This window comes from Georgenia wutianyii, from assembly GCF_006349365.1.
GTDB classification, from domain to species: Bacteria; Actinomycetota; Actinomycetes; order Actinomycetales; family Actinomycetaceae; genus Oceanitalea; species Oceanitalea wutianyii.
This window is the reverse complement of record NZ_CP040899.1, coordinates 2,230,816-2,288,486: the sequence shown is the minus strand read 5'-3', so window position 1 is coordinate 2,288,486 and position 57,671 is coordinate 2,230,816. Positions and strand designations below refer to the sequence as shown.

Annotated in this window: 47 protein-coding genes, 1 pseudogene and 1 riboswitch (2 of these 49 only partly in view); of the genes and pseudogenes, 36 read left to right on the top strand and 12 right to left on the bottom strand. The window is 73.9% G+C overall.

What is annotated here, in order from left to right:
* The 3 genes in view from FE251_RS15945 to FE251_RS10080 are tightly spaced (at most 29 nt apart) and all read right to left on the bottom strand, a layout consistent with a single transcriptional unit that may run on beyond the window.
* A protein-coding gene (locus FE251_RS15945; RefSeq protein WP_223147529.1) for a DEAD/DEAH box helicase crosses the window boundary here: on the bottom strand, nucleotides 1-808 show its 5' portion. The gene continues 2,426 nt to the left of window position 1, outside the view; the window shows 808 of its 3,234 coding nt (coding positions 1-808); it begins with the start codon at nucleotides 806-808; its stop codon lies off the left edge, out of view.
* A gap of 29 nt (nucleotides 809-837) precedes the next feature.
* On the bottom strand, nucleotides 838-1,599 hold the full coding sequence (locus FE251_RS10085) for an ABC transporter permease (RefSeq protein WP_139073316.1): 762 nt from the start codon (nucleotides 1,597-1,599) through the stop codon (nucleotides 838-840).
* Nucleotides 1,596-2,633: an ABC transporter ATP-binding protein gene (locus tag FE251_RS10080; RefSeq protein ID WP_139073335.1), complete on the bottom strand. Its 1,038-nt coding sequence runs from the start codon at nucleotides 2,631-2,633 to the stop codon at nucleotides 1,596-1,598. Before FE251_RS10080 ends, FE251_RS10085 begins: the two co-directional genes overlap by 4 nt.
* A gap of 72 nt (nucleotides 2,634-2,705) precedes the next feature.
* Between FE251_RS10080 and FE251_RS10075 the strand changes: the two genes are divergently transcribed.
* The gene (locus tag FE251_RS10075; RefSeq protein WP_139948686.1) at nucleotides 2,706-3,686 is read left to right on the top strand and encodes a helix-turn-helix transcriptional regulator; all 981 of its coding nucleotides are present in this window, start codon (nucleotides 2,706-2,708) and stop codon (nucleotides 3,684-3,686) included.
* 1,055 nt (nucleotides 3,687-4,741) lie between these two features.
* On the top strand, nucleotides 4,742-5,245 hold the full coding sequence (locus FE251_RS10070; RefSeq protein WP_230976392.1) for a DUF3995 domain-containing protein: 504 nt from the start codon (nucleotides 4,742-4,744) through the stop codon (nucleotides 5,243-5,245).
* A gap of 145 nt (nucleotides 5,246-5,390) precedes the next feature.
* Here FE251_RS10070 and FE251_RS10065 read toward each other — a convergent pair whose 3' ends face one another.
* Both FE251_RS10065 and FE251_RS10060 read right to left on the bottom strand, forming a co-directional pair.
* Nucleotides 5,391-6,752: a 6-phospho-beta-glucosidase gene (locus FE251_RS10065; RefSeq protein ID WP_139948684.1), complete on the bottom strand. Its 1,362-nt coding sequence runs from the start codon at nucleotides 6,750-6,752 to the stop codon at nucleotides 5,391-5,393.
* Complete coding sequence (locus FE251_RS10060; protein ID WP_139073311.1) at nucleotides 6,749-7,498, bottom strand: DeoR/GlpR family DNA-binding transcription regulator; 750 nt, start codon at nucleotides 7,496-7,498, stop codon at nucleotides 6,749-6,751. Before FE251_RS10060 ends, FE251_RS10065 begins: the two co-directional genes overlap by 4 nt.
* Nucleotides 7,499-7,614: 116 nt before the next feature.
* Between FE251_RS10060 and FE251_RS10055 the strand changes: the two genes are divergently transcribed.
* The 5 genes from FE251_RS10055 (at nucleotide 7,615) to FE251_RS10035 (ending at nucleotide 15,325) form a co-directional block, all read left to right on the top strand.
* Nucleotides 7,615-8,721, top strand: a complete 1,107-nt coding sequence (locus FE251_RS10055) for a PfkB family carbohydrate kinase (protein WP_230976391.1) — start codon at nucleotides 7,615-7,617, stop codon at nucleotides 8,719-8,721.
* A gap of 65 nt (nucleotides 8,722-8,786) precedes the next feature.
* The gene (locus tag FE251_RS10050; protein WP_139073309.1) at nucleotides 8,787-10,175 is read left to right on the top strand and encodes an ABC transporter substrate-binding protein; all 1,389 of its coding nucleotides are present in this window, start codon (nucleotides 8,787-8,789) and stop codon (nucleotides 10,173-10,175) included.
* Nucleotide 10,176: 1 nt separating this feature from the next.
* Complete coding sequence (locus FE251_RS10045) at nucleotides 10,177-11,103, top strand: carbohydrate ABC transporter permease (RefSeq protein WP_139948682.1); 927 nt, start codon at nucleotides 10,177-10,179, stop codon at nucleotides 11,101-11,103.
* On the top strand, nucleotides 11,100-11,918 hold the full coding sequence (locus FE251_RS10040) for a carbohydrate ABC transporter permease (RefSeq protein WP_139948681.1): 819 nt from the start codon (nucleotides 11,100-11,102) through the stop codon (nucleotides 11,916-11,918). Before FE251_RS10045 ends, FE251_RS10040 begins: the two co-directional genes overlap by 4 nt.
* A 146-nt stretch (nucleotides 11,919-12,064) precedes the next feature.
* Complete coding sequence (locus FE251_RS10035) at nucleotides 12,065-15,325, top strand: PIG-L family deacetylase (RefSeq protein WP_139948680.1); 3,261 nt, start codon at nucleotides 12,065-12,067, stop codon at nucleotides 15,323-15,325.
* 36 nt (nucleotides 15,326-15,361) lie between these two features.
* Here the strand turns inward: FE251_RS10035 and FE251_RS10030 are convergent, their stop codons facing one another.
* Complete coding sequence (locus FE251_RS10030; RefSeq protein WP_139073301.1) at nucleotides 15,362-16,135, bottom strand: GntR family transcriptional regulator; 774 nt, start codon at nucleotides 16,133-16,135, stop codon at nucleotides 15,362-15,364.
* Nucleotides 16,136-16,338: 203 nt separating this feature from the next.
* On the opposite strand from FE251_RS10030, the gene iolC reads away from it, so the two are divergent.
* The 12 genes and pseudogenes from iolC (at nucleotide 16,339) to FE251_RS09970 (ending at nucleotide 31,031) form a co-directional block, all read left to right on the top strand.
* Complete coding sequence (iolC, locus tag FE251_RS10025) at nucleotides 16,339-17,331, top strand: 5-dehydro-2-deoxygluconokinase (protein WP_139948679.1); 993 nt, start codon at nucleotides 16,339-16,341, stop codon at nucleotides 17,329-17,331.
* The gene (locus tag FE251_RS10020; protein WP_139949314.1) at nucleotides 17,328-18,188 is read left to right on the top strand and encodes a Cgl0159 family (beta/alpha)8-fold protein; all 861 of its coding nucleotides are present in this window, start codon (nucleotides 17,328-17,330) and stop codon (nucleotides 18,186-18,188) included. The genes iolC and FE251_RS10020 overlap by 4 nt, the downstream gene beginning before the upstream one ends.
* The gene (gene iolB / locus FE251_RS10015) at nucleotides 18,185-19,078 is read left to right on the top strand and encodes a 5-deoxy-glucuronate isomerase (RefSeq protein WP_139948678.1); all 894 of its coding nucleotides are present in this window, start codon (nucleotides 18,185-18,187) and stop codon (nucleotides 19,076-19,078) included. The genes FE251_RS10020 and iolB overlap by 4 nt, the downstream gene beginning before the upstream one ends.
* Nucleotides 19,075-20,979 carry a 3D-(3,5/4)-trihydroxycyclohexane-1,2-dione acylhydrolase (decyclizing) gene (gene iolD, locus FE251_RS10010; protein ID WP_139948677.1) on the top strand — a complete coding sequence of 635 codons (1,905 nt, stop codon included), beginning with the start codon at nucleotides 19,075-19,077 and terminating at the stop codon, nucleotides 20,977-20,979. The genes iolB and iolD overlap by 4 nt, the downstream gene beginning before the upstream one ends.
* Before the next feature lie 25 nt (nucleotides 20,980-21,004).
* Nucleotides 21,005-22,503 (top strand): annotated as a pseudogene (locus tag FE251_RS10005) (CoA-acylating methylmalonate-semialdehyde dehydrogenase).
* Between the two features lie 18 nt (nucleotides 22,504-22,521).
* Nucleotides 22,522-23,526 (top strand): inositol 2-dehydrogenase, encoded by a 1,005-nt coding sequence (gene iolG / locus FE251_RS10000; RefSeq protein WP_139948676.1) that lies wholly within the window; start codon nucleotides 22,522-22,524, stop codon nucleotides 23,524-23,526.
* A gap of 9 nt (nucleotides 23,527-23,535) precedes the next feature.
* The gene (locus FE251_RS09995; protein ID WP_139073295.1) at nucleotides 23,536-24,402 is read left to right on the top strand and encodes a TIM barrel protein; all 867 of its coding nucleotides are present in this window, start codon (nucleotides 23,536-23,538) and stop codon (nucleotides 24,400-24,402) included.
* Between the two features lie 194 nt (nucleotides 24,403-24,596).
* Entirely contained in the window at nucleotides 24,597-25,661 is a 1,065-nt protein-coding gene (locus FE251_RS09990) for an ABC transporter permease (RefSeq protein WP_139948675.1), read from the top strand.
* Nucleotides 25,658-26,455: an ATP-binding cassette domain-containing protein gene (locus FE251_RS09985; RefSeq protein ID WP_139073293.1), complete on the top strand. Its 798-nt coding sequence runs from the start codon at nucleotides 25,658-25,660 to the stop codon at nucleotides 26,453-26,455. Before FE251_RS09990 ends, FE251_RS09985 begins: the two co-directional genes overlap by 4 nt.
* Entirely contained in the window at nucleotides 26,452-27,471 is a 1,020-nt protein-coding gene (locus FE251_RS09980; protein WP_139073292.1) for a sugar ABC transporter substrate-binding protein, read from the top strand. Before FE251_RS09985 ends, FE251_RS09980 begins: the two co-directional genes overlap by 4 nt.
* Nucleotides 27,472-27,545: 74 nt before the next feature.
* A complete protein-coding gene (locus FE251_RS09975; protein WP_223147527.1) occupies nucleotides 27,546-28,511 on the top strand; it encodes a Gfo/Idh/MocA family oxidoreductase in 966 nt (321 codons plus the stop codon).
* Nucleotides 28,512-28,748: 237 nt separating this feature from the next.
* Nucleotides 28,749-31,031, top strand: a complete 2,283-nt coding sequence (locus FE251_RS09970; RefSeq protein ID WP_230976390.1) for an amidase family protein — start codon at nucleotides 28,749-28,751, stop codon at nucleotides 31,029-31,031.
* Between the two features lie 96 nt (nucleotides 31,032-31,127).
* On the opposite strand, the gene FE251_RS09965 is transcribed toward FE251_RS09970, so the two are convergent.
* On the bottom strand, nucleotides 31,128-31,523 hold the full coding sequence (locus tag FE251_RS09965) for a hypothetical protein (RefSeq protein ID WP_139073291.1): 396 nt from the start codon (nucleotides 31,521-31,523) through the stop codon (nucleotides 31,128-31,130).
* Nucleotides 31,524-31,681: 158 nt separating this feature from the next.
* Between FE251_RS09965 and FE251_RS09960 the strand changes: the two genes are divergently transcribed.
* Entirely contained in the window at nucleotides 31,682-32,869 is a 1,188-nt protein-coding gene (locus FE251_RS09960) for a Gfo/Idh/MocA family protein (protein ID WP_139948674.1), read from the top strand.
* A gap of 13 nt (nucleotides 32,870-32,882) precedes the next feature.
* Here the strand turns inward: FE251_RS09960 and FE251_RS09955 are convergent, their stop codons facing one another.
* Entirely contained in the window at nucleotides 32,883-34,127 is a 1,245-nt protein-coding gene (locus FE251_RS09955; RefSeq protein WP_139073289.1) for an ROK family transcriptional regulator, read from the bottom strand.
* 191 nt (nucleotides 34,128-34,318) lie between these two features.
* Here FE251_RS09955 and FE251_RS09950 point away from each other — a divergent pair, with 191 nt between their 5' ends.
* The 10 genes from FE251_RS09950 to FE251_RS09905 all read left to right on the top strand — a co-directional run bounded on the left by FE251_RS09950 (nucleotide 34,319) and on the right by FE251_RS09905 (nucleotide 48,036).
* On the top strand, nucleotides 34,319-35,722 hold the full coding sequence (locus tag FE251_RS09950; RefSeq protein ID WP_139073288.1) for an extracellular solute-binding protein: 1,404 nt from the start codon (nucleotides 34,319-34,321) through the stop codon (nucleotides 35,720-35,722).
* Nucleotides 35,723-35,843: 121 nt separating this feature from the next.
* Complete coding sequence (locus tag FE251_RS09945; protein ID WP_176554770.1) at nucleotides 35,844-36,677, top strand: carbohydrate ABC transporter permease; 834 nt, start codon at nucleotides 35,844-35,846, stop codon at nucleotides 36,675-36,677.
* Nucleotides 36,674-37,558: a carbohydrate ABC transporter permease gene (locus FE251_RS09940; protein ID WP_139948673.1), complete on the top strand. Its 885-nt coding sequence runs from the start codon at nucleotides 36,674-36,676 to the stop codon at nucleotides 37,556-37,558. Before FE251_RS09945 ends, FE251_RS09940 begins: the two co-directional genes overlap by 4 nt.
* Nucleotides 37,558-38,622: an ABC transporter ATP-binding protein gene (locus FE251_RS09935; RefSeq protein ID WP_139073286.1), complete on the top strand. Its 1,065-nt coding sequence runs from the start codon at nucleotides 37,558-37,560 to the stop codon at nucleotides 38,620-38,622. Before FE251_RS09940 ends, FE251_RS09935 begins: the two co-directional genes overlap by 1 nt.
* A complete protein-coding gene (locus FE251_RS09930; RefSeq protein ID WP_139948672.1) occupies nucleotides 38,623-39,864 on the top strand; it encodes a CehA/McbA family metallohydrolase in 1,242 nt (413 codons plus the stop codon).
* Between the two features lie 10 nt (nucleotides 39,865-39,874).
* Nucleotides 39,875-42,619, top strand: coding sequence for a glycoside hydrolase family 38 N-terminal domain-containing protein (locus FE251_RS09925; protein ID WP_139948671.1), 2,745 nt, complete (start codon nucleotides 39,875-39,877; stop codon nucleotides 42,617-42,619).
* Complete coding sequence (locus FE251_RS09920; RefSeq protein WP_139948670.1) at nucleotides 42,616-43,521, top strand: sugar phosphate isomerase/epimerase family protein; 906 nt, start codon at nucleotides 42,616-42,618, stop codon at nucleotides 43,519-43,521. The genes FE251_RS09925 and FE251_RS09920 overlap by 4 nt, the downstream gene beginning before the upstream one ends.
* On the top strand, nucleotides 43,509-44,672 hold the full coding sequence (locus FE251_RS09915; RefSeq protein WP_139948669.1) for a Gfo/Idh/MocA family protein: 1,164 nt from the start codon (nucleotides 43,509-43,511) through the stop codon (nucleotides 44,670-44,672). The genes FE251_RS09920 and FE251_RS09915 overlap by 13 nt, the downstream gene beginning before the upstream one ends.
* Before the next feature lie 151 nt (nucleotides 44,673-44,823).
* Entirely contained in the window at nucleotides 44,824-45,882 is a 1,059-nt protein-coding gene (gene ligD / locus FE251_RS09910) for a non-homologous end-joining DNA ligase (RefSeq protein ID WP_139073281.1), read from the top strand.
* Between the two features lie 249 nt (nucleotides 45,883-46,131).
* On the top strand, nucleotides 46,132-48,036 hold the full coding sequence (locus tag FE251_RS09905) for a heavy metal translocating P-type ATPase (protein WP_139948668.1): 1,905 nt from the start codon (nucleotides 46,132-46,134) through the stop codon (nucleotides 48,034-48,036).
* Nucleotides 48,037-48,039: 3 nt separating this feature from the next.
* Here FE251_RS09905 and FE251_RS09900 read toward each other — a convergent pair whose 3' ends face one another.
* Complete coding sequence (locus tag FE251_RS09900; RefSeq protein WP_139073279.1) at nucleotides 48,040-49,101, bottom strand: ATP-dependent DNA ligase; 1,062 nt, start codon at nucleotides 49,099-49,101, stop codon at nucleotides 48,040-48,042.
* A 168-nt stretch (nucleotides 49,102-49,269) separates the two neighbouring features.
* On the opposite strand from FE251_RS09900, the gene FE251_RS09895 reads away from it, so the two are divergent.
* Entirely contained in the window at nucleotides 49,270-49,707 is a 438-nt protein-coding gene (locus tag FE251_RS09895) for a DUF4282 domain-containing protein (RefSeq protein WP_168202705.1), read from the top strand.
* A 67-nt stretch (nucleotides 49,708-49,774) separates the two neighbouring features.
* On the opposite strand, the gene FE251_RS09890 is transcribed toward FE251_RS09895, so the two are convergent.
* Complete coding sequence (locus tag FE251_RS09890; RefSeq protein WP_230976389.1) at nucleotides 49,775-50,467, bottom strand: HAD hydrolase-like protein; 693 nt, start codon at nucleotides 50,465-50,467, stop codon at nucleotides 49,775-49,777.
* A 227-nt stretch (nucleotides 50,468-50,694) separates the two neighbouring features.
* Nucleotides 50,695-50,790, top strand: a riboswitch (glycine riboswitch).
* An 18-nt stretch (nucleotides 50,791-50,808) separates the two neighbouring features.
* Between FE251_RS09890 and gcvP the strand changes: the two genes are divergently transcribed.
* From gcvP to gcvH, 3 genes are read left to right on the top strand one after another with little or no spacing between them, the layout of a single operon-like run.
* Complete coding sequence (gene gcvP, locus FE251_RS09885; protein WP_139948666.1) at nucleotides 50,809-53,670, top strand: aminomethyl-transferring glycine dehydrogenase; 2,862 nt, start codon at nucleotides 50,809-50,811, stop codon at nucleotides 53,668-53,670.
* The gene (gcvT, locus tag FE251_RS09880) at nucleotides 53,670-54,779 is read left to right on the top strand and encodes a glycine cleavage system aminomethyltransferase GcvT (RefSeq protein ID WP_139948665.1); all 1,110 of its coding nucleotides are present in this window, start codon (nucleotides 53,670-53,672) and stop codon (nucleotides 54,777-54,779) included. Before gcvP ends, gcvT begins: the two co-directional genes overlap by 1 nt.
* A gap of 27 nt (nucleotides 54,780-54,806) precedes the next feature.
* On the top strand, nucleotides 54,807-55,193 hold the full coding sequence (gcvH, locus tag FE251_RS09875) for a glycine cleavage system protein GcvH (protein WP_139948664.1): 387 nt from the start codon (nucleotides 54,807-54,809) through the stop codon (nucleotides 55,191-55,193).
* Nucleotides 55,194-55,407: 214 nt separating this feature from the next.
* Here gcvH and FE251_RS09870 read toward each other — a convergent pair whose 3' ends face one another.
* Entirely contained in the window at nucleotides 55,408-56,010 is a 603-nt protein-coding gene (locus tag FE251_RS09870; RefSeq protein ID WP_139948663.1) for a class I SAM-dependent methyltransferase, read from the bottom strand.
* A 110-nt stretch (nucleotides 56,011-56,120) separates the two neighbouring features.
* On the opposite strand from FE251_RS09870, the gene FE251_RS09865 reads away from it, so the two are divergent.
* Both FE251_RS09865 and FE251_RS09860 read left to right on the top strand, forming a co-directional pair.
* A complete protein-coding gene (locus FE251_RS09865; RefSeq protein ID WP_139948662.1) occupies nucleotides 56,121-57,182 on the top strand; it encodes a hypothetical protein in 1,062 nt (353 codons plus the stop codon).
* Nucleotides 57,183-57,245: 63 nt separating this feature from the next.
* Entirely contained in the window at nucleotides 57,246-57,443 is a 198-nt protein-coding gene (locus tag FE251_RS09860) for a DUF5302 domain-containing protein (RefSeq protein ID WP_139948661.1), read from the top strand.
* A gap of 3 nt (nucleotides 57,444-57,446) precedes the next feature.
* Here the strand turns inward: FE251_RS09860 and mug are convergent, their stop codons facing one another.
* Nucleotides 57,447-57,671: the final stretch of a G/U mismatch-specific DNA glycosylase gene (gene mug, locus FE251_RS09855; RefSeq protein WP_139948660.1), read on the bottom strand. 330 nt of this gene lie beyond the right edge of the window; only the last 225 of its 555 coding nucleotides appear in the window; its start codon lies off the right edge, out of view; it ends in the stop codon at nucleotides 57,447-57,449.

The following is a 57,671-nucleotide window of genomic DNA, read 5'->3' as shown; positions in this document are numbered from 1 at the left end:
CGGTGACCGTGGGGGACACGCGCACACCGTCGAGGACGGGGTGGGCGGCGACGTCGAGGGTGATCTCGGCGGGGGTGGTGCTGAGGTGCACCTCCCCGCCGATCCCGCGGTGGGGGACGAGGGCGATCCCGGCCTCGACGGCCTGGCGCAGCAGCGCCCACACCGCCGAGCCGAGCTCGTCGAGGTAGACGTGCTTGGCGTAGGTGGGGTGGGAGGCGACGAGCGCGCGCAGCGCCTCGACGTGCGCCGGGGCGAAGCGGCCCCACGACCAGCGGACGTTGGCCCACGTGACGCCGGTGCGCACCCACGTGTCCCGCACGCCCCGGACGACCGGGATGAGCCGGACCCGCGCGGCGGTGCGGTTCCCGCCCGCCGCGGACCCCTTGCCGACGACCTTCTCGAGCTGCAGCCCGAGCGGCTCGCCGGTCTCCTCCTCGGCGTCGCCGACGGCGCCGGTGAGGGCCCGCTCCCAGTCCGCGGTGCCCCCGCCGCCGGCGGCCTCGCGGGCCGCGACGACGGTGGCGACCGCGTGCTTGCAGTCGAGGCGGACGGGGCAGGTGCAGTGGAGCTGGACCTGCTCCTCGCCGGTGACGAGGACGAAGGTCTGGTAGGGCAGCGGGCCGCTGCCGCGCACGGTGGCGAACAGGGCGCGCTGGTCGGGGTCGACGTGCATCCGCTGGACCATGCCGCGCCGCGCGTACTCCAGGCCGCGGCCGACCGTGCCGGGGTCGACCAGCCTGCGCAGCGCGACGTCGGAGGGGAGCGAGAGCCGGACCAGGGCCCGGGCGTCGCTCTCGTTCAGCTGCACCTCACTACGGTAACCGCGCCCGCCGACACTCAGATGCTCCGGCGGATCATCCGGATGCCCAGCGTGAGCCCGAGCGCCGCGAGGACGACGGCGGCCAGCGCGCCCTGCCACACGGCCGGCTCCCCGAGCTGCCCGTTGAACAGCGCCCGCTCCGCCCCGACGACGTAGGTGAGCGGGTTCACCTGGCCGAGAACCTGCATCCACCGTGGCGCGGACTCCATCGGCAGGAGCATCCCCGACAGGATCATGAGCGGGAAGATCAGCGCCTGCTGGACCGCCCAGAACATCCAGTCCCGCTCGCGCGCGGCGATCCCGAGTGAGTAGCTCAGGGCGCCGAGCCCGATCCCGAGCACGGCGAGCAGCACGAGTCCGAGCGCCATCCCGGGCACGTTGGGCCGGAATCCGAACGCGGCGGCGACGAGCGTGATGATCACCGCCTGGACGGACAGCGGCACCATCTCCTTCAGCGCGCGGCCGACCATGAACGCGGGGCGGGCCACCGGCGTGACGAGCATCCTCTCGTGGGAGCCGGACTGGAGCTCGAACAGGAGGTTGGAGCCGGCCATCGCCGTGCCGAACAGGGTGCTCATGACGATGATGCCCGGCACGAACCACTGGAAGGACTCGGCGAGCGGGAGGCCGGTCGTCCCGGAGAGGAGCGGGCCGAAGAAGGCGAGGAAGACGAGCGGCTGGAGCAGGGAGAAGATCACGCTGAACGGGTCGCGCAGGACCGGCCACAGCTCGCGGACGAGGACGTTGCCGGTGTCGCGGACGATGCTCGTGGTGCTCATGCCACACCTCCGGTGAGGGCGGGGGACGGGGTGGGGTCGCCGGTGGCGGTCGCCTGCTCCTCGCGCAGGCTGCGGCCGGTGAGCCCGAGGAAGACGTCGTCGAGCGTGGGCTGGTGGAGCTCGGCGGCCCGGACGTCGTGCCCGTCGGCGGCGAGCGCGGCGAGCAGGCCGGGCAGCACCCGGTCCCCGTGGTCGACGACGACGGAGTAGCGCACCGCCGTCCCGTCCGTCTCCGCGACGAGGGCGTGCTCGACGTCGTCGGGGCGGGCGGAGACGCGGCGCACGATGCCGAGCACGCCGTCGTCGGGGGAGTCGCCGGTGAGGACGAGGACGACCCGGTCCCCGGCGAGGTCGGCCTTGAGCCGGGCGGCGGTGTCGTCGGCGATGAGGCGGCCGTTGTCGACCACCATGACGCGTTCGGCGAAGCGGTCCGCCTCGTCGAGGTAGTGGGTGGTGAGCAGGAGCGTCATCCCGTACCGCTCGCGCAGGGTGAGGATGTGGTCCCACAGGTGGGCGCGGGACTGCGGGTCCAGGCCGGTGGACGGCTCGTCGAGGAAGAGGAGCTGCGGGGCGGGGACGAGGCCGAGGGCGATGTCCACGCGCCGCCGCTGTCCACCGGACAGGGTCATGGTCGTGCGGCCGGTGAGCTCCCCGAGGTCGAGGATCTCGATGAGCTCGTCCGCGCGCCGGCGTCGTTCGACGCGGCCCAGGCCGTAGAAGGCGCCCTGGGAGACGAGCTCGTCGCGCAGCCGGTAGTACTGGCCCGCCCCGTTCTTCTGCCCGATGTAGCCGATGGACCGCCGCACCGCGCCGGGCGCGCGGGCGATGTCGTGCCCGCAGACGGTCGCCTCCCCGCTCGTCGGGGGCAGGAGGGTGGTGAGCATGCGAAGGGAGGTCGACTTGCCTGCGCCGTTGGGGCCGAGGAAGGCCGTGAGCGAGCCGGCGTCGATGTCCATGGTGAGGTCGCTGACCGCGACGACCTCCTCGCCGCCCTTGCGGCGGAAGGTCTTGGTGAGTCCCCGTGTGCTGATGATCGGAGTCATGGGAGGGACCCTAGGAACCGATGCGGACAGATCCTGGCCGCATCTCGGCGTAGTTTGCGTGGCATGTCCGATCCGACGACGAGGGCGCTGCGCCTGCTGTCCCTCCTTCAGACCCACCGGTCCTGGCCGGGCAGGGAGCTGCGCGAACGCCTCGGCGTCAGCGACCGCACGCTGCGCCGCGACATCGACCGGCTCCGCGAGCTCGGCTACGAGGTCCACGCCCGGCCCGGGGTCGACGGCGGGTACCAGCTCGCCGCGGGCACCCGGCTGCCCCCGCTCCTGCTCGACGACGACGAGGCCGTGGCGATCGCCGTCGGCCTGCGCGTCGCGGCGGTCCAGGGCCTGGGGGAGCACACGGCGCTGAGCGCGCTCGTCAAGCTCGAGCAGATGCTGCCGGCCCACCTGCGTCGCCGGGTCTCCGCGCTCCAGGAGTACGCGGTCGCTGCCGGGGGCCGGGGGATGAGCGTGGACCCGGACCTCATCGCCGAGCTCGCCCTCGCGTGCCGCGACCACGAGCGGGTGCGCTTCGCCTACGTCTCGGGACTCGACGTGGAGAGCACGCGGAACGTGGAGCCCCACACCCTCGTGTCCAACGGCCCGCGCTGGTACCTCGTGTGCTGGGACGTCGACCGCGCCGGTTGGCGCACCTTCCGGCTGGACCGCATGTCCCGCCTGCTGCGCACGGGGGCCAGGTTCACAGCCCGTGAGCTCCCCGTGGAGGACGCCACCGAGATGGTCTTCGTCTCCGACACCGAGGCGAGCTATCCGCTCGAGGCTGTGATTCACCTCGACCAACCGCTCGAGGAGACGCGCCGCGCCTTCGGGGTGTGGGCGAGGGGCGCGACGGCGAACGACAGCGGCGGCAGCGACTGGCCGGTCGGCGGCCCCTCGCTGGCCGACCTCCTCTACGGCCCGGGCTGGATCCCGCTCGACGTCGCGTGGACCGTGTCCGCGACCCCCGAGGTCACCGACCTCCTCGCCCGCTTTGCCCGCCGCCTCACCGACGCCCTCCCGCCCCCGTCCGAACCCCCCTCACCCTCCTGACCCCCTGCCCTCCCGCGTCGAGCGCTGGATCTCGCACACTCACGCGCCCGATCCAGCGCGCGGCGGGGAGAAGGTGCGGGGGAGAGGCGGGGACAGACGAAGGGCCCGGCACGCCTCAGCGTGCCGGGCCCTGGTGGGCGCGGGGCCTCATTCGCGCGGCAGTGACACGTTGCGGACGGCCGCGCGCGGAGCGACTCCCGCCCAGCGTCCGCGACGGGCCCGCAGGACGCGGGTGGCCGGGCGGCGCTGGAGGTGGACGTAGTCCGCCAACGACATTCCCATGCTGCTGGCAGACAGGTCGCCGAGCATGATGGACGACATGACTCTCCCCTGAAAGGTGTGGATGTGTGGGCCGTCGGGCTGACGGCATGGCTCCGCTGGGGGACGCTGGGATCGTGACCTCGTCGTCGTGATCCCTGCGGCGACGGGGTCTGCTAGTGCGTCTGTGGGACGGCCATTCGAGAAGCGTGGCAGCAGGTCGCCGGGAGTGTCATGCCTTTTTCGTCCCATTCCGGGTCGCTCGTGGAGGCGTCCGACGTCGCCCGTGGGAGATGGTCACTGTCGCTCGGGGAGGACGGTGAGGGGCCGGGCGCCGGAGGCCTTCCGCCGGCGCCTGGCCCTGAACGGTCAGCGAGTGCGGAGGGCTGCCTCGCGCCTCGCGCTGTGCGGCCCCCCGGTGCGGACCCGGAGCAGGCGGTGGAGCCTGCGGCCGCGACGTCGTGGGAGGCTGGCCGGCTGTCGCTGGAGGTAGACGAAGTCGGCCAGCGGGACGTTCATGCTCCGTGCGAAGTCCTCGCCGAGCATGGTTGTGTGCATGGTGGTACCACTTCCCTTCGGTGACCCGGCCGGACAGGCCGGAGACGTCGACGGTGCCGCCATCACTGAGACGCCGGTGCCGTCAGCTTCCCGACAAGCGTCTCATATCGTGGTCAGTCCACGCGAACGACGCGCGGGTGTGCATGAGCGCCTGTGCTGCCCTCCTCCGCCCCCACGCCGAGGGCTGGATCCTGCGCGCAGGCCTGGCGCGTGGCGGGCGCGCGGGGCAGGCTCGTGCCGTGTCCTCATCCGACCGGACGGCGCGCGCGTGGTTGTGGGTTGCGTGCGCCGTCGGGCTCGTCCATGCCGCTGCCAGCGCCTACTGGGCGGTCGGCGGGGAGTGGCTCCTGGACACCGTGGGGCAGTGGGCGGTCGACCTCCGTCGCTCGCAACCGGTCGCCGCGGCGTGGGGGCTGGCCGGCATCGCGCTGGCGAAGGCTGTGGCGGCGCTCGTGCCGGTGGCCGTCGAGCGCGGCCGGCTGCGCCCGGCGCGCGTGTGGCGCGCACTGTGCTGGGCGGGCGGAGCAGGGCTCGTCGTCTACGGCGGGGTCAACGTCGTCGTGAGCAACGCGGTGCTGCTGACGGCCGAGCCCGGCACCTACAACCGCGCCGCGATGGTCGGCCACGCCTGGTTGTGGGACCCGCTGTTCCTCCTGTGGGGCGCCGCGCTCCTCGTCTCCCTGTGGCTCTCCCGCTCCGTCGAGCGCGGGCCGACGACGATGTCGGGAACCCCGGCGCCGTAACCCCCGCCCCCTCTGGGACGCCCTTTTGTGGGCCGGCCGCCTCGTGCGCGGGGTGTCCGGGGGTGCTGAGGGGCGTCCCAGAGGGCTAGCTGGGTAAGTCCCCGCCCGCGGTCGGACGCTCGATCGCGCTCGGCGGGTGGGCGGGTCAGTGGAGGCGGGCGGCGACGTCGGGCATGGCGGCGCAGTAGTCCTCGACCAGCTGCCGGGCGACGGCGATCGAGTCGACGAGCGGGTGGTTGGCGAACGCCCGCCAGGCGAGCTCGCGCGACCCCTGCTCCAGCGCCGCGAGCACGAGCTGCTCGCTCGCCTTGACGGTCGTGATGAGCCCGGCCATCTCGCCGTCGAGCGGGGCGATGGCGCGGGGGTGCACGCCATCGCGGTCCACCGCGCACGGCACCTCGACGACGGCGCCGGGGGTGAGCTGGGGGACGAGCAGGCTGCCGTCGCCGCGCGCGTCGTTGCCGACGCCGAGGATCATCGTCGCGGCCTCGCCGGTGGCCAGCGCGGTCATGAGGTCGAGCGCGACCTCCTGGTACCCGCCGCCCTCGACGTCCTCGGCGCGCCGGCCGTGGCGCTCCTGCGGCGGGCGCGACTCGTTCATGTACGTCGACTCGCGCTCGTGGCGGGTGGCGTCCCACAGCTCGAGGGCATGCTCGGGGGCGGCGGCGGCCCGAGCGTAGAAGCGGGACTGCTGGGCGTCGAGGTACTCCCCGCGGGTGGGCTCGTCGCCGGTGAGGCGGGCCATCGCCTCGCGGTGGAGGTAGTAGTAGAAGAGGTACTCGTTGGGGATCGCGCCGAGCGCGCGCACCCACTCGAAGCCGAAGAGGCGCGCCTCCTCGATGGCGTCGAGCCGCTCGTCGGAGGCGAGGAGCTCGGGCAGGACGTCGCGTCCGTCGACGACGAGCGTGCGCAGCCAGCCGAGGTGGTTGAGACCGACGTAGTCGAAGTCCACGGTGCGCGGGTCGCGCCCGACGCCGGTGGCGGCGCGGCGCATGAGCCCGATGGGGGTGTCGCAGATGCTCACGACACGTTCGCCGAGCACGGTGCGCATCGCCTCGGTGAGGATGCCCGCCGGGTTGGTGAAGTTGATCGTCCAGGCCCGCGGCGCCTGCGCGGCGATGCGCTCGGCGAGCCGCAGCGCGTGGGGCACGGTGCGCAGCGCGTAGGCCAGGCCGCCGGGCCCGACGGTCTCCTGCCCGAGCACGCCGAGGCGTAGCGCGGTGCGCTCGTCGGTGATCCGCCCTGCCGACCCGCCGACGCGGATCGCGGAGAAGACGAAGTCGGCGTCGCGCAGCGCGGCGTCGAGGTCGGTGGTCGTGTGCACCCGGGGCGGTCGGGGGAGCTCGCCGGCCAGCTGCTCCAGGACGCGGCCGATGACGTCGAGCCGCTCGGCGGAGACGTCGTGGAGCCACAGCTCCTCGACGCGCAGCCGCGCGTCGCCGGCCGAGAGCGCCTGGAAGATCTGGGGGACGCGGAAACCGCCTCCCCCGATGACGGTGAGCTTCACTCGGTGATGACCTCCGTGCCGCGGGACCTCAGGACGTCGAGCCCGGGTGAGCTCGACTCGGGACTGGTGACGAGGGTGTCGACGTCCTCCGGGCCGAAGGCGGCGAGCAGCCCGGAGCCGGGGAACTTGTCGTCGTCGGCGACGAGGACGCGGCGCTCGGACGCGGCGACGATCGCGCGCTTGACCGGCACCTCGATGCTCGTGGAGTCGAGGACGGCGCCGTCGTCGCGCACGCCGCTCGTGCCGAGGAAGGCGACGTCGGCGGTGATCTGGCTGAGCGCCTGCTCGGGCAGGGCGCCGACGAGGGAGAGGTAGGAGCGGCGCAGCACGCCGCCGAGGACGACGAGCTCGACGACGGGGTCGTCGCGCAGGACGTCGACGACGGCGAGCGAGGCGGTGACGACGGTGACCCGCCGCCCGCGCAGGTGGCGGGCGACCTGCGCGACGGTGGTGCCGATGTCGAGGACGACGACGTCGTTGTCGGCGACGAGCCGCGCCGCGAGGGCGCCGAGGCGCTCGCGGCCCGCGGTGCGGTCACCGGCGACGAGCTCGAAGGGGCGGGCGTCCGGCTCGACGGCGCCGCCGCCGCGGACCCGCTGGAGGCGGCCCTGGCGGCTGAGGAGGTCGAGGTCGCGGCGGATGGTCGAGGTGCTGACCCCGAAACGTTCGGCAAGATGTGCGACGGCGACCTCGCCGTGGTCGCGCAGCTCGGCGAGGATCGCGTCCCGCCGGGTCGTCGTCAACACGCCAGCGACGCTATCAGAACCGTGCAGGACCGGGCACTAGTGTGCATAGAATGTCAGAACATGGATCGCGCAGCATGCCCGCGGACGGAGCCGTCCGCGACCGAGAGGAGCACGGTGTGACCCACGAGCCGGGTGTCCAGGAGGCTCCGGTCCAGGAGGCCGCTGCCCAGCAGCCGGAGGTCGACGTCCTCGACGTCTTCCTCTCCGGGCCACTCTTCCTCGACATCGTCTTCTCCGGGCTCCCGTCCGTGCCGCGCCCCGGCACGGAGGTGTGGGCCAGCGGCATGGGCTCCCTGCCCGGCGGCATCGCCAACCTCGCGGTCGCCGCCAGCCGGCTCGGCCTGGCGACCGGCCTGGCCACCGGCTTCGGTGACGACGTCTACGCCCGCTGGTGCTGGGAGATCCTCGCCGACGAGGCGATCGACCTGTCCCGCTCGGTCCGGCTGCCCCAGCACACCTCGGTCACCGTCTCCCTCGCCTACGGGGGAGACCGGTCGATGATCACCCACGGCCACCCGCTGACGCTCGGCTACGACGAGCTCATCGGCGACCCGCCCCCCGCGCGCGCCGTCATCATCGACCTCGACGACGAGCGTGCCGAGGAGCGCTGGTGGCGCCGCGCCGCCGCCGCCGGTGCGCGCGTCTTCGCCGACCTCGGCTGGGACCCCACCGAGAAGTGGGACCACAGCAAGCTGTCCGCGCTCGAGGACTGCTACGCGTTCCTGCCCAACGCCGCCGAGGCGATGGCCTACACGCGCACCGACTCGGCGCGCGAGGCTGCCCGCGCCCTCGCCGACCGCGTCCCGCTCGTCGTCGTGACGATGGGGCACGAGGGCGCGATCGCGCTCGACTCCGCGACGGGTGAGGAGTGCCACGTCCCCGCGCTCGACGTCGACGCGGTCGACCCGACGGGGGCCGGCGACGTCTTCCTCGCCGCCTTCGCCCGCGGGTCCCTCCTCGACTGGCCGCTCGCCCAGCGGCTGCGCTTCGCCTCGCTGTGCTCGGGGCTCGCGGTCCAGGCGCTCGGCGGCTCGCTCGCCGCCCCCGGCATCGGTGACCTCCACGACTGGTGGGCCCGCCTGGAGACGGCCCGCGCGGAGGGCGACCCGGCCGCCGCCGCCCTCCACGAGCACTACCGGTTCCTGCCCGACGTCCTGCCGGCCCGGCCCGGTCGCGTCACCCGCCGCGCGGACGCGACCTTCGCGCTGGAGTCCGATCTCTGACCGAGAATCGACGAAGATCTCACCCTGCGGGTGGAGTACCGCCCACAACGAAGGAGAATCAGCACATGAGTCCACAACGAACACGTCGTCGCACCGTCGTCCTCACCACTGCCGTCGCCACGCTCGCTCTGGCCGCGTGCACCCCCGGGAGCGGCGGGTCGAGTGACGAGGACGCCACCGACACCGCCTCCGCCCCCACCGCCGACGAGGTCGTCACCGACATCTCCGAGCTCGGCGACGTCACGCTCGTCGTGTGGGACCAGGAGGTCCGCGGCGGGCAGAACGAGCAGATGGAGCAGCTCAACGCCGCCTTCATGGAGGCCTACCCCAACGTCACCATCGACCGGGTGACCCAGTCCAACGACGACCTCACCACCACCCTGCGCCTCGCCCTCACCGGCGACGACGCGCCCGACGTCACGCAGGTGAACAACTCGCGCTCGCAGATGAGCCAGTACGTCGCCGCCGGCCAGCTGCTCAACCTCGACCCGTACGCCGAGGCGTACGGCTGGGCCGAGCGCTTCCCCGACTCCGTGCTGCAGAACACCCGCTACTCCGAGGACGGCGTGACCTTCGGCGAGGGCTCCGTCTTCGGCCTCCCGCAGGTCGGCGAGGTCGTGGGGATCTACTACTCCAAGCCCAAGCTCGAGGAGCTCGGCCTGGAGGTCCCGGCGACGTGGGCCGAGTTCGGTGAGCAGCTCGCGACGATCTCCGAGGCGGGCGAGGCCCCGCTGCTGCTCGGCAACCTCGACCAGTGGCCCGCCGCGCACATCTTCGGCCCCGTCCAGGGCGCGCACGTGGACCCCGAGGAGATCCGCTCGCTCGGCTTCGGCAACGAGGGCGCGAGCTGGGAGTCCGACGCGAACCTCGCCGCGGCCGAGGAGCTCGCCTCGTGGGTCGAGGCCGGCTACTTCAACGACGGCTTCAACGGCGCGGACTACGACGCCGTGTGGCAGTCGTTCACCGAGGGTGAGGGTGTCTACCTCATGGCCGGTTCCTGGCTCGGCCCGGACATCGAGGCCGCGATGGGCGAGGACGTCGGCTTCTTCGCCCCGCCGCCCGTCGAGGAGGGCGCCGGCAAGGTGACCACCGGTGGCACCGGCATCCCCTTCGCCGTCACCTCCGCCTCGGAGAACCCGGACGTCGGCGCCGCGTACATCGACTTCATCACGAGCGAGGACGCGATGGCCGTGCTCGCCGAGACCGGGAACATGCCGGTGGTCGAGACCGCGGAGCACATGCCCGACGGCGGCCTGCAGGCCGACATCTACGCCGCCTACGGCGAGGTCGTCGAGGACGGCGCGCTCGTGCCCTACCTCGACTGGGCCACGCCGACGATGAGCGAGACCCTCGGGCAGAACCTCCAGGCGTTCCTCGGCGGCCAGCTCGACGCCGCCGGCCTGCTCGCCGCCCTCGAGACCGACTACAGCGAGTTCGTGACCTCGGCGGAGTGAGATGAGCGCCCAGCCCCCGAAGGCTCTCCGCCCGCGGGCGGCCCGCAAGGGTCGCCCGCGGGCGCGGGGGCGCTTCGGGCTGACCCCCTACCTCTTCCTCGCGCCGGCCTTCGTGGTCTACGCGCTGTTCCTGCTCTACCCGCTGGGCCGGTCCGTGCAGATCTCCCTGTACGACTGGGACGGGCTGTCCCTGGCGACGTTCGTCGGCCTGGAGAACTACGTCGACGTCGTCGCCGACCCGAAGCTGCGCGAGGCCTTCTGGCACGCGCTCGTCCTCATCTTCTTCTTCGCCGTCCTGCCGGTGTGCATCGGGCTCGTGCTCGCGGCGGTGCTCGTGCGCGCCCGGGTGCGCGGGCTGGCGTTCTTCCGCACGGTCGTCTTCCTGCCGCAGGTCATCGCGATGGTCGTCGTCGCCGTCGCGTGGCGGCAGATCTACGCCCCCGACGGACTGCTCAACTCGGCGCTCGAGGCCGTGGGGCTGGGCACGCTCGCGCGCGGGTGGCTGGGCGACTTCACCTGGGCGCTGCCCGCCGTCGGGTTCATCGGCACATGGGTGTCGACCGGTCTGGTCACCGTGCTCCTCATGGCGGGCATGGCACGCGTGCCCAAGGACCTCTACGAGGCGGCGACCCTCGACGGCGCGGGCGCGGTGCGCACCTTCTTCTCCATCTCCGTGCCCTCGGTACGCGCGGAGATCGTCGTCGCGCTCACGCTGACGATCATCGCCGCCCTCAAGACCTTCGACCTCGTCTACGTCACCACCCGCGGCGGGCCCGGGACCTCGACGACGGTGCCCAGCTGGGCGGTATTCCAGCGCGCCTTCCGCGAGGGGGACGTGGGCTCGGCGGCCGCCGTCGCCGTCGTCCTCACCGCGCTCATCTTCGCCATCAACCTGGCGGTCAACCGGATCGGGGAGCGCGAGCGATGAGGGTCTCCACCGGGGAGCGCCTGGGCAACTACGTCATCCTCATCGTCTTCGCCGCGTTCGCGCTGACGCCGATCGTCGCGATCATCCTCACCGCGCTCGGGCCCGAGACCCCGCAGGACGCCGCCACCGGCGACCCGCTGCACCTGGAGAACTTCGCCCGCGCCTGGGAGCAGGGCCGCTTCAGCGAGTACATGACGAACTCGGTGCTCATCGCGGCCCTCGTCGTCACGAGCGCGACGGTGCTGTCGATCATGGCCGGCTACGCCTTCGGCGCGTTCGAGTTCCGCGGCTCGCAGGTGCTCTTCTACACCTTCCTCATCGGCATCATGATCCCGACCGAGGCGATCGTCGTCCCGCTGTTCTTCGACTTCCAGGCGGTCGGCCTGACGAACACGATCTGGGCGATCGCCCTGCCGCAGATCGCGCAGTCGGTCGCCTTCGGGACGTTCTGGATGCGCGCCTACTTCCGCGGCGCCAACCGCTCGATCATCGAGGCCGCCCGCCTCGACGGCGCCGGGCACCACCGCGTGCTGTGGCAGGTGCTCATCCCCGTGGCGCGGCCCGCCGTCGTCACCCTCGTCCTCCTCACGTTCATGTGGACGTGGAACGAGTTCCTCATCCCGCTCGTCATGTCGCCCAACGCCCAGCTGCGCACCGCCCCGCTCGGGCTGGCGCTCTTCCAGGGCCAGTACACCCAGGGCACCGTGCTGCTCGCCGCGGGCGCCGTGCTCGTCGCCCTGCCGATGGTCGTGCTCTACCTCTTCCTCCAGCGCCACTTCATCCGCGGGATGCTCGAGGGCGCGGTCAAGGACTGACGCTCGCCGGTGCGCGGCTCTGCTCAGGAAGTGAGCAGATGCTTGCACCTGCACGCACTGCCTCGTTAGGTTGTCCGTACATAGTGATGGGCGTCACGTGCAGACGCTGCCGTCTGCCCGACCTGGAGGTACTCGTGAAGAGAGGCATGGCCGCAGCCGCGCTGGCCGCGCTGGCACTGGGAGCCGTCGTCCCGACGGCGGCCGGTGACACCGCGCCGCCACCGCTGACGGTGGGGGAACCCTCGATCGCCACCGAGGTCTCACCGAACAAGATCGACGTCATGGGCATCTGGGCCCACCCGGACGACGACGCCGGGTTCACCACGCCGTGCGGCGTCTGGAACGACCGCTACGGCGTGGAGTGCGGGATCATCATGCTCACCCGCGGGGAGGGCGGCTCGAACTCCGTCGGCGACGAGGCCGGCCCCGCGCTCGGCCTGCGGCGCGAGAACGAGGACCGCGCCTCCCACTACCGCTCCGGCACCGTCGACATCTACAACATCGACGCCGTCGACTTCTTCTACAACACCTCCGCCGCCCTCACCGAGGAGGTGTGGGGCTCCGAGCGCGTCCAGCGCCAGGTCGTCCACGTCATCCGCCAGACCCAGCCGGAGATCCTCACCGGCTTCTCGCCCTCCCTGGCCGTGGGCCACGGCAACCACCAGTACGCCGGGCGGGTCGTCTGGGAGGCGGCCCAGATGGCCGCCGACCCGAACGCCTTCCCCGAGCAGCTCACCGGGCCGGACGCCGTGGACGTGTGGCAGGTCAAGATGGTCACCTCCGGCGCCTCGACGCAGGGCGAGGGCGGCACGAACGGGCCGAGCTGCAACGCCGGCTTCGTCCCCGCCCCGACCAACCCGTTCACCGTCGTCGGGACGTGGAGCGGCTACCCCTCGCCCTACACGTGGCTGCCGGGCAACGTCCAGGGCCAGGAGCCCGGCACCGCGCAGACCTGGGCGCAGGTGGGTCGCGAGGGCAACCGTGCCCACCCCACCCAGGCGCGCGTCAAGCACACCGGGATCTGGGAGCCGCAGTGCCTGCGCTACGGCATCGCGCACTCCGAGGTGCCCTTCCAGCCCAACGGCTCCCCGGAGAACGCCCGCGACGACGCGATCCTCTTCGGCTCGGTCATCCCCGACCCCGGCGGCATGCCACTCGGGTCGACCTTCTCCTTCGCGGCCGACGAGGTCCAGGCGCCCGGCGTCCCGTTCGAGGTGACCGTCGAGAGCCGCGCCGGTGCCGGCACCGTCGCCGCCGGGGAGGTCACCCTCACCGTCCCCGCCGGCTGGGAGGTCTCCGCGCCGCAGCCGCTCGGCCCCGTGACGAGCGCCGCGGACGCGAGCGCCACCTTCACCGTGACCCCCGCCGCCGACGCCGCGACCGGGCGCTACCGGCTGGCCGCCAGCTTCGACAACGGCACGGTCACCGCGTACAACGACATGCGCGTGGACCTCGTCCCGGGCGTCGAGGGTCGCTTCGAGCGCTGGGGCAACTTCTCGGAGTACGACGAGTGGGCCGAGACGTTCACGGGCGTCGGCGGCCGGTCCGCGGCCGAGAGCCGGATCGGCGCGGGGGAGTCGGTGACGGTGCCCGTCGTCGTCACCAACCGCACGACCGTCCCGCAGGACGGTGAGGTCACGCTCACCGCGCCCGCGCCGTTCACGGTCGAGCCCGCGTCGGTGCCCTTCACCGGCCTCGCGCCGGGGGCGCAGACGACCGTCGGGCTCACCCTCACCCACACCGACCCCGCCGCACCCGGCGGGCAGACCGTGGACCTGCCGATCACGACGACGGCGGGCGGGGTGACGAGCACCGAGAACCTGCGGATGTACGTCGTGCCGACCACCGTCGTCCCCGGCGCCGCGGACGCGCCCGTCGTCGACGGGCAGCCCGACGACGGCTACGGCGAGCCGATCGACATCGGCCGCCGCTGGGAGGGTGCGGCCTGCGAGCCCGACGGCACCGACTGCGGCGCCGGCAGCTACGCCCGCCTCGCCTGGTCGGGCGACGACCTCTACGTCCTGGCCCACGTCGTCGACGACGTCGCGAGCGCGGCGGCCACCCCCGAGCGCTGCTTCGGGCACTGGCTCGTCGACTCGGTCGAGGTGCTCCTCGACCCGCAGGCGACGTCCCGCGACACCTCGACGACGTTCAAGTCCGGCATCCTGCCCTTCACCGACGACCCGACCGGCGCCGCCGGCCAGGGCCCGGACGGGCCGTGCTGGAGCCGCGACGCCGACAACCACCAGGGCTTCTCCTCCGGTCCGCTCGCGGACACGGTCGAGCAGGGCCCGAACTCGCCCGGGCAGGAGGTCGCGGTGAGCGTGACCCGTGGCCCGGACGGTGGCTACGAGGGCGGCTCCTACACGGTGGAGACGAGGATCCCGCTCGCCAACCTGCCCGCCGCCGTCGGCCCGACGAGCGCGGCGCCCACGGGCGACGCGGCGACCAACGACGTCGACCCGCAGTTCCTCGGGCTCAACGTCACGCCCTACGACGCGGACAACCAGGACTTCATCGGCGACACCCGCACGGCGTGGTCGCCCTTCGGGAGCCAGCAGTCCGAGCCCTACCGCTGGGGCCACGCGTACCTCCAGGGGTACACCCCGCCGGCCGACCGGCCCACGGAGCCGGCCGAGCCGATCATCCCGGACACCGCGCTCATGGGCGTGGAGTCCCCGCAGACGATCTACCAGTCCGCGGTGCGGGGCGTGACGATCTCGGGCCTGCCCGCGAGTGACGCGCTCACGGTGAGCGACGTGACCATCGGCAACCCGTCGGTGACGCTCACCCTGGAGTCCTCGGTGCCCGGCACCGTCCGCGCGTTCGTGTGGACGGGGGACCTCGAGATGGTCCCGGTCTGGGTGTCGAGCTGTGAGGGTGACGAGCTCGGCTTCTCCGCCTGCTCCGAGGCCGACGGCGCAGCGGCGCCGTGGGCACCGGACATGGGCGGACGCCTCCTCGGCGCCGGGAGCACCGAGGTCGGCCCCGGGACCGGCACGCTGAGCGTGGAGCTCGACGCCGACGCGCTGGAGGACCTGCGCGCCGACGGCTCGGTCCTCGTGTCCTTCCAGGCCGCCGACGGGGCGGACCGCCAGGCCGCGGGCGACGTGACGCTCCAGGCCACCGGTGGCGGGGTCAACGCGTGGTACTTCCCGGTCGTCGAGGCCGAGGTGCCCACGGAGGAGCCCCCGACCGACGCGCCCACCGACGACCCGACGGACGACCCGAGCGGCGGCGCCACGGTTGCGCCCACGGCAGACCCGGCCGACCCGCCGGCCGCCGGGCCGGGCCGCCTGCCGTCCACCGGTGCGGACGTCGGCGTCGTCGCGCTGGTCGCGCTCGCGCTGGCGCTGGTCGGGGGCGCGGCGACGCTCCTCGTCCGCCGCTTCCGCAGCACCCGCTGAGCCGGGCGGGCGGCGCCTCCCGGGGCGCCGCCCGCCTCAGCGGGCGACGAGGCTGGTCTGGAACGTGTACCGGGAGGCCCGGTAGATGTGCGTGCCGACCTCGACGACGGTGTCCGTGTCCGCGATCGCCACCCGCTCCATCGTGAGGACGGCGGCGCGCGCCGGCTCGTGGAGGACGCGCGCCTCGGCGGCGGTCGCCTGCCGGGCGCCGATCGTCTGGTGCGCGAGGCGCAGCCGCACGCCGCGCTCGCGCAGCGCGGCGTACAGGCCCTCGTGCTCGAGCTCCTCGCGCCCGGGGGCGAGGTCGGCGCGGATGTCGTTGGTGAGCAGCGCGAGCGGCTCACCGTCCGCGTAGCGCAGCCGGCGCACATGGACGACGTCCTGCCCGGGGCTGATGCCGAGCCGGGCGGCGGTCTCCGCGTCGGCCGGGCGCACCTCGTAGTCGAGCACGTCGGTGCGCGGCTCGCGGCCCGCGGCTGCGAGGTCGTCGTGGAGGCTGGTGAGCTCGACCGGGCGGCGGATGATCTCCGGGGCCACCTCGGTGCCCACGCCCCGCTTGCGGACGAGCAGTCCCTTGTCGACGAGCTCCTGGAGCGCCCGGCGCGCGGTCGGGCGGGAGACCTGGAGGCGGTCGGCCATCGCCAGCTCGTTCTCGATGCGCGCGTGCGGCGCGAGCTCACCGGAGACGATGGCCGCCTGGAGCACCGAGGAGATCTGGTGGTAGAGCGGCACCGGGCTGGCGCGGTCGAGGTTGACCATCGGACGATAGGTCTCCCCGGACGTGGGGGCGGGCACCGACGTGGTCCGCATGACCCTCACCTTTCCGCCAGGTTTTCGCGACAACCTCATGATGCCACCCCCACGGCCCGGGATGTGGCGCGTCCGTCGCAAAAAGTCCATATGTCCAGACAAATGGTTGACCGGCTCCCGGCTCTGGGACACAATCTGTTGACCGGTCCACGCCGGTCCGGCGGGCCGGTGACGTCCCGCCCGGGGGGAGGAGGGGAGTGGAGATGACGGGCTCGCAGGGGGCGCCGGACGTCCTGACCTTCGGGCGCAGCGGCGTCGACATCTACCCCCTCACCACGGGCGTTGGCCTGGAGGACGTCGAGACGTTCGGCAAGTTCCTCGGCGGCAGCCCGACGAACGTCGCCGTCGCCGCCGCCCGCCTCGGCCACAGTGCCGCGACGATCACCGGCGTGGGCGACGACCCGTTCGGCCGCTTCGTGCGCCGCGAGATGGTCCGCCTCGGCGTGAGCGACGCGCACGTCGTCACGTCCACCGAGCTCAAGACCCCGATCACGCTGTGCGAGATCTTCCCGCCGGACCACTTCCCGCTGTACTTCTACCGCGAGCCGAGCGCCCCGGACCTCCAGGTGCGCCCGCAGGACCTGCCCCTGGACGCCGTCCGCGGCGCGGCCATCATGTGGTTCACGGTCACCGGCCTGTCCGAGGAGCCCTCCCGGGCGGCGCACCTCGCCGCGCTGGCGGCCCGGGCCCGCCGCGAGCACACCGTCCTCGACCTCGACTACCGGCCGATGTTCTGGGACTCCGCCGCGGAGGCAGGCGCGCAGGTGCGCGACGTCCTGCCCGGGGTGACCCTCGCCGTCGGCAACCGGGAGGAGTGCGAGGTCGCGGTCGGGGAGAGCGACCCGGACCGGGCCGCCGACGCGCTGCTCGAGGCGGGCGTCGAGATCGCCGTCGTCAAGCAGGGACCGCGCGGCACCCTGGCCAAGACGCGCGAGGAGCGGGTCGAGGTGCCCGCCACCCCCACGCAGGTCGTCAACGGCCTCGGCGCCGGCGACGCCTTCGGCGGCGCGCTGTGCCACGGCCTGCTCTCCGGCTGGTCGCTCGGGCGCACCCTCGCCGCGGCGAGCGCCGCCGGGGCGATCGTCGCCGCGCGCCTGGAGTGCTCCACCGCGATGCCCACCGAGGCGGAGGTGCTCGAGGTCCTCGACCGTGGCGCCCACCCCCAGGACGTCGAGCGGAGGCCGCTGTGGGTCTGAGCGTCGCGGAGATCCGCGAGCTGCGCCTGCACGAGCCCGAGCGCGTCGCCCGCGCCCTGGCCGAGCGCCCGCCCGGCCGGCTGCCCACCGGCGCCAAGCTCATGGTCATCGCCGCCGACCACCCGGCCCGCGGCTCGCTCGCCGCGGGCAGTGACCCGATGGCGATGGGGGACCGGCGCGAGCTGCTCCGGCGCTGCGCCGCCGCGCTCGCCCGCCCCGGGGTCCACGGCTTCCTCGGCACGGCCGACGTCGTCGAGGACCTCGCCCTCATGGGGGCGCTGGACGGCAAGCTCGTCTACGGCTCGATGAACCGCGGCGGGCTCCGCGGCGCGAGCTACGAGATGGACGACCGCTTCACCGGCTACACCGCGCGCGCCGTCGTCGACCAGGGTCTCGACGGCGGGAAGATGCTCCTGCGCCTCGACCCCGGCGACCCGGGGTCGCTGCGCACCCTGGAGTCCGCCGCCCGCGCGGTCGACGAGCTCGCCGCCGCCGGCCGCACCGCGATCGTCGAGCCGTTCCTCTCCCACCGGGTGGACGGGCGCACCGTCAACGAGCTCACCACCGACGCCGTCGTCACGTCCGTCGCCGTCGCCTCCGGGCTCGGTGGCACGTCGGCCCGCACGTGGCTCAAGCTGCCGCTCGTGCCGGACATGGAGGCGGTGGCCGCGGCCACCACGCTGCCGGTCCTCATCCTCGGCGGCGAGGTGAGCCCGGACGCCGAGGCCACCGCCGCCGGCTGGGCGCGGGCGCTGCGCCTGCCGGGCATCCAGGGCCTCGTCCTCGGGCGCTCCCTCCTCTACCCGAACGACGGCGACGTCGAGGGTGCGGTCGACCGGGCGGTGGGGCTGCTGTGAGCCACGACCTCGTCCTGCGCGCGGGCGACACCGCCCACGGGCCCTACCGCCTCGACGTCACCCCCGAGCGTGCCGGGTGGCGCTTCGCCGGCCTCAAGGTGCTCGAGCTGCCCCCGGGCGGCAGCGAGGAGGTGAGCACCGGCGCCGACGAGCTCCTCGTCCTGCCGTTGTCCGGCTCGTGCACCGTCACCGTCGAGGGGCGCACCTACGAGCTCGCCGGGCGGCCGGACGTCTTCACCGCCGTCACCGACTACCTCTACGTCCCCCTCGGTACGACGCTCACCGTCACCTCCGCCGCGGGCGCCACCCTCGCCCTCCCGACGGCGCGCGCCGGGCAGTCCCTGCCCGTCTCCCACCAGGGCGCCGACCGGGTGCGCACCGAGCTGCGCGGCGCCGGCTCGGCCTCCCGGCAGGTGAACAACTACGCGCTGGAGAACGACGTGCGCACCGACCACCTCCTCGTGTGCGAGGTGCTCACCCCCGGCGGCAACTGGTCCTCCTACCCGCCGCACAAGCACGACGAGCACACCGAGGACGAGCGCGAGCTCGAGGAGATCTACTACTTCCAGGTGCGCCCCGGCCCCGACGGCGGGCCCGGCCTGGCCCTCCACCGCACCTACGGCACGGCCGACCGGCCGCTCGACCTCACCACCGAGGTGCGATCGGGGGACGTCGTGCTCACCCCGCACGGCTACCACGGCCCGTCCGCTGCCGCCCCGGGCTACGACCTGTACTACCTCAACGTCATGGCCGGGCCGGCGGAGGACCGCAGCTGGCTCATGACCGACGACCCGGCACACGCCTGGGTCCGCGGCACGTGGGAGGGCCAGGAGGTCGACCCGCGCCTGCCGATGACCGCGCCCGTCGAGCAGGGAGAGGGACGAGGATGAGCGAGTCGACCGCGCCGGGCACCGTCCGGCTCACCGTGGGACAGGCGCTCGTGCGCTTCCTGTCGGTCCAGTACTCCGAGCGCGACGGCGTCGAGCAGCGCCTCTTCGCCGGGGTCATGGGCATCCTCGGGCACGGCAACGTCGCCGGCGTGGGGCAGGCCCTGCTGCAGAACCAGGTCGACCCGGCGCCGGGGGAGCAGCCGCTGCGCCTCTACCAGGCGCGCAACGAGCAGAACATGGTCCACACCGCCGTCGGCTACGCCCGCACGACCGACCGGCTCCAGACCTTCGCCTGCGTCGCCTCGATCGGGCCCGGGTCGACGAACATGCTCACCGGCGCGGCGCTGGCCACCATCGACCGCATCCCCGTCCTCCTCCTGCCCGCCGACACCTTCGCCACCCGCGCCGCCGACCCGGTGCTCCAGCAGCTGGAGAACGAGCAGAGCGGGGAGGCGTCGGTCAACGACGTCTTCCGCCCGGTGTCGCGGTTCTTCGACCGGGTCCACCGCCCCGAGCAGCTCCCGGCGAGCCTGCTCGCGGCGATGCGCGTGCTCACCGACCCCGCCGAGACCGGCGCGGTGACCATCGCGTTGCCCCAGGACGTCCAGGCCGAGGCGCACGACTGGCCCGTCGCCCTCTTCCGGCGGCGCGTGTGGCACGTCGCGCGCCCGGTTCCCGAGCCGGCCGCCCTCGAGCGGGCCGCGCGCCTCGTCCGCGAGGCGCGCCGCCCGCTGCTCGTCGCCGGCGGCGGGGTCGTGTACTCCGGGGCGAGCGCCGCCCTCACCGCGCTCGCGGACGCCACCGGCATCCCGGTGGCCGACACCCAGGCCGGCAAGGGTGCCATCGCCTGGGACCACCCGTGCGCCGCCGGCGGTGTCGGGGCCACCGGCAGTGCCGCGGCCAACGCGCTCGCCGCGCAGGCCGACGTCGTCATCGGCGTCGGCACCCGCTGGACCGACTTCACGACGGCCTCGCGCACCGCCTTCGGCAACCCGGAGGTGCGCTTCGTCAACCTCAACGTCAAGGCCCTGGACGCTGCCAAGCACGCCGGGGAGATGGTCGTCGCCGACGCCCGCGCGGGCCTGGAGGCGCTGACCGCCGCGCTCGCCGGCTACCGCGTCCCGGAGGACTACACCCGCGAGGTGGGCGAGCTCGTCGCCGACTGGGCGCGCGTCACCGACGAGTGCTACCACCGCGGCCACGGCCCGCTGCCCGCCCAGACCGAGATCTTCGGGGCGCTCAACGAGCTCATGGGCGAGGAGGACGTCCTCGTCAACGCCGCAGGGTCCATGCCCGGGGACCTCCAGGCGCTGTGGCGGGCCAGCAGCCCGCTGCAGTACCACCTGGAGTACGGGTACTCGTGCATGGGCTACGAGATCCCCGCCGCCATGGGGGTCAAGCTCGCCCGCCCGGGCAGCGAGGTCGTCGCCGTCGTCGGTGACGGCAGCTACCAGATGGCCCCGCAGGAGATCGCGACGATCCTCGCCGAGGGGCTCAAGGTCGTCCTCGTCGTCCTGCAGAACCACGGCTGGGCCTCGATCGGCTCCCTCTCGGAGTCCCACGGCTCCCAGCGCTTCGCCACCGAGTACCGCAGGCGGGACGAGCGCACCGGCCTGCTCGACGGCGCCCGCCTGCCCGTCGACCTCGCCGCGAACATCCGCAGCTACGGCGTCGAGGTGCTCGAGCCGGCGTCGGTCGAGGAGTTCCGCGCCGCCTACACCGCGGCGGCGGCGAGCGAGGCGACGACGGCGATCGTCATCGAGACCGACCTCTACGGACCCAACCCGCCGTCCTCGAGCTGGTGGGACGTGCCCGTCCCCGAGGTCTCCCGGCTGGAGAGCACCCGACGCGCCCGCGCCGAGTACGAGGACGCCAAGCGCGACCAGCGGCCCTACCTCTGACCCAGGCCCCAGGAGAGCAGACGTCATGACCACGATTACCCACTGGATCGCCGGCGCGCCCTACGCGGGCCCCGCAGGCGCGACCACCCCCGTCCACGACCCGGCCACCGGCGAGGTCACCGGGCAGCTCCTCCAGGGCGACGCCGCCGTCGTCGCGGAGGCGGTGCGCACCGCCACCGCGGCGCAGCGCGAGTGGGGCGCGACCTCCCTCGCCCGGCGTACCGAGGTGATGTTCCGGATGCGCGAGCTCGTCGTGCAGCACACCGACGAGCTGGCCCGGATCGTCACCGCCGAGCACGGCAAGACCCTCGACGACGCCCGCGGGGAGATTGCCCGCGGCCGCGAGACCCTCGACTTCGCGTGCGGGATCAGCATCGCGAGCAAGGGGGAGTACACCGCCGACGCGTCCACCGGCGTCGACGTCCACTCGATGCGCCAGCCGCTCGGCGTCGTCGCCGGGATCACCCCGTTCAACTTCCCCGTCATGGTGCCGATGTGGATGCACCCGATCGCCATCGCCACCGGCAACGCCTTCGTCCTCAAGCCCTCCGAGCGCGACCCCTCCGCGGCGAACTTCGTCGCCGACCTCTACCGCCGGGCAGGCCTGCCCGACGGCGTGTTCAGCGTCGTCCACGGCGGGCGCGAGGTGGTCGACGCGATCCTCGAGCACCCGGGCGTCGCGGCCGTCTCCTTCGTCGGCTCCACTCCCGTGGCCCGGTACGTGCGGGAGAAGGGCGCGGCCCACGGCAAGCGGGTGCAGGCGCTCGGCGGGGCGAACAACCACGCCGTCGTCATGCCCGACGGCGACATCGAGCACGCCGCCGCGCAGATCGCCGCCGGGGCGTTCGGCTCGGCCGGGGAGCGGTGCATGGCCGTGCCCGCCGCCGTCGCCGTGGGGGAGGCGGGCGACCTGCTCGCCGGGGCGCTCAAGCGGGAGGCGGAGCGGATCGTCGTCGGCCCGGGGGACCGCGAGGGCGTGGGCATGGGGCCGGTGATCACCGCCGAGGCGCGCGAGCGGGTGCTGCGGTACGCCACCGACGCGCTCGAGGCGGGCGCCGAGCTCGTCGTCGACGGGCGCGAGCTCGTCGTCGAGGGGTACGAGGGAGGGTTCTTCCTCGGCCCCACCGTCCTGGACCGGGTGGGCACCGACGTCGCCGCCTACCGGGAGGAGGTGTTCGGCCCGCTGCTCACCGTCGTGCGCGTGGACACCTTCGAGGAGGCGCTCGACCTCGTCAACTCCTCGCCCTTCGGCAACGGGGCGGCGATCTTCACCGCCTCGGGGGAGTACGCGCGGCGCTTCACCCACGAGGTGCAGGCCGGGATGGTGGGGGTCAACGTCCCGATCCCGACCCCGGTGGCGTACTACTCCTTCGGGGGTGGAAGGATTCGCTCTTCGGGGAGCACCACGCGCACGGCCCGGAGGCGGTGCGCTTCTACACCCGCAACAAGGTCGTCACGAGCCGCTGGCCCCACCAGGACCGGCCCGTGACCGCCTCGCTGAGCTTCCCGCGCACCACCGACTGACCCGGAAGAAGGACCCCAATGGTGAGGATCGCCGTCATCGGTGCCGGCCGCATCGGCGCCGTGCACGCGGCCACCGTCGCCCGCCACCCGCGGGCCGAGCTGCGCGTCGTCCACGACCCGGTGGGCGACGCCGCCGCGCGCCTCGCCGCGCTCCACGGCGCCCGTGTCGCGGCGGACGTGTCCGACGTCCACGCCGCAGAGGACGTCGACGCCGTCATCGTCGCCTCGCCCACCCCGCTGCACGTCGAGCACGTCGTCGGCGCGGTCCGCGCCGGCAAGGCCGTGCTGTGCGAGAAGCCGGTGGACCTCGACCTCGCCCGGGTCGACGCGTGCCTCGCCGCCGTCGCCGGGCAGGAGCACCGGGTCATGGTCGGCTTCAACCGGCGCTTCGACCCGACGTTCGCCGAGGTCCACGCGCGCGTCGCGGCCGGGGAGATCGGGCCGCTCGAGCAGCTGACGATCATCAGCCGCGACCCGGCGCCGCCGCCGGTGGGCTACCTCGCCCAGTCCGGCGGGATCTTCCGCGACATGACGATCCACGACCTCGACACCGCGCGCTTCTTCCTCGGGGAGATCGTCGAGGTGCACGCCGTGGGCCAGCGTCTCGACCCGGTCGTCGTCGCCGCCGGGGACCTCGACGGCGCCGTCACCACGCTCGTCGCCGCGAGCGGGGCGGTGGCGACGATCGTCAACTCCCGCCACTGCGCCACCGGCTACGACCAGCGCCTCGAGGCGTTCGGCCCGCGCGGGACGCTGGAGGCGCTCAACCACACGGCCACCGCCGTGCGCAGCTCGACCGCGACGACCTCGGGGGCGGCGGGGCGGTACCTCGACTTCTTCCTCCAGCGCTACGCCGAGGCCTACACCCGCGAGCTCGACCACTTCGTCGACGCCGTGCGCGAGGGCCGTGCGCCCTCGCCCTCGCTCGCCGACGGCCGGGCCGCCCTCGTCCTGGCCGACGCCGCCACCCGCAGCGCCACCACCGGGCAGCGCGTCGCGCTCTCGCCCGTCCCCGTCCCGTAAGGAGTGAGCATGAGGATCGCCGGAGCACCCATCAGCTGGGGCGTGTGCGAGGTACCGGGCTGGGGCCACCAGATGAGCCCGGACCGGGTGCTGCGCGAGATGACCGGGCTCGGCCTCACGGCCACGGAGTTCGGCCCCCAGGGGTGGCTGCCCGAGACGCCGGCCGAGCGGGCGGCGGCGCTCACGCCCCACGGGCTGGCCGCCGTCGGCGCGTTCGTGCCCGTCGTGCTCCACGACCCCGGCCACGACCCGGTGCCCGAGGTGGACCGCGAGCTCGACTCCTTCGAGGCGGCCGGCGGTGACGTCCTCGTGCTCTCGGCGACCTCCGGGCTCGACGGCTACGACGAGCGGCCCGACCTCGACGAGACCGGCTGGGCCACGCTCCTGCACAACCTCGACCGGCTCACCGAGCTCGCCGCCTCGCGCGGGGTGCGCGCCAGCCTGCACCCGCACGTGGGGACGATGGTCGAGCGGGAGGAGGAGGTGCACCGCGTCGTCGAGGGCTCGTCCGTCCCGTTGTGCCTGGACACCGGCCACCTGCTCATCGGCGGCACCGACCCGGTGCGCCTCGCCACCGAGCACGCCGCGCGGATCAACCACGTCCACGCCAAGGACGTGCGCCTCGACCTCGTGCGCCGCGTGCGCAACGGTGAGATCGGCTACACCGAGGCCGTGCGACAGGGCATCTACACGCCGCTGGGGGACGGGGACGTCGACGTCGCCGCGATCGTCGCCGCGCTCGACGGCGCCGGGTTCGACGGCTGGTACGTCCTGGAGCAGGACACCGTCCTGGCCGCCGAGCCCGCCCCAGGGCTGGGTCCGGTGGACGACGCGCGGCGCTCCCTGGAGCATCTGCGCTCGCTCGGCGGCGCCTGACCCTGCGGCACGACTCACCCGCACCGACCGCCGGGGTGGGCGCCTGCTCCCCTTAGGCTGTCCCCCGTGCCAGTGCTCATACCACGGACCGATGTCGGAATGTCAGAACAATTGTTGACAGGCCGGTGTGACGCGCACCACACTCAAGGGGCGGGGCAGGTCACCGCCCCCGGGACAGGACGAGGGGACAGCCGATGACGGCCGTTGCTGACCGCGAGGACGCACCGCCCGGGGGTCCCGCCTCCGGGAAGCCGGGACGCCAGAGCCGCGGCCTGCACGCCGCGCTCACCGTCGTCCGGCTCGGCCCGGTGCTCCTGCTCCTCATCATCATGGCGGTGATGGCGGCGCTCAACCCGCTGTTCCTCTCGCCGTTCAACCTCGGCAACGTGGGGCTGGAGGCGTCCGTCGTGGCGATCCTCGCCCTGGGGCAGCTGCTCGTCATCGTCACCGCCGGCATCGACCTGTCGGTCGGCTCGGTCATCGCGATGTCGAGCATCCTCGGCGCGCTGTGGATCCGCGAGCTCGACCTCGTCTCCGGCTGGCTCGTCATCCCCTCGATGATCCTCGCCGGCGGTCTGGCCGGTGCCGTCAACGGCACCCTCTTCGTCAAGGGCCGGCTGCCGCACCCCTTCCTGCCCACCCTGGCGATGCTCATGGTGGCCCGCGGGGTGGCGCTCATCGTCAGCGACGGGCAGCCGATCACCGGGATGCCCGAGTCGATCAAGCTCTTCGGCTCGGGCCGCATCGGCCACGTGCCCTACGCCGTCATCCTCGTCGCCGCGCTCGCCGTCATCGTCTACGTCCTGCTGCGGCGCATCACCTGGGGGCAGTGGATCTACGCCATCGGCGGCAACCGGGAGGCCGCGCGCCGCGTCGGCGTCCCCGTCGACCGCGTCCTCATCTCCGTCTACGTGTTCAGCGGGATGTGCGCCGGCACGGCCGCCATCGTCGTCTCCGGGCAGACGAACTCGGCCTACCCCACGGCCGGCAACCTCATGGAGCTCTCGGCGATCGCCGCGGTCATCATCGGCGGGGCGAGCTTCTTCGGGGGCCGCGGCACCGTCATCGGCACGCTCGTCGGCGCGCTCATCCTCGGCGTCATCCAGAACGGCCTCAACCTCATGAACGTCCAGAGCAGCTGGCAGTACGTCGCCCTCGGTGCGGCGGTCGTCATCGCCGTCGAGCTCGACGTCGTGCGCGCCCGGCTGGAGACCCGGCTCCGGGTCGTCCGCACCGAGGAGACGGAGGCGAGGGCATGACGGAGCACGAGCAGTCCGCGGTGCCGGTCCTCGAGGTGCGCGGCGCGGTCAAGCGCTTCGGCGCCGTCACCGCCCTCGCCGGGGTCGACCTCACCGTCCACCGCCAGGAGGTTGTCGGCCTGCTCGGCGACAACGGCGCCGGCAAGTCCACCCTCATCAAGGCGATCACCGGCGTCCACCAGCTCGACGAGGGGGAGATCCTCCTCGACGGGCAGAGGGTGCACGTCACCAGCCCGACCGCCGCCCGTGAGCACGGGATCGAGGCGGTCTACCAGGACCTCGCGCTGTTCGACAACCTCGACGTCGCCACCAACCTCTACGTCGGCCACGAGCTCACCAAGCCACGCGGCTGGCGCGGACTGGGCTGGCTGGACCGCAAGGCGATGCGCCGGGACGTCCAGGAGCGCCTGGCCACCATGCAGGTGCACCTGCCCGACCTCAAGGGGCAGGTCGGGCTCATGTCCGGCGGGCAGCGGCAGGCGATCGCGGTCGCCCGGGCCGTGGCCTTCGCACGGCGGGTGCTCATCCTCGACGAGCCGACGGCGGCGCTCGGGGTGCGCGAGACCCGCAACGTGCTCGACGCGATCCGCCGGCTCCCCGAGGAGCACGGCATCTCCATCATCCTCATCTCGCACAACATGGAGCACGTCGTCCAGGTGTGCGACAACGCCGTCGTCATGCGGCAGGGCCGCGTGGTCGGCACCACGCGGCCCTCCCCGGAGACGGCACAGGACATGGTCGCGATGATCGTCGGCGCCACCGAGGGCGCCGGGAAGAAGGGACACCAGCAATGAGGTTCACCCGGCACACGACCGCGCTCGCCGCGGCAGCACTCACCGGTGCGCTCGTCCTCTCCGCCTGCGGCGGGGACTCCGGCGACCCGGGGGACGGCGGGAGCAGCGGAGGCGCGAGCGACGGGCAGCAGACCGTCGCCGTCGTGCTCAAGACCCTCTCCTCGCCGTTCTGGCTCCAGGTGGCCGGCGGCGTCGAGGACGGCGGCGAGGCCGAGGGCGTCAACGTCACGCTCGCGGGCGCGACCGCCGAGACCCAGGTCCAGGAGCAGATCGACAAGGTCCGCGCCGCCATCACCCAGCAGGTCGACGCGCTCGTCGTGGCGCCGACCCAGGCCGAGCAGCTCGAGCCGATCCTCCAGCAGGCCGTGGACGCCGGGATCCCCGTCCTCCTCGTCGACACCGACATCGAGGGCTGGGAGGGCAAGGAGACCTTCGTCGGGACCGACAACTACCAGGCGGGCGTCACCGCCGGGGAGTACATCCTCGAGCAGGCCGACTCCGGCCAGATCGCAGTCATCCGCGGTGTGCCCGGCAACCCGTCGACCGACTCGCGCATCGACGGCGCCCTCGACACGCTCGAGGGCAGCGACATCGAGGTCGTCGCGGACCTGTCGGCCAACTCCGACCGCGCCGAGGGCCGCGCCGTCATGGCCGACATCCTCCTGGCCAACCCGGACGTGTCCATCGTCTTCGCCGCGAACGACGACATGGCCCTCGGGGCCATCGAGGCGATCAAGGCGGCGGGCCTCGACCTCGAGGACATCCTCGTCGTCGGGGTCGACGGCACGAGCGACGCGGTGGACTCCATGCTCGCCGGGGAGCTCGACGCGAGCGTCGCGCAGAACTCCTACGACATGGGCCGCCGGAGCGTGGAGCTGGCCGTCGAGCTGCTCAACGGCGGGACCATCGAGGACCGCGTGGACACCGGCGTCACCGTCGTCACCACGGACACCGCCGAGGAGTACGGCGCCCAGCTCGAGGAGCAGGCCGCCGCCGAGGACGTCAGCAGCGACTGAGCCGGTTCGCCAGGTGTCCGGGCCGCCGAGCCGGCGGCCCGGACACGCGGCGCGTGCAGGGAGAGGCGGGAGACGTGCTCGACGTCGGTGTGGTCGGTCTGGGCGCGATGGGTTCGGACCACGTCCGTGTCCTCGCCGAGCACGTCCCGGGCGTGCGCGTCGTCGCCGTGCACGACGTCGCCACGGAGCGGGCCGAGCAGGTGGCCGCCCGGGTGGGGGCGCGGGCCGTCGGCAGCGCCGAGGAGCTCCTCGCCGACCCGTCCGTCGCGGCCGTCGTCATCGCCTCCCCGGACCCGACGCACGCCCCGCTCACCCTCGCCTGCCTCGCGGCCGGCAAGCCCGTGCTGTGCGAGAAGCCGCTCGGGGTCGGGCCGGCGGAGTCCGCCGCCGTCGTCGCCGCCGAGGAGGCGCTCGGCCGGCGGCTCGTCACCGTCGGGTTCATGCGGCGCTTCGACCCCGGGTACCGCGAGCTGCGCGCGACGGTGCGCGAGGGCGGCGTCGGGGACGTCGTGCTCGTCCACAACGTCCACCGCAACGCCGCCCCGCACCCGGACGCGACGAGCGAGGGGGTGGTGGCGAACTCGATGGTCCACGAGCTCGACGTCCTGCCCTGGCTCACCGGGCTGCCGGTGACGGCGATCGAGGTCCGCACCCCGCGCACGAGCGGGCTGCGCGACCCGCAGCTCGCCGTGCTCGAGCTCGGCGGGGGACGGGTGCTCGCCACCGTCGAGGTGTTCCTCGCCGCCCGGTACGGCTACGACGTGCGGTGCGAGGTGGTCGGCACGGGCGGCACCGTCTCGCTGCGCCCGCCCGCGCTCGTCGACCTCGCCCGCGACGGCCGCGCCGGCCCGGCCGTGCCCGCGGACTTCCGCGCCCGCTTCGCGCAGGCCTACCGGGCCGAGCTCTCGGCCTGGGTGGACGCCGCGAGCCGCGGGGGAGCGACCGGGGCGTCCGCCCTCGAGGCCCACCGCGCGAACGTCGTCGCCGCCGCGGGGGTGGAGTCGCTGCAGACCGGCCGCCGGGTGTCCGTCGCGCAGTGAGCCGAGCCCAGGGGTGCGGGGCCTGCCCTGCGCCCCTGCTCGTCACGTGCCGGAAATGAGCGCTAACACGACCGAAACGCTGGTGAAGCATGCTCGGGTGCAACGGTCGCACGCGGTGGCCGACGACACAGGGGGATGCCCATGCACTTCGAACCGCGATCCCGTCCGAGCCGCAGACGCCGTGCCGTCACGCGTGTCTCGGTCGCAGCAGTGCTTGCTGCGTGCTCGGTCGCAGCCGTGCCTGCCACCGGAGCACTCGCCGTCCCGGTGGCCGACGCCACGTCGGTCCACGACGAGATCCCCCTGGACCTCGCCACGGCGGGGGTCCAGGAGATCCAGACCGCTCTCGCCGACGGCTCGCTCACGTCGGTCCAGCTGACCCGGGCGTACCTCGAACGGATCGAGGCCCTGAGCATCGGCGGGCCGGCGCTCAACGCGGTCCGCTCCATCAACCCCGCCGCTCTCCAGCAGGCGGCCCAGCGTGACGCCGAGCGCGCGGCCGGGACCGTCCACGGTCCCCTCCACGGCATCCCGGTGCTGCTCAAGGACCTCATCGACGTCGAGGGGATGGCGACCACCGCGGGCTCGGTCGCCCTGGCGAGCTCCTACCCGGCCGCCGACGCGCCGGTGACCGACGCCCTCGAGGAGGCCGGGGCGGTCATCCTCGGCAAGGTCAACCTCACCGAGTTCGCCAACTTCATGACCAGCGGGATGCCCGGCGGGTACAGCTCGCTCGGCGGACAGGTCCTCAACCCCTACGACGTCAGCCAGAGCCCCAGCGGCTCCAGCGCCGGCTCCGGCTCCGCGGCCGCCGCGGCGCTGGCCACCGTCACCGTCGGCACCGAGACGTCCGGCTCGATCCTCAGCCCTGCACGTGCCAGCTCGACCGTCGGCATCAAGCCGACGGTCGGCCTCATCAGCAGGACCGGCATCGTCCCTATCTCGGCGACGCAGGACACCGCCGGACCGATGACCCGCAGCGTGTACGACGCCGCCGCCCTGCTCACGGCCATGGTGACCGTCGACCCCGAGGACCCGGCCACGGCGGACAACCCGAGCCTCGGCGTCGACTTCACCGACGCCATGTCCACCACCGCACTGGAGGGGGCGCGCCTCGGCTACGTCGAGTCCGACGACCCGGTCTACGCCGCCGCCCTCGAGACGCTGCGGGAGCAGGGCGCAACTCTCGTGCCGGTCCAGGTCGGTCGCTCCTCCGCGGCGAGCATCCTCACCACCGAGTACAAGCGGGACCTCAACGTCTACCTCTCCCGGCTGCCGGACGACGCCCCGATGAAGACGCTGAGCGACATCATCGAGTACAACAGCGCGCACGCCGGCGCCGCACTCAAGTTCGGTCAGACGCTGCTGCTCGCCTCGCAGGAGGTCGACCTCGACGACCCGGAGACCTACGCCCGGTACACGGCCCAGCGTGACCAGCTGGTGACCGAGTCCCGGCAGGCGATCGACTCCGTGCTCGACGGAGCCGACGTCGACGCCATCGTCTCCGCCTCCGCGACCACCGGGACGGCGGCCAGCGCGGGATACCCCTCCGTCTCCGTGCCTGCGGGTTACACGGAGGGCAACCGTCGCCCGGTCAACGTCGTATTCCTCGGCACCGCGTGGAGCGAGGCGGAGCTCATCGCCCTGGCCTCGGACTACGAGGACGCCGCGCAGGCGTGGCGGTCGCCCGAGGAGATCAACCCCTCGCTGTTCCGCTGCACCGCCATCAGCGAGGAGACCGAGTGGGACGACTCGTGCGTCATCGACCCCCCGACCTGGCCCGAGGAGCCGGAGCCCGTCGTGCCCGGGATGCCCACGCCCAGCACGCCCGTGCCTGCGCGGAGCGGGTTCTTCCTCAACGACGGCTGGGGCCCGACGGCCGGCCACGTCTTCCACTACGGACGGTTCCCCGACGAGGTCCTCATCGGGGACTGGGACGGTGACGGCGTCGACACGATCACGCTCCGCCGAGGCAAGGACTTCTACGTGTCCAACGCCCAGCGCGGCGGGGAGGCCGAGCACACCTTCAGCTACGGCCGGCCCACGGACGTCGTCCTCGTCGGGGACTGGGACGGGGACGGGATCGACACGCTGGCCGTGCGCCGGGGCAACGAGTACCACGTGAGGAACAGCATCAGCGGCGGCCCGGCCGACGTCGTGGTCCGCTACGGCAGGGCCGAGGACGCCGTCGTCGTGGGCAACTGGGACGGGCGCGGCGGGGACACGCTGGCCGTGCGCCGTGGGGCGACCTACCACGTGAAGAACAGCCTCACCGCGGGGGCGGCCGACGTCGTCGTCACCTACGGGCGGGCCGGGGACACCGTCCTGGCCGGTGACTGGGACGGCGACGGGGTCGACACCTTCGCGGTGCGCCGCGGCGCGACCTACCACGTGAGGAACAGCCTCTCCGGCGGGGCGTCGGACCTGGTGCGGACCTACGGCCGCGGCGGCGACGAGGTGTTCGTCGGGGACTGGAACGGGGACGGGTCCGACACGCTCGGCGTCCGCCGCGCTCCCTGAGCAGGTGACGCGCTGACCTCAACCAGCGGCCGGTGAGTCCGGAGGCCCGCACTCGACCGAGTGCGGGCCTCCTGGCGTCGCGGCCCGGTGTGGCCCTCAGCCGGCGCCCTCGTACGTCGCGTCGTCGCCGTCGATGCTGACGACGATGTCGACCGGCCCACCGAGCTCGCCGCGTCGCTCGGTGAGGTCGAGAGCGTCGAGGGGCGCACCCTGCAGGCTCAGCCGCGGCTGCCCGCACTGCGCGGGATCCGAGTCTTGGACCGAGTCGCAGAGGAAGGCGACGGCCTGCTCCTGCTCGGTGAGGAGGGTGGCGCGGACGCGGACGTGCTCGCCGGCGCTCTCGGAGGAGCCCGCAGCGTGCTTGAGGGCTTCCGTGGCGGAGAGCGGGACCAGGGGAGGGGCGCTGTCGGACCACACCTTCTCCGCCTCCCCGCCGGAGCACGCGGCAAGGGCCACGAGGAGTGGGACCACCCAGAGTCTGCGAGTGCGCACGTCGACCACCGCCTCACCGCGCCGCAGCGGCACGGCGCACTCGTGGAGGGTAGGCGCCGGGGCCGGCCCTCACAAGGGGAGACCGGCGGCGGCGACCGCGCAGACACGACCACGACTCCAGCCCTACCCTGACGGGACGTCACAGAGAGGTGGGCCCGATGGGTGAGCACGGCACGCGCCGCCGCGTGGGCATCGGCGTCATCGGCCTGGGCTGGATGGGCCGGCTGCACGCCCGCAGCTACCGGGCCGTCCCCGAGCGCTACCCCGAGCTGCGGGTCGACCCGCGGCTCGTCCTCGCTGCGGACGCCCACGCGCAGAACCGGGACGCGGCCGTGGACCACCTCGGTTTCGCCGCCGCGACGGCGGACTGGCGCGACGTGCTCACCCACCCCGACGTGGACGTCGTGTCGGTCTGCGCTCCGAACGACCTCCACCGCGAGCTCGCGATCGCCACCGTCGCGGCCGGCAAGCACGTGTGGATCGAGAAGCCGATGGGCGTGGGCGTCGCGGACAGCGAGGCCATCGCCCGCGCCGCGACCGAGGCCGGGGTGCTCACCGCCGTCGGCTTCAACTACCGCCACGCCCCGGCGGTCGCCCGCGCCCGCGAGACCGTCCGCTCGGGCCGCCTCGGGCGGGTGACCTCCGCCCGCGTGTGGCTCCTCGCCGACTACGCCGCCGCCCCCGACGCCCCGCTCACCTGGCGCTACCAGCGCGCCCGCGCCGGGGCCGGCGTCGTCGGGGACCTGCTCTCCCACGGCGCCGACCTCCTGCAGTACCTGCTCGGCCGCATCACCGAGGTGACGGCGACGACGAGCACGGTCATCGCCGAGCGGCCGGTGCCCACCGGGGCCGGGATCGGCCACGGAGGGTACGAGGTCGGGGAGGAGCTCGGGGTCGTCGAGAACGAGGACCAGGTCGCCGTCCTCGCGCGCCTCGACTCGGGCGTCGTCGCCACCCTCGAGGCCAGCCGCGTCGCGCGCGGTCCTCAGGCCGAGTACGTCGTCGAGGTCTACGGCACCCACGGCTCGGTGCGGTGGAGCTTCGAGCGGCTCAACGAGCTCCAGGTCGCGGGCGAGGACGGCGGCTACCGCACCGTCATGGTCGGCCCCGGAGACGGCGAGTTCGCCCGCTTCCAGCCCGGGGCGGGTACGAGCATGGGCTTCGACGACCTCAAGGCGATCGAGGCCGGCCTGTTCCTGCGGTCGGTGCTCACCGGGGAGCAGCTCGCGCCCTCGGTGGGGGACGGGTGGGCGGCGGCAGCGGTCGGCGACGCCGTCGTCGCCTCCGCCGCCGACGGCCGCTGGCACCCGGTGCCCCACGTCCCCGGCACGACCTACGACCGCTGAGCCCGGTCGGGCCTCAGCGGGTGGCCGGGGCGATGACGAGCGTGCCGGGCCTGGGGGAGTAGGCGCGGTCGAGCACGAGGCTCGCCGCCCCGACCGCGGCGAGGTGCTCGCCCACCGGCGTGCTGAGGAGCTCGACGGGGTGGATGTCGTGCGCCGCGGCGTGCGCGGCGAACATCGCCGGCGCGACCGCGAAGAAGTAGGGCGACATCCTCGCCCAGTACGGCCCACCGAGCACGAGACGCTCGACGTCGAGCAGGTTGGTGACGAGCAGCGCGGCCCGCGCCACGGCCACGGCCGAGCTGCGCACGACGTCCAGGGCGTGCTCCTCACCCGCGTCCGCGCGGTCGTACAGGCGGCGCAGCTCGACGTCGAGCTCGGCGAGGGAGGCGGGCGGCGCCCCGGTGCCCGCGCGCCGCAGCATCTCCTCGGCGCTGACGACCACCCTCGTGCAGCCACGCTGCCCGCACCGGCACTCCTCACCGCCCTGGTCGACGACGATCTGGCCGAGCTCACCGGCGTTGTTCGACGCGCCGCGCAGGACCTCGCCGTCGACGACGAGCCCGGCCCCGATGCCGGTGCCGAGGTAGATGAGTGCCCCGGAGCTGGCCGCCGCGAAGGTCCCGGCCCACACCTCGGCCGTCGCCGCGGCGACGACGTCCTTCTCCAGCTGCACGGGCAGGCCCACCGCGAGCTCGAGCTCCTCCCGCACCGGCACCTGATGCCAGCCGGGCAGGTGCGGCGGGTTGTCGACGATGCCGCGGGCGACGTCGACCGGGCCGGGAGTGGCCACTCCGACCCCGAGGACGCGGTGCCGGGGGACCTCGGCGGCGTGCAGGAAGTCGACCACCCGTCTCCCGACCTCCCGCACGGTGGCCGGAGCGTCTGCGGCCCGGGGCGTGGGGAAGGTCTCGGCAGAGACGGTCCGGCCCGCGAGGTCGAGGAGGACGAGCGTGGTGAGGGCAGGGTCGACGTGGACGCCGACGGCGTGCCGGGCGGCGGCGTCGATGGCCAGGGGAGTGCGGGGCTTGCCCTGGCCGGCGGCGACCGGCTCTCCCTCGACGATGAGGCCGTCGCGGAGCAGGCGGCGGCAGATGTTCGTCACGGTCTGCCCGGCGAGACCGGTGAGCTCCCCGATCTCCACCCGGCTGACGCCGGGCGAGGTGCGGATCGCGTGGAGGACGACCGCCTGGTTGAAGGTGCCGAGCTGGCCGAGGTTCGCCCCGCGCGGCCCGCGCCGAGGGGGTGGCTGAGGGGGCACACGTCCTCCTTGACGTTAATCCATCGTTGTGATGAACTAATTTACCAGTGACCCAGGTCACTCCCGTCACTGCCCTGGGGTCCTGCAGGAGGCGGGCCCGGAGCGAGGCTGCTCCACGGGACCACCCTGACCGTCGCGCGACGCAGCGCCGCGCCCCACCACTCATCCTCCCGACCACACGGAGAACTGTCATGACCAGGAAGACGTACACGGGCGCGATCGCGGGTACCGCGGTCCTCGCCCTGGGACTGGCGGCCTGCAGCGGCGACGACGGCGGCACCGGCGACGGCGCCACGCAGAGCGGCGACGCCGTCACCCTCACCCTCGTGCTCAACGCCATCAGCGGCGGCAAGAACGCCGCCGAGGCGGACTGGATCGAGAGCTGGGTCATCCCCGAGTTCGAGGCCGCGATGGCCGAGGAGGGCCGGGAGGTCGACGTCGTCTTCGAGGCCCAGGGCGTGGACGACGAGGACTACAAGACGAAGATCGCGCTGGACCTGCAGTCCGGTGGCGGTGCCGACATCATCGGCATGGACGGGATCTGGGTCGGGGAGTTCGCCGAGGCCGGCTACATCGCCCCGCTCGAGGAGGTCGGCGGCGAGGCCGTGGCCGAGTGGGAGGGCTGGGAGCAGATCCCCGAGGCCGTGCAGAACGCGCTCGCCTTCGAGGGTGAGCGGTACGGCGTGCCGCAGGGCGCCGACGGCCGGGTGCTCTTCTACAACAAGGACCTGTTCACCCAGGCCGGCCTGCCCGCGGAGTGGGAGCCCACGAGCTGGGAGGACGTGCTCGACGCCGCCCGGGCGCTCAAGGAGATCGACGGCGTCATCCCCGTCCAGCTCAACGCCGGGACGCCCATGGGTGAGGCCACGACCATGCAGGGCGTCCTGCCGATGCTCGTCGGCACGGGCGCCGAGGTGTGGTCCGACGACGGGTGGCTCGGGGAGAGCGACGAGCTCGGGGACGTGCTCGAGCTGTACCGCACGATCTACGTCGACGAGGAGCTCGGCGACCCGATCCTCCAGCAGGAGGCCTCCGGGCGGGACACGTCCTTCTCGCTCTTCGCAGCGGGGGAGATCGGCATCCTCCTCGAGGGCGACTACTTCTGGCGCGCCGTCGTCCACCCCGAGGTCGGCACCGCGCCGATGGAGAACCGCGACGAGGTCGTGGGCTACACGCTCATCCCCGCCCAGGAGCCGGGCGCCGGCGTCGGCGGCCAGGACCACGTCTCGATGTCCGGCGGCACCGGCCGGGTGCTCAACCCCAACTCCGACAACCCCGAGCTCGCCTGGGAGCTGCTCGCCTTCATGAACTCCGCCGAGGCGTTCGAGGCGCGCGCCGAGGGCACGATCAACATCACCCCGCGCGAGGACGTCAACGCCACGCTCCTCGAGGGCGACGAGATGCTCACCTTCGTCAGCGACGAGGTCCTGCCGCTCACCGCCTACCGGCCCGGCCTCGCGGCCTACCCCGAGGTCTCGCTCGCGCTGCAGGAGGCCACCGCCGCCGTCGTCGCGGGCACCCCTGTGGACGAGGCGCTCAGCACCTACGCCGAGACCGTCGCCGGCGTCGTCGGCGACGAGAACGTCGCAGGCTGAGCGGGCACCCGTGAGCCTGGCGCCGGCACAGACACCGGCACCGACGCGGCCGCCGGGGAGAGGCGCGCGCCGCCGCCCTGCGGACGTCGCCGGTCTGGGCAGGGTGGGTGCCGGCGCCTTCATGGCACCCGCCCTGGCCCTCATCGGCCTGTTCCTGATCTTCCCCGCGCTGTGGACCATCTACCTCGGGATGACCGACTACCGGCTCACCGGCCTGGCCGCGGCCGACCCGCAGCTCGTCGGGCTGGACAACTACACCGACGTCCTCACCGACGCCGCGTTCTGGCGCTCGCTGCGACTCACCCTGGCCTTCGTCCTGCTCTCCGGGGTGCTCGGCCAGACGCTGCTCGGCTTCTCGGTCGCGTGGGCGCTGCGGCGCCTGCGACCGTGGGCCAAGACCGTCCTGGAGACCCTCGTCCTGGCCGCGTGGGTCGTGCCGACGTCCGTCGGCGCCTTCCTCTGGCTCGCGCTGCTCGACCGGCGCGACGGCACGCTCAACCGGATCCTCGACACCCCAGGCACCGCCTGGCTCATCGAGTACCCGATGGCCAGCGTCATCGTCTTCAACATCTGGGTCGGCACCGCGTTCTCCATGCTGCTGTTCAGCTCCGCGCTCGGCGCGGTGCCGCCCTCGCAGCTGGAGAGCGCGCGGATGGCGGGGGCGTCCACGTGGCAGCAGCTGCGCGACGTCGTCATCCCCAACATCCGCGGCCACATCCTCACGAACACCCTGCTCATCACGCTGTGGACGTTCAACACCTTCTCCCCGTACCTCCTCACGGCCGGGGGCCCGAACGGGCGGTCGGAGATCCTGCCGGTGTACATCTACCGGACGGCGATCCCCGGCGGACAGCTCGGCGTCGGGGCGGCGATCTCGCTGCTCATGCTGCTCATCAACCTCGTCATCGCGCTGGGCTACATGCGCATCGGGCGGGAGAGGAAGCGCTCCTCATGACCACGACCACCGCTCCCACCGCCGAGCGGCGCACCGCCCTCCCCTCGGCCACCGGCCGGCGCGCCGTGCGCACGTTCGTCGTGCGCGTGCTGTTCGTCGTCGCGATGGTCCTCGTCGGCTTCTTCTTCGCCCTCCCGCTGGCCTGGCTGGTCACCCAGCCGTTCAACTCCACACCGACGATGACGGTGAGCTGGCCGGACTGGACGCTCGGCAACTTCACCGTCCTCGCGGAGAACCCCTACGCGCTGCGCTCGATCGGCAACTCGCTCGTCCTCGGGCTGGGGACGGTCGCCGTCGTCGTCGTGCTCGGCTCGCTCGCCGCCTACGCGCTGTCGCGGGTGCGAATCCCGGGCCGGGACGGGCTGCTCTACGCGCTGCTCCTGCTCTCCTCGGTCGTCACCGGCACCGCGGCGATGGTGCCGCTGTTCCAGCTCATGGTCGCGACCGGGCTGGTCAACACCCAGACCGGGGTCGTCCTCGCCCTGTCCGGCGGGGTGCTGCCCACGGTGATCTTCATCCTCAAGGACTTCATGGACTCCATCCCGCGGTCCTACGAGGAGTCCGCCCGGCTCTACGGCGCGCGCCCCGGCCAGATCCTGCGGCACGTCGTCGTGCCGATCGCGCGCCCCGGACTGGCCTTCGTCGCGGTGTGGGCGCTGGTCCAGGTGTGGGGCAACTTCCTGCTGCCCTACATCCTCCTGCGCTCCCCGGAGGCCCAGCCCGCCGCGGTGATCATGTACACCTTCTACACCGAGAGCGGCCAGGCGGACCTCAGCCTCATCTCCGCGTTCTCACTCGTCTTCTCCGTGCCGGTCATCCTCATGTACTTCCTCGTCAACCGCCGGTACGGGTTCCGCTTCCACGGAGGGATCAAGTCCTGATGGCCGCAATCACCACGACCGCGCTGGTCAAGGAGTACCCCGGAGGCGTCCGCGGCGTCGACGGCGTGGACGTCACCATCGCCCACGGCGAGTTCTTCGCCCTCCTCGGACCATCCGGCTGCGGGAAGACCACGCTCCTGCGGTCCATCGCCGGCCTCGAGGCCATCACCGAGGGCACCCTCCACATCGGGGAGCGGGACGTGACGAACGCCGAGCCCGGCGAACGAGGCGTGGCGATGGTCTTCCAGGACTACGCCCTCTTCCCGCACATGGACGTCGCCGACAACATCGCCTACCCGTTGAAGATCAGGAAGGTCAGGCGCGAGACCCGCCGCGCGAAGGCGGTCTCCGTGGCCGACGGCCTCGCCCTCGACGGGTTGAGCGAGCGCCGCCCCGCCCAGCTCTCCGGCGGGCAGCAGCAGCGCGTGGCCCTGGCCCGGGCCGTGGCCACCGAGCCCGAGGTGCTCCTCCTCGACGAGCCCCTGTCCAACCTCGACGCGCGGCTGCGTCTGGAGGCCCGCACGTTCCTCAAGGAGCTCCAGCGCGACCTCGGCGTCACCACCGTCTTCGTCACCCACGACCAGGCCGAGGCGCTCGCGCTCGCCGACCGGATCGCCGTCATGAGGAGCGGGCGGCTGCAGCAGATCGGCACCCCCCAGGAGATCTTCCAGCGGCCGGTCAACACGTTCGTCGCCTCCTTCATCGGGTCCACGCCGATGAACCTCGTCGAGACCGAGGTCCGCGACGGCGCGCTGCCGATGGGCGAGGGCACCGTCCCGCTTCCGGACGGGGTACGGCCGGCCGAGGGCAGGGCGGTGGTGTGGGGCGCGCGCCCGGAGTACCTGCGCTGGTCGCGCGAGCCGGTCCCCGTCGGGGTCCCCGGCGAGGTGGGCGTCACCGAGAACCTCGGCGCCGCCACCCTCGTCACTGTCATGTCGGGGGAGACCCGGCTCCAGCTCGTCGTCGCCGAGGAGGACGCCCCCGAGCCCGGCGACCGGGGCTGGGTGGAGGCCTCGCCCCGCCGCAGCCTCGTCTTCGACGCCGGGACGACGGAGCGGATCTAGGTGGCCCGCGCCGTCGAGCGGCTCCACCTCACGCCGGAGGACCAGATCGCCCGCCGGTACCACCCGGTGCCCTTCGACGTGCCCGCCGGCAGCCCGTCGCTGGGCGTGAGGCTGTCCTACGACAGGGGCCGAGGGGTGGTCGACCTCGGGTGCGAGGGTCCCGACGGGTGGCGCGGCTGGTCCGGCGGTGCCCGCGACCGCTTCTCCATCACGCCCGCCGCGGCCACGCCCGGCTACCTGCCCGGTGAGCTCGAGCCCGGGACCTGGCACGTCGTCCTCGGGCTGCACCAGCTCCCCGCCGAGGGCCTCGAGGTCACCGTCGAGATCAGCGTCCCGGCCACCGAGCCGCCGGAGCAGGAACGGCGCCCCGCCCCGGTCCGGCGCGCGGTGCGGGGCAGCGACCGGGACCTGCCCGCCCCGCCCGGACTGCGCTGGTACGCGGGTGACTTCCACGCCCACACCGTCCACTCCGACGGCAGCGAGAGCATCGGCGAGCTCGCCGTCCGCGGGGTGCGCGCCGGCCTCGACTTCGTCGCCGTCACCGACCACAACACGGTGAGCCACCACCCCCACCTCCCGCCGCTGGGTGCCGAGCACGGCATCACGCTGCTGCCCGGCCAGGAGGTGACGGCGGCCCGCGGGCACGCCAACGCGCTCGGCGACATCGGCTGGGTCGACTTCCGCGCTCCGGCCACCACCTGGGTGCGGGAGGTCGCCGCCCGCGGGGGAGTGCTCAGCGTCAACCACCCGATCGACGCGGACTGCGCCTGGCTCCACCCCCTCGACACGCTGCCCGCGGCGCTCGAGGTCTGGCACGTGTCGTGGTTCCGCGACCTCACCCACACCGGCGCCATCGCGTTCCAGCAGCGCTGGGACGCTCGCGCCGTCCTGGGTGGGAGCGACTTCCACCGGCCCGAGCAGGGCTGGACCCTCGGGACGCCGACGACGTGGGTCGCGGCAGCCGACGACTCCCCGGAGGCGATCCTCGCGGCGGTCCTGGCCGGGCGCACCGCGGTGAGCGTCGGGGTCGGTCCGGACGGCGTCCCCCGGCCGCTGTCGGCCCCGGTGCTGCTGCGCGTCGAGGACGACGTCGTCGCCGTCGGTGCCGAGGACGCCGTCCTGGAGGACGCCGAGGGCCGCTGGCTGCGGATCACCAGCGACCACCAGACCGTCCCCGGTGCGTGGGGCCGCGGGCTCCTGCACCTGCACGACGCCGACCGGCGCGTCCTCGCCCTCTGCTGAACGGAGTCCCATGACCACCGCCCCGCCCACCGCCGAGCCGGGCATCGTCCTCGTCCCGCACACCCACTGGGACCGGGAGTGGTACGAGCCGCACGACGTCTTCCGGCTCCGTCTCGTCCACGTCCTCGACGACGTCGTCGACCGCCTCGAGACCGACCCGGAGTTCCGCTTCACCCTCGACGGGCAGACCGCGGCGATCGAGGACTACCTCGAGATCAGGCCGGAGCGGCGCGAGCGCGTGCGCGCCCTCGTGCGGGACGGGCGTCTGGCCGTGGGGCCCTTCCTCATCCTCCTCGACGAGTTCTGCTGCGACGGGGAGACCATCGTGCGCAATCTCGAGCTCGGTCTGGTCCACGCCGAGCGGCTGGGCGGGGCGATGCCGGTGGGCTACCTGCCCGACATGTTCGGCCATACCGCCCAGATGCCGCAGATCCTGCGGGGCTTCGGCATCGCCCACGCCGCGCTGTGGCGTGGGGTGCCGAGCGCGGTCGACGAGCACGCCTTCGCCTGGCGCGCCCCGGACGGCTCCGCCGTCCGCGCCGAGTACCTGTTCGACGGCTACGGCTCCGCCCTGGACATGTTCGCCGTCCCGGACCGGCTCACCGAGCTGGCCACCCGCTACCGCGCCGAGACCCGACCCTGGTACGGCTCCGACCCGGTGCTCGGGATGTTCGGCACCGACCACATGGCCCCGCCGCCGGACCTCATGGACAGGGTGCGGGCACACAACCGGGCCGCCGGCCACGCGCCGGTGGTCCGGGTGGCGACCCTCACCGAGTACCTCGCCGGCCGACCCACCGACCCGGCCGCGCTCGCCGCGCTGCCGCAGGTGACCGGCGAGCTGCGCTCCCACGCCCGCGGCAACCTCCTGCCCGGTGTCTTCTCCGTGCGCACGAACCTCAAGGCCGCGATGGCCGGCGCCGAGCTCGTCCTCACCCAGGCCGAGCGGCTCGACGCCCTGTACGGACGGGAGGACCACCGGTCCTTCTTCGAGCTCGCCTGGTACCGGGTGGTGGAGTGCACCGCGCACGACTCGATCACCGGCTGCGGGGTGGACGAGACGGCCGAGCAGGTCGCCACCAGGCTCGCGTCCGCGACCGCGATCGGCCGGGGCGTGACCGAGCGGGTGCTCGACGGCCTCGCACGGGACGTCCCCGCCGACGCCTACGTCCTCGCCAACACGCTGCCGTGGGCGCGCACCGTGCAGGCCGAGCTGCTGACCTCCGAGACGGCGGGTGGCCAGGACGTCGGCGGGCTGCCCACCGCCCTGGGGGACGAGTGGATGAGGGGCGCCGACCTCGTGCGGGTGCTGCGCCGCATCCACGGCCGCGAGCTGTTCGGCCAGCAGGTCACCGGGTACGCATGGGGGGCGGACACGCTGCGCCTCGAGGTCGCCGAGGTGGCCGACGGGTTCTTCGACCTCGCCGCCCTCACCGCGGAGGTCCGGGCGGCAGCCGCCGAGGACCCCGACCGTCACTGGCGGGTGGTGACGACCGCGCGCCCGCGGCGGCGCGTCGTCGTCGCCGCTGAGGTCCCGCCCCTGGGCCACGTCGCCCTCCGGCCCGGCACCTCGGCCGTCCCGCAGGCGCCGGTCAGCGCCACACCCACCCGGCTGCACGGTGAGCTGGTCGACGTCCTCGTCCGCGACGACGGCGCACTCACCGTCACCGGCGCGGACGGCACCGTGCTCGACGGCCTCGCGCGTCTCGTCGACGAGGGGGACCGCGGGGACTCCTACAACTACGGACCCCTGGCCCACGCCGGCGGCCTCGACACCCCGAGCTCGGTGCACACCGCAGTCCTCGCCGCCGGACCGCTGCGCGCCGTCGTCGAGGTCGTGCGCCGCTACGACCTGCCGCTCGGCGTCGACCGGCAGGACCCGGACCGGCGGCTGGAGAAGACCGAGGAGCTCGCCGTGCGGATGCTCGTCGAGCTGCGGGCCGGCGAGCCGTTCGTCCGCCTCACGACCAGCCTCGTCAACACCGTGCGCGACCACCGGCTGCGGTTGCACGTCCCCCTCGGCACCCGGGTCGGTGAGTCCCACGCCGCGGGGCAGTTCGACGTCACCCGCCGCGGGCGGACGGCCGAGGGAGGCTGGGGGGAGTACCCGCTGCCGACGTTCCCCGCGACCGGCTTCGTCTCCGCGGGCCCGGCCCACGTCCTGCTCGCCAAGCTCACCGAGTACGAGGTCGTGCCCGGCCCGGATGGCGACGAGCTGGCCCTCACCCTGCTGCGCGCCATCGGGATGATGAGCGTCAACGTCCACCCGCTGCGCGACGAGCCGGCGGGCTCGGAGATCCCGGTGCCTGGGGCGCAGTACCTCGGCACCGAGGTGCGGACGCGGCTCGCCGTCATGCCGCACGCGGGCGGGTGGGAGGAGGCCGAGGTCGCGCGGTGGGCCGAGATGTTCCGGCACGAGCCTCTCGTGCGGCGTGGGGGCGCCCCTGCGGGCGGGCCGCTCCCCGCGCCCGTCACCGGTCCCGCGCTGAGCGGCCGCGCCGTCCTCTCGAGCCTCCGGCGGGTCGGACAGGACGCGGTCGAGGCCCGGGTGGTGAGCATGAGCCGCTCGCCCCAGGACGTGCGCCTCGACCCGCTCGACGGTGCCGGCTGGGCGGTCACCGACCTGCGCGGCACCCCGGCGCAGGCGGAGGGCGAGCTGCGCGGCGCCGAGGTCCGCACGCTGCGCACCGCCCCCGGGGTCGCCGGTGCGCCGACCGGCACGAGCACTCCGCGCCCGGCGGAGGAGGGCCGGTGATCGCGCTGGCCAACGCCCCGGTGAGCTACGGCGTCTTCGAGCTCGGCGCGAGCGCCGGCGGTCGACTGCCCGGGCCCGAGGAGCTGCTCGGCCTCGTCGCGTCAGCCGGGTACACCGGCATCGACTCCGGCCCGATCGGCATGTTCGGGCGGGGCGAGCGGCTGCGGGAGAACCTGCGCCGGCACGGCCTGGCGCTCGCCGGCGGCTGGGTCGACCTGCCGTTCGCCGACGACGCCGCCTTCACCGCTGCGCTGCCCGGCTACCGCGACGCCCTCGCGTTCTTCGCCGAGGCGGCACCGGTGAACCCCGGGCTCCCGCCCAAGCCCACCCTCGCCTGCTCCGGATCGGCGCAGCGGCGGGCGAACCCGGGGGGAGGGCCCGGCCTCGGGCTGCGACCCGCGGAGTGGGACCGGTACGCCGCGAACGTCGAGCACGCGGCGGCGCTCGCGGGCGAGCACGGGCTGGAGGTGACCTTCCACCACCACGCCTGCACCTTCGTCGAGACCCCGGAGGAGATCGACGAGCTGCTCGACCGCACGACGGTGGGCCTCACCCTCGACACCGGGCACCTCATCCTCGGCGGCGGCGACCCGCTCGACGGCCTCGCGCGCTGGGGGAGCCGGATCAACCACCTCCACCTCAAGGACGCCCGCAAGTCCGTGCTCGACGGCGTCGTCAGGGGCAAGGGCGACCTGCGCACCGTGTGGGCCGGCAAGGCCTTCGTCCCGCTCGGCACCGGCGACCTCGACGTGCCCGCCGTCGTCGAGGCGGTGCTCACCTCGGGTTACGCGGGCTGGCTCGAGGTCGAGCAGGACACCATCCCCGACCCCGCCGACCCGCCCGGTACCGCCCAGGCCGACCAGGTCCACAACCGCGAGGTCCTGCGGCGGTGGTTCCCGTGACCCGGGTGCGTCTCGCCGTCGTCGGGCTCGGCGGGATCGCGCAGAGCGTCCACCTGCCGCTCGTCGCCCGACGCTGGGACCTGTTCGAGCTCACCGCGCTCACCGACCTGTCCGCCGACCGCGCCGCGCGGCTCGGGCAGCGCTACGGCGTCCCGGCCGAGCGCCGGTTCGCCGACCTCGACGCGCTCCTCGCCGCCGTCGCCGGCGGGCTGCGCGTCGACGGCGTCGTCCTCGCCACGAGCGGGAGCCACGGCGACGCGCTGCTCCGCCTGGCCCGCGCGGGCATCCCGGTGCTGTGCGAGAAGCCGGTGGCGCTGAGCGTCGCGGAGGTCGACGCCGTCGAGCGGGAGCTGCGCGACCGTGGGCGCGACCCGCGCACGGCCGTCCTGGTCGGGTACATGAAGGAGTACGACCCGGCCGTCGCCCGGGCCAGGCAGGAGCTGGCCGGCCGACGCGTGCGGGCCGTGACCGTCGAGGTGCTCCACCCCGCCGACGACGCCCAGCTGCGGTTCGCCCGGCTGCTGCCACCGGCAGACGACGTCGACCCCGCCGTGCTCCACGCGGCGCAGCGGCCCACGGTCGAGGCCGTGGACCGGGCGGTGGGCGCCGGGGCGTCGGCATGGCTGCGCACGACGTACACGAACGTCGTGCTCGGCTCGATCGTCCACGACGTCTCCCTGCTGCGGCACCTCGCCGGCGGGGTGAGGGCCATCGACTCCGCCGCCCACTGGGGCGGGGTGCCCGGCTCCGTCCAGCTCACCGGGCACGTGGGGGCCGGCGCCCGGCTGCACCTCGGCTGGCACTTCATCGCCGACTACCCCGACTACCGCGAGACCGTCACCGTCCACCACGAGCAGGGCAGCGTGAGCCTGACCTTCGCCGTGCCCTACCTCCTCAACGTCGCGACCGAGCTCGTCGTCACGGCGCGCGCCGGGGATCTGGACGGAGAGGCGCGCACGACGTTGCGCTGGGCGCAGGAGGAGGCCTTCGAGAACGAGCTCGCGGCCTTCCACGCCATGGTCACCGAGAGGGCCGCGCCGTCCTCCGGGCTGGCCGAGGGCCGGGCGGACCTGCGCACCGGGCAGCGGGTGCTCGCGGCGCTCGCCCGGGCGCAGGGCGAGCCGGTGGGTGGGGAGGCCGGCCGGCCCTGACTGCACGCGAGCCGGTCCCGGGTCCGCCTTGATGTCGACCGCGGGCGAGACCGGCCATCGCGGGCGAGGTTCCACCCGCGCTCGCGAGGCTCGCGGGCGGTCGGATCTCGACGCCGGGGCGCGCGGGAGGACGGGGCGGTAGCGTCTGGCCATGGCACCGACGAAGAGCCCCGCCGTCGAGATCGACGTCGCCGGACGGCCCGTACGGATCACCAGCGGGGACAGGATCGTCTTCGCCGAGCCGGGGATCACCAAGCAGGACGTCGTCGAGTACTACCTCGCCGTCGGCGACGGCATCCTCCGTGCCCTGCGCGAGCGGCCGGTCACCCTCGAACGCTGGCCCAAGGGCGTGCGCGAGGGGATGAAGCGGGCCACCAGGAGCGACCCGCACGGTGACGCGTTCTACCAGAAGCGTGTCCCCGCGAAGGGTGTGCCGGACTGGATCGAGACGGTGGAGATCGCCTTCCCCAGCGGGCGCACGGCCGACGAGCTGTGCCCAACCGAGCTCGCCGCCGTCGCGTGGGCGGCGAACCTCGGCACCATCACGTTCCACCCCTGGCCGGTGCGCCGGGCCGACGTCGACCACCCCGACGAGATGCGCATCGACCTCGATCCTCAACCGGGGACCGACTTCGCCGACGCCGTCGAGGTGGCCGGGGTGGCGCGCGAGTACCTCGCGGAGCTGGGGTGGCGCGGCTTCCCCAAGACGTCGGGGAACCGCGGGGTGCACATCTACGTCCGGCTCGAGCCGCGGTGGGACTTCACCCAGGTGCGGCACGCGGCGATCGCCTTCGGCCGCGAGCTCGAGCGGCGGATGCCCGGCAAGGTGACGACGAACTGGTGGAAGGAGGAGCGCGGGGAGACGATCTTCGTCGACTACAACCAGAACGCCCGCGACCGTACGATCGCCAGCGCCTACAGCATCCGCCCGCTCGCGCACGCGCCGGTCTCCGCGCCGGTCACCTGGGACGAGCTGCCCGACGTCGACCCCCGCGACCTCACCGTGCGCACCATGCCCGCGCGCTTCGCCGCGCTCGGCGACCTGCACGCCGAGATCGACGACGTCGCCCACGACCTCACGCCGCTCCTCGAGCTCTTCGCGGCGCAGGAGAAGGAAGGGCTGGGGGACATGCCCTACCCGCCGGAGTACCCGAAGATGCCCGGCGAGCCCTCCCGGGTCCAGCCCTCCCGAGCCCGCAAGCCCGACTGACCCCTTCCCTCTTCCGCCGAGCGCTTGATCGCGCGTGGCCGGGGCCGGGACGCGGAACTCGGCTGTCGTGCGGAAGTCGGCTGTCGGCGGGAAGTCGGCTGTCGTGCGGAAGTCGGCTGTCGGCGGGAAGTCGGCTGTCGCGCGGAGATCGGCTGTCGGCACAAAAACTCGACTGTGACGGGGGAAAGTGCTGGTCAGGGGAGGCTTTCCTTGCTGGACAGGGGTGGTGGGCGGCGTGAAGATCGAGCCATGGGCAGGCTCCTCGCCGGCATGCGCCACTACCCGATGGTCCTCGCGACGATCATCGTCGCGGGCGTCGGGGGCGTGCTCGAGGGGGCCGGGCAGCAGACCGCGGCCCGCTGGGTGATCTCCGCCTTCGCCGTCGTCGTCGCGCTGCTCCAGGCGCGCGGGATGGTGCGGGACCTGCGCGCCGGCAGCTACGGCGTCGACCTCCTCGCGGTCACCGCGATCGGCTCGACCGTCGCGGTGGGGGAGTACTGGGCCGCGCTCGTCGTGTGCCTCATGCTCTCCGGCGGTGAGGCGCTGGAGGACTACGCCGCCCGGCGTGCGCGGCGCGAGCTCACCGGTCTGCTGGAGAACGCCCCGCACACCGCCCACCGGCTCGACGACGCGGGCGGGCTCACCGACCTGCCCGTCGACGAGGTCGCGGTCGGGGACCGGCTCCTCGTGCGGCCCTTCGAGGTCGTCCCGGTCGACGGCGTCCTCGAGTCCGACGGCGCGAGCCTCGACGAGTCCTCGCTCACCGGTGAGTCGATCCCCGTCGACAAGTTCCGCGGCGACCAGCTGCTCTCCGGCGCGGTCAACGGCGCGGAGGCCATCGAGCTGCGCGCGACCGCCCTCGCCGCCGAGTCGCAGTACCAGCGGATCATCGCGCTCGTGCGCGAGGCGCAGGAGTCGCGTGCGCCGTTCGTCCGGCTCGCCGACCGGGTCGCCGTGCCGTTCACCCTCTTCGCCCTCGCCCTGGCCGCCGGGGCCTGGATCGTCTCGGGGGAGCCGGTCCGGCTGGCCGAGGTGCTCGTCGTCGCCACCCCCTGCCCGCTCATCATCGCCGCCCCCGTCGCGTTCCTCGGCGGGATGTCCCGCTCGGCCCGCCTGGGCGTCATCGTCAAGAGCAGCGGCACGCTCGAGCAGCTCGCCCGCACCCGCACCGTCGCCTTCGACAAGACCGGCACGCTCACCTACGGTGTCCCGCGCGTCACCTCGGTCCACGCGGAGCAGGGCGGCGAGGACGAGCTGCTCGCCCTCGCCGCGTCGGTCGAGCAGTACTCCGGCCACCCGCTGGCCGCCGCCGTCGTGGCCGCCGCCCAGGCCGGAGGCGCCGCCCTGCCCGCCGCCCACGACATCACCGAGATCCCGGCGAACGGGGTCCGTGGCATCGTCGACGGCCGTTTCGTCGCCGTCGGCAGCGCGAGGTTCGTCGCCCAGGAGACGGGCGCCGAGCCGCCCCACCCGCCCGAGGGGCACACCGGCGTGCACGTCGCCGTCGACGGCCGCTACGCCGGGTATGTCGCCTTGGCCGACGAGCTGCGCGCCGAGACGCCCGTGACGATGGCAGCCCTCCACCGCGTCGGGGTGCGCAGCACGATGATGCTCACCGGCGACAGCGAGCACGTGGCCCGGCACATCGCCGCCCAGGCGGGCATCGACGACGTGCGCGCCGAGCTCCTCCCGCAGGACAAGGTCGACGCCGTTCGCTCGGCCCGGCCCCGCCCGGTGATGATGGTCGGTGACGGCGTCAACGACGCCCCGGTCCTCGCCGCGGCGGACGTCGGCGTGGCGATGGGCGCGCGGGGGGCGAGCGCGGCGAGCGAGTCGGCCGACGTCGTCATCACCCTCGACGACCTCTCCCGCGTGGCCCGTGCCGTCTACGTCGGCCGCCGCACGATGCGGGTGGCGTGGCAGTCGATCGGCATCGGGGTGTCACTGTCGGTGGGGCTCATGATCGTCGCGGCGTTCGGGGTCCTGCCCGCGCTCGCCGGGGCCTGGCTGCAGGAGCTCGTCGACCTCACGTGCATCCTGTGGGCGCTGCTGGCGGTACGGCCCGGGCGCCGCGAGCGCGCCGAGGTCGCCCGCCTCGCCGCGGACACCGGCGTCTCCGCCCCGCGGGCCTCGGCCGAGTCCGTCGCCGCCTGAGCCTCAGCCGAGGACGTCGGCGAGGTCGTAGCGCACCGGCACCTCGAGCTGCTCGTAGGTGCACGACTCCGGCTCACGGTCCGGGCGCCAGCGCCGGAACTGGCCGCTGTGGCGGAAGCGGGTGCCTTCCATGTGGTCGTAGGCGACCTCGACGACGCGCTCGGGGCGCAACGGCACGAACGACAGGTCCTTGCCCGCGCTCCAGCGGCTCTGCGCGCCGGGCAGCCGGTCCTTCTCGTGGGCTGCTGCGTCGGCCCACTCCGCCCACGGGTGCTCCTCGCCCTCGGCGAGGCGCAGCGGCGCGAGCTCCTCCACGAGCTCGGCGCGCCGCTTCATGGTGAAGGAGGACGTGACGCCGACGTGCTGGAGCCGGCCGTCCTCGTTGTACAGCCCGAGGAGCAGCGAGCCGACGACGTCGCCGCTCTTGTGCCGGCGGTACCCGGCGACGACGCAGTCGGCCGTGCGCTCGTGCTTCGTCTTGAGCATGACCCGCTTGCCCGGCTGGTAGCCGAGCCCGAGCGGCTTGGAGACGACGCCGTCGAGCCCGGCGCCCTCGAACTGGTCGAGCCACTGCCGGGCCAGCGCGGTGTCCCGGGTGGCGCGGGTGAGGTGGACCGGGGCCTGCGCGCCGGCGAGTGCCGCCTCGAGCCGGGCGCGCCGCTCGGACATGGGCAGCCCGGTGAGGTCCTCGTCGCCCAGGGCGAGCAGGTCGAAGGCGACGAAGGAGGCCGGGGTCTCGGCCGCCAGCCTCCGCACGCGGGACTCGGCGGGGTGGATCCGCTGGAGGAGCGCCTCGAAGTCGAGCCTGTCGCCGGTGACGACGACGATCTCCCCGTCGACGACGCAGCGCTCGGGCAGCTGGGCGCGCACCGCCTCGACGAGCTCGGGGAAGTAACGGGTCATCGGCCGCTCGTTGCGGCTGCCGATCTCGACGTCGTCCCCGTCGCGGAAGACGATGGAGCGGAAGCCGTCCCACTTGGGCTCGTAGAGGTACTCGCCCTCGGGGACGTCCGGGACGGACTTGGCCAGCATCGGCGCGACCGGCGGCAGCAGCGGGAGGTCCATCCCGCCGACGCTAGTGCGCGCGGTTCCCGTGCGCGAGGGAGTTGCGGGCTCGCGTCGGAGGCCATGGGGAGAAGGACCCGTGAACAGGTGTCCCCATACCGGTGTCGTGCCGCGCTGACCTGGGCTAACCTCGCCCCGTTCGCTCCCTCCAGGTCGAAAGGACCCACAGTGACCACCCCTCCGCCGCCGTACCAGCCGCCGCAGCCCGGCCATGGCCAGCCGCAGGTCCCGCCTCCTCCGCCGGCCTACTCCCAGGGTGGTCAGCCGTGGGGCTACGAGACACCCGGAGCGCCCCAGGGACAGCCCGGTCAGTCGCCGAAGGGCTTCTTCGCGGCGCTGTTCGACTGGCGTTTCCAGACCCTCATCACCCCGCAGATCGTCAGCTGGGTCTACCTCGTGGGGATGGTGCTGATCGGCCTGTACTGGCTGGGCTTCGTCGTCGTCGGCTTCGCGACCGAGCCGGTCATCGGCATCCTCGCCCTCGTCTTCGGGCCGGTCTTCGTCATCATCTCCCTCGCGCTGTTCCGCATGACGCTGGAGTTCTACTTCGCGCTCGTGCGGATGTCGGACGACGTGCACCGCGGTGAGGGCACCGTGCGCCGCTGACCCCGCCCCCGCTCGACGACGAACCCCGCGCCCGGACCTCCGGGCGCGGGGTTCGTCGCGTGAGGGCTCAGGACAGGAGGAGGGCGAGGTCCGCGACGTCCTGCGCGACGGCGTGCGCGCCGTCCTCCTCACCGGGGCGGCCGTAGCCCCACCGGACGAGGACGGTCGGCAGGCCGTGCTCGCCGGCGCCGTCGACGTCGTGGTGGCGGTCCCCGACCATGACGGCGCGTGAGACGTCGACGCCGCGGGCGCGCAGGCCGGCGAGCGCGTCCTCGACGATGTCGGCCTTGCGGGCGCGCGACTCGTCGTCCGAGGCGCCGCACAGCACGGTGAAGTACCGGTCCAGGCCGGCGTCCTGGAGGATGACGACGGCGAGGGAGCGGCGCTTGGAGGTCGCCAGGGCGAGCGGCACGCCGCGCGCGTGCAGGTCGCGCACGAGGTCCGCCATCCCCGGGAAGACCGGGGCGTGGAGCATGCGCTCGTTGTAGCGCGCGCGGTAGTCGGCGACGACGGCGTCGAGCTGCTCCTCGGCCACGCCCGCGAGCGTGCGGAAGCCCTCCCGGATCGGCGGGCCGACGAAGCGCAGGAGCTCGGAGGGGGACTGCGCGGGGTAGCCGAACGCGGCGAGTGTCTCGGCGATCGAGGCGGTGATGGCCGGGCCGGAGTCGCTGATCGTGCCGTCGAGGTCGAGCAGCACGGCGCTGGGGCGCATCGGCTCGAGGGCGGGGGCGGTGAGGGCGGGGGAGCTGTGCGGCGTCACTCGTCGTCCTGGTGTCGGGGTCGGGGTCTGCCGTCCAGGGTCGCACCTTTCCGCCCGGCGGTGCGATGACGCCTGTCACGGCCGCTCGCCGCAGACGTCCGACTCGTCCGTTAGTGTGACCTGGACAACTCGATACGCCGCCAACGCGCGGCGGGAGAGTCCCGCCCCGGCGGGCGCCGAAGGAGCACGTCCTCCCGCCAATCTCTCAGGCCCCCCTACCGCCGCGATCAGGCAACTCTGGAAAGCAGCGCGACCTCTCGCGCTCACCGACGGTGCAAGCGACTCCTCGCGAAACTCTCAGGTCACGTGACAGAGCGGGACGGACATCCCCGAGGAGCCGCATGTCCACGACCCCCGTGCCCACCACCCGGGCCGCCGAGCACGCGTTCGCCGACCGCCACATCGGCCCGCGTCCCGCCGACACGCGCGCGATGCTCGACGCGCTCGGACACGCCGACTGGAGCCGGATCGTGGGGTCCGTCCCCGCGGGCATCCGGCACGAGCGCCCGCTCGAGCTGCCCCCCGCGCGCAGCGAGGCCGAGGTCCTCGCCCGGTTGCGCGAGCTCGCGGCACGCAACGTCCAGCGCGTCCAGATGATCGGGCAGGGCTACTACGACACCCACACCCCGCAGGTCATCCAGCGCGGCGTCCTGGAGTCCCCGGCCTGGTACACCGCCTACACGCCCTACCAGCCGGAGATCTCCCAGGGCCGCCTCGAGGGGCTGCTCAACTTCCAGACCGCCGTCGCCGACCTCACCGGCCTGCCCGTCGCGAACGCCTCGCTGCTCGACGAGGCCACCGCCGTCGCCGAGGCCGTGCTCCTCATGCAGCGGGCGAACAAGGCCTCCACGGCCGCGACCGTCGTCCTGGACGCCGAGCTCCACCCGCAGACCCTCGCCGTCACCCGGGCGCGCGCCGAGGCGGTCGGCATCTCCGCCGTCGTCGCCGACCTCGACGGCGGCCTGCCGCACCTGCCGGACGGGCTCACCGGCCTCGTCCTCCAGCAGCCGGGGACCTCGGGCCGGCTGCGCGACCACGCCCCGCTCATCGCCCGGGCCAAGGAGCTCGGCGCGTTGGTCGCCGTCGCCGCCGACCTCCTCGCGCTCACGCTCATCACCCCGCCGGGGGAGCAGGGCGCCGACGTCGCCGTCGGCTCCGCCCAGCGCTTCGGCGTCCCGCTCTTCTTCGGTGGCCCGCACGCCGCGTTCATGGCGGTGCGCGCCGGCCTGGAGCGCCAGCTGCCCGGCCGGCTCGTCGGGGTGTCCAAGGACAGCGCGGGACGCACGGCGCTGCGCCTGGCCCTCCAACCGCGCGAGCAGCACATCCGCCGGGAGAAGGCGACGAGCAACATCTGCACCGCCCAGGCGCTGCTCGCCGTCGTCGCCGGCATGTACGCCGTCCACCACGGGCCCGAGGGTCTGCGGGCGGTCGCCCGGCACGCCCATGGCGCCGCCCGCGCCCTCGCCCGCCGGCTCGCGGGCGGCGGTGTCGACGTCGTCCACGAGGACTTCTTCGACACGGTGACCGTCCGAGTGCCGGGCCGGGCCGCCGTCGTCGTCGCGGAGGCCGAGCGGCGCGGGGTCAACCTGCGGCTCGTGGACGCCGACCACGTCGGCGTCTCCTGCGACGAGACGACCACCCCCGACCACCTCGCCGCGGTGCTCGCCGCCTTCGGGGTCGACGGCGACCGGACCGCCGGTGGCTTCGAGATCCCCGCGGCCCTGCGCCGCACGAGCGACTTCCTCACTCACCCGACCTTCCACGCCCACCGCTCCGAGACGCAGATGACGCGCTACCTGCGGCGGCTCGCGGACCGTGACCTCGCGCTGGACCGGACGATGATCCCGCTCGGCTCGTGCACGATGAAGCTCAACGCGGCCACCGAGATGCGGGCGATGCTGTGGCCCGGGTTCGCCTCGATCCACCCCTTCGCGCCGGACCACCAGACGGCGGGCTGGCGCGAGCTCATCGCCGAGCTCGAGGCCTGGCTCGCCGAGGTCACCGGCTACGACCGCGTCTCCGTGCAGCCGAACGCCGGCTCCCAGGGCGAGCTCGCCGGCCTGCTCGCCATCCGCGGCTACCACCGCTCGCGCGGGGCGGCCGAGCGCACCGTGTGCCTCGTCCCCGCCTCCGCGCACGGTACGAACGCCGCCTCGGCGGTGCTCGCCGGGATGCGGGTGGTCACCGTGCGGACGGCGGAGGACGGCTCGATCGACCTCAGCGACCTGCACACCAAGCTCGCCGAGCACGGCCCACGGCTCGCGGCGATCATGCTCACCTACCCCTCGACGCACGGCGTGTTCGACACCGAGGTGCGGGAGGTGTGCGAGGCGGTCCACGCCGCCGGCGGCCAGGTGTACGTCGACGGCGCGAACCTCAACGCGCTCATCGGCCTCGCCCAGCCGGGGGAGTTCGGCGGGGACGTCTCACACCTCAACCTCCACAAGACCTTCTGCATCCCGCACGGCGGCGGCGGGCCCGGCGTGGGACCGGTCGCCGTGCGCGAGCACCTCGCTCCGTTCCTCCCCGGGGACGCCGCCGCCCCGGACGGCGACGGCGGGCTCCCGGTCTCCGCGAGCCGCTACGGCTCGGCCGGGGTGCTCATGATCTCGTGGGCCTACATCGCCCTCATGGGCGCCGACGGGCTCGCCGCCGCCACCCGCAACGCGCTGCTCGCCGCGAACTACGTCGCCCGCCGCCTCGACGCGTACTTCCCGGTGCTCTACACGGGCGCGGACGGGCTCGTCGCCCACGAGTGCATCCTCGACCTGCGCGACCTCACCAAGCGCTCGGGCGTCACCGCCGAGGACGTCGCCAAACGGCTCATCGACTACGGCTTCCACGCCCCGACGCTCTCCTTCCCGGTGGCCGGCACGCTCATGGTCGAGCCGACCGAGAGCGAGGACCTCGCCGAGCTCGACCGGTTCGTCGAGGCGATGGCGAGCATCCACGGGGAGATCGAGCAGGTCCTCGACGGGCAGGTCGCGCTCGCCGAGAGCCCGGTGCGCCTCGCCCCGCACCCCGCCGCGGACGTCGCCACCGACACCTGGGACCGTGCCTACAGCCGCGACCAGGCCGCCTTCCCGGTGCCCGGGCTGCGGCAGGACAAGTACTTCCCGCCGGTGAGCCGGATCGACAACGCCTACGGGGACCGCAACCTCATGTGCAGCTGCCCGCCCGCCGCGGCCTTCGAGGAGGCGTGATGGACCAGGTGACCGCGCTCCGCGAGGAGCACGAGGCGCTCGGCGCCCGGATGACGAGCTTCGCCGGGTGGCTCATGCCGCTGCACTACGGCTCCCAGCTGAGCGAGCACCGCGCCGTGCGCGAGGCCGCCGGGCTCTTCGACCTCAGCCACATGGGCACCGTGTGGGTGAGCGGGCCGCAGGCCGCGGCGCTGCTCGACCACGCCGTCGTCGGCTCGATCTCCACGCTCGAGGTCGGCCAGGCGAAGTACACGCTCCTGTGCACGCCCGAGGGCGGGATCGTCGACGACCTCATCGTCTACCGGGTGGGCCCCGAGCGGTTCCTCACCGTGCCGAACGCCGCGAACACCAGGGCCGTCGTCCAGGCGCTGCGCGAGCGCGGCGCGGGGCCGGACGCCGAGGTGCAGGACGCGACCGGCTCGACCGCGCTGCTCGCCGTCCAGGGGCCGCGCGCCGCCGAGATCCTCGCCGGCCTCGTCCCCGAGCCGCTCACGGACCTGCGCTACTACCGGGCCCGGACGACGACGGTGGCCGGCCACGAGGTGCTGCTCGCCCGCACCGGCTACACCGGCGAGGACGGGTTCGAGATCCTCCTGCCCGCCGAGGAGGCCGTCGAGCTGTGGCGCACCCTGCTCTCCGTCGGCCGCGGGGCGGGCCTCGTGCCCGCCGGGCTCGCCGCCCGCGACTCCCTGCGCCTGGAGGCGGCGATGCCGCTGTACGGGCACGAGCTCGGCCTCGACGTCGACCCGTTCACCGCCGGCCTCGGCGGGGTGGTGGGACTGCGCCGCAAGACGGCCGAGTTCGTCGGTCGCGCGGCCCTCGAGCGCCTCCGCGCCGCCCACGAGGTGCGCGAGCCGGGACGGCGGGTCCTCGTCGGCCTCGCCGGCTCGGGACGCCGCGCCGCCCGCGAGGGCAGCGCCGTCGTCCGCGAGGGGCGGGAGGTCGGCGTCGTCACCTCCGGTCTGCCCAGCCCCACGCTCGGACACCCGATCGCGCTCGCCGTCGTCGACCCCGACGTCGCGGCGGTGGGCACCGAGGTGGAGGCCGACGTGCGCGGCTCGCGCGAGCCGTTCACCGTGGTCGAGCGTCCGTTCTACCGTCGTCCCTGAGCACGTCCCCGACCCCGAGGAGCACCTGTGGCCACCATCCGTCCCGACCTCAAGTACACCGCCGAGCACGAGTGGCTCGACGACTCCGACTCGCCGGTGCGCATCGGCATCACGACCGTGGCCACCGAGGCGCTCGGCGACATCGTCTACCTCGACCTGCCTGGCGTCGGCACGGAGGTGACGGCGGGGGAGACGTGCGGTGAGGTCGAGTCGACGAAGTCGGTCTCCGACCTGTACGCGCCGGTGACCGGGACGGTCGTCGAGGTCAACGGGGAGGCGGTCGAGGACCCCTCGCTCGTCAACCGCGAGCCCTTCGAGGGCGGCTGGCTCTTCGCCGTCGAGGTCACCGAGGAGGGCGCCCTGCTCTCGGCCGAGGAGTACGCCGAGACCGCCGGCGCCGACATCGCCGACTGACCCCGCGATCGCCCCACCCACCCCCGCGCCCCCCACCCCCGCGCCCACCCACCCCCGCGCCCACCCACCCACCCCAGCCCCCTCCCCGCGACAGCCGACTTCCGCGCGAGAGCCGACTTCCGCGCGACAGCGGACTTCCGCGCGAGAGCCGACTTCCGCGCGAGAGCCGACTTCCGCGCGAGAGCCGACTTCCGCGCGTGCGGGCGGCCACGGCTCAGGCCGTCGGACGCGCCCAGGTGAGGGTGTACCGGTAGTAGAACCGTCGGCGCGCCCGCGCGGCCGGGAGCAGCTCACGGGCAGCAGCGCGCACCTCGGCGAACGACTCCGCGGGGTCGGTCACCGCAACCCCGACCTCCCCCTGGGCGCGCCGCACCGCGTCGACCAGCCGCACCGGGAGCACCTGCGCTCCCGACAGCGCCCAGTCCGCCGCGGACCGCGTCGCCGCGAGCCCCACCACCCGCAGCTCACCACCCGGCGACACGAGCTCTGCGAGCCGCCGGAGCGCCGGGCGCAGCGGCAGGTGGTGCAGCGTCGCGACGCAGCACACGGTGTCGAAGAGCCCGAGCGTGCGCGCGTCGTCGTCGAGCAGGCCGCAGGCCAGGACCTGCGCGCCCCCGCCCACACGCGCCCGGGCCCGCGCCACCGCTGCCGGGTCCGGGTCGATCCCCACGGCCTCCCGCGCGACGGGGGCGAGCCGCTCGAGGAGGAGCCCCTCGCCGCACCCGACGTCGAGCACCCGGCCGCCCCGGCGCCGGGCAGCGGCCACGAGCTCGCCGTGGAAGGCGGTGTTGTGGTTCCAGTACGACGACGGCGCCATCGTCGAGAGGCTAGGGCAGTCACCTCCGCGCCGGGCGAGAACGGCGGCGTTTCGTCGGCGATCCGCGTCGTCGGCGAGCCACGTCCGCGGGTTCCTGCCACGCTACCGGCGTGGCAGACACGGACGACGACGCAGCCCTCGCCGGCATCGCGCGCGACCTCTACGCGCTGCTCCCGGCGGAGTTCGTCACCGCCCGCAACTCACGCGCCGCCGAGGTACGACGCGCGGGCGAGCGCGCCCTCGCGACCCGCGTCAAGGTGCTGCCCAAGCCGTCGGTCCCCGCCTGGGCGGTGGGTCTCGTCGCCCGGGAGGAGCCCGACGACCTCGACACCCTCGGTGAGCTCGGCGCCGAGCTACGGGTGGCCCAGGCCTCGGCGAACCCCCTCGAGCTGCGCGCGCTCGGCAAGCGCCGCCGTCAGCTCGCCGCGGCGCTCACCCGCACCGCAGCGCGCCTGGCCGAGGAGCGCGGCGTTCCGCTCTCGGCGGCCGCGCAGGAGCAGGTCGAGCTCACCTGGCAGGCCGTCGTCATCGAGCCGGCGGCCGAGCGCGCCGTCCGCAGCCTGCTCCTCGTGCGCACGCTCGCACCCGGCGACCTCGGCGGCGTCGCCCTCGACGGCGCCCTCGCCGTCCCCGTCGAGGGCGTCACGATCGACGAGGACGACGCCGCCGACGACCAGCCCGCAGCCCCGCCCCGCCGTCGGGCGGCCACCGCGAGGACGTCCCGCGGCGACGACGAAGGACAAGGGCGCCGGACCGGTGCGCAAGGCGCGCGGGCAGCCAGGGCCAGAGCGACGGGCGGGAAGCAGCGACCGACCGTCGTCGAGCCGCCGGAGCGCGAGGCCGACGAGGGCTCGGCCCGCGACGACGCTCGCGAGACCCGCCGCGCCGAGCGGGACCTGCGCGCCCGGGAGCGCGTCGCGGAGCAGGCGCGGGCGGACCGCGAGGAGGCGCAGGAGGAGCTCGCGCGGGTCGAGGCGCGCGTGCTCCAGGTCGCGACGCGCGCCGAGGAGCTGCGCCGGGAGCTCGAGAACGTCGAGGAGGAGCTCGAGGAGCTGGACGAGGAGCGCGCCGCAGCCCAGGAGGAGCGGGAGGACGCCGAGGACCGCGAGGCCACTGCCCTGCGCGCGGTGGAGGAGGCGCGCGGGCGTCTCGCCGGCCTCGCGGGGGAGTAAAGGTTGGCCCCAGGGCCCCGCACCGGGCAGGCTGGCGCTATCGACAACGAAGGAGGTCCCGCAATGGACGAGACCACGCCCAGCGCGCCGGAGGCGGCCAAGGACGCCGCAGTGACGGCGAAGGACAAGATGCGCGAGTCGCTCGAGCGCAAGAAGGCTCGGGAGCACGTCGCCAACCAGTCCCGCCCCAACGACGGCTCCGTGCACGGCAGCCAGGTCAACGGTGGCGGCAAGCGCACCTTCCGGCGCAAGTCGGGCTGAGACTCAGCCCTCGACGGCGAGCCGCAGCTCGCCGAAGGCCGCGGCGAGCTGGGGCGGAGTGACGTGGGCGTTGAGCCCGCTCGGGTTGGGCAGCACCCACACCCGCGTCCGCCCCAGCCGCTCCGGCTGCTCCCCGTACGTCGCACGCGGCCGGTCGAAGGCCGTGCGGTAGGCGGTCACCCCGAGGACGGCGAGCCACTGCGGCTCATAGGTCACGACGTCGTCGAC

Bases quoted from the DNA above. Each gene is read 5' to 3' on its own strand.
- iolC (WP_139948679.1), top strand. From the start codon at position 16,339: ATGACGGGCTCGCAGGGGGCGCCGGACGTCCTGACCTTCGGGCGCAGC.
- FE251_RS09905 (WP_139948668.1), top strand. From the start codon at position 46,132: ATGGGCAGGCTCCTCGCCGGCATGCGCCACTACCCGATGGTCCTCGCG.
- FE251_RS09990 (WP_139948675.1), top strand. From the start codon at position 24,597: ATGACGGCCGTTGCTGACCGCGAGGACGCACCGCCCGGGGGTCCCGCC.
- FE251_RS09925 (WP_139948671.1), top strand. From the start codon at position 39,875: ATGACCACCGCCCCGCCCACCGCCGAGCCGGGCATCGTCCTCGTCCCG.
- gcvT (WP_139948665.1), top strand. From the start codon at position 53,670: ATGGACCAGGTGACCGCGCTCCGCGAGGAGCACGAGGCGCTCGGCGCC.
- FE251_RS09940 (WP_139948673.1), top strand. From the start codon at position 36,674: ATGACCACGACCACCGCTCCCACCGCCGAGCGGCGCACCGCCCTCCCC.
- gcvP (WP_139948666.1), top strand. From the start codon at position 50,809: ATGTCCACGACCCCCGTGCCCACCACCCGGGCCGCCGAGCACGCGTTC.
- iolG (WP_139948676.1), top strand. From the start codon at position 22,522: ATGGTGAGGATCGCCGTCATCGGTGCCGGCCGCATCGGCGCCGTGCAC.
- FE251_RS09950 (WP_139073288.1), top strand. From the start codon at position 34,319: ATGACCAGGAAGACGTACACGGGCGCGATCGCGGGTACCGCGGTCCTC.
- FE251_RS10045 (WP_139948682.1), top strand. From the start codon at position 10,177: ATGAGCGCCCAGCCCCCGAAGGCTCTCCGCCCGCGGGCGGCCCGCAAG.
- FE251_RS09995 (WP_139073295.1), top strand. From the start codon at position 23,536: ATGAGGATCGCCGGAGCACCCATCAGCTGGGGCGTGTGCGAGGTACCG.
- FE251_RS09980 (WP_139073292.1), top strand. From the start codon at position 26,452: ATGAGGTTCACCCGGCACACGACCGCGCTCGCCGCGGCAGCACTCACC.
- FE251_RS09985 (WP_139073293.1), top strand. From the start codon at position 25,658: ATGACGGAGCACGAGCAGTCCGCGGTGCCGGTCCTCGAGGTGCGCGGC.
- FE251_RS10075 (WP_139948686.1), top strand. From the start codon at position 2,706: ATGTCCGATCCGACGACGAGGGCGCTGCGCCTGCTGTCCCTCCTTCAG.
- FE251_RS09860 (WP_139948661.1), top strand. From the start codon at position 57,246: ATGGACGAGACCACGCCCAGCGCGCCGGAGGCGGCCAAGGACGCCGCA.
- FE251_RS10040 (WP_139948681.1), top strand. From the start codon at position 11,100: ATGAGGGTCTCCACCGGGGAGCGCCTGGGCAACTACGTCATCCTCATC.
- FE251_RS09870 (WP_139948663.1), bottom strand. From the start codon at position 56,010: ATGGCGCCGTCGTCGTACTGGAACCACAACACCGCCTTCCACGGCGAG.
- FE251_RS09945 (WP_176554770.1), top strand. From the start codon at position 35,844: ATGGCACCCGCCCTGGCCCTCATCGGCCTGTTCCTGATCTTCCCCGCG.
- ligD (WP_139073281.1), top strand. From the start codon at position 44,824: ATGGCACCGACGAAGAGCCCCGCCGTCGAGATCGACGTCGCCGGACGG.
- FE251_RS09900 (WP_139073279.1), bottom strand. From the start codon at position 49,101: ATGGACCTCCCGCTGCTGCCGCCGGTCGCGCCGATGCTGGCCAAGTCC.
- FE251_RS10035 (WP_139948680.1), top strand. From the start codon at position 12,065: ATGGCCGCAGCCGCGCTGGCCGCGCTGGCACTGGGAGCCGTCGTCCCG.
- FE251_RS10050 (WP_139073309.1), top strand. From the start codon at position 8,787: ATGAGTCCACAACGAACACGTCGTCGCACCGTCGTCCTCACCACTGCC.
- FE251_RS09960 (WP_139948674.1), top strand. From the start codon at position 31,682: ATGGGTGAGCACGGCACGCGCCGCCGCGTGGGCATCGGCGTCATCGGC.
- iolD (WP_139948677.1), top strand. From the start codon at position 19,075: ATGAGCGAGTCGACCGCGCCGGGCACCGTCCGGCTCACCGTGGGACAG.
- FE251_RS09935 (WP_139073286.1), top strand. From the start codon at position 37,558: ATGGCCGCAATCACCACGACCGCGCTGGTCAAGGAGTACCCCGGAGGC.
- FE251_RS10030 (WP_139073301.1), bottom strand. From the start codon at position 16,135: ATGCGGACCACGTCGGTGCCCGCCCCCACGTCCGGGGAGACCTATCGT.
- FE251_RS10085 (WP_139073316.1), bottom strand. From the start codon at position 1,599: ATGAGCACCACGAGCATCGTCCGCGACACCGGCAACGTCCTCGTCCGC.